The organism is Streptomyces sp. SAI-135, from assembly GCF_029893805.1.
In the GTDB taxonomy this organism is placed as follows: Bacteria; Actinomycetota; Actinomycetes; order Streptomycetales; family Streptomycetaceae; genus Streptomyces.
This window is the reverse complement of the sequence record NZ_JARXYP010000002.1, coordinates 8,558,480-8,613,107: the sequence shown is the minus strand read 5'-3', so window position 1 is coordinate 8,613,107 and position 54,628 is coordinate 8,558,480. Positions and strand designations below refer to the sequence as shown.

At 71.0% G+C, this 54,628-nt stretch carries 57 protein-coding genes and 3 pseudogenes (2 of these 60 cut by a window edge); 30 read left to right on the top strand and 30 right to left on the bottom strand.

Annotated elements, in window-relative coordinates; genetic code table 11:
* On the top strand, nt 1-286 hold the 3' portion of the coding sequence (locus tag M2163_RS43480) for a MarR family transcriptional regulator (protein WP_280896815.1). Its footprint begins 542 nt before the window's first position; only the last 286 of its 828 coding nucleotides appear in the window; the start codon falls outside the window, past its left edge; it ends in the stop codon at nt 284-286.
* A gap of 57 nt (nt 287-343) precedes the next feature.
* On the opposite strand, the gene M2163_RS43475 is transcribed toward M2163_RS43480, so the two are convergent.
* From M2163_RS43475 to M2163_RS43465, 3 genes are all read right to left on the bottom strand, one after another.
* The gene (locus tag M2163_RS43475; RefSeq protein WP_280896814.1) at nt 344-1,273 is read right to left on the bottom strand and encodes a sensor histidine kinase; all 930 of its coding nucleotides are present in this window, start codon (nt 1,271-1,273) and stop codon (nt 344-346) included.
* Nucleotides 1,270-1,566: an STAS domain-containing protein gene (locus M2163_RS43470; protein WP_280897411.1), complete on the bottom strand. Its 297-nt coding sequence runs from the start codon at nt 1,564-1,566 to the stop codon at nt 1,270-1,272. The genes M2163_RS43475 and M2163_RS43470 overlap by 4 nt, the downstream gene beginning before the upstream one ends.
* Before the next feature lie 182 nt (nt 1,567-1,748).
* Complete coding sequence (locus M2163_RS43465; protein ID WP_280847350.1) at nt 1,749-2,207, bottom strand: Lrp/AsnC family transcriptional regulator; 459 nt, start codon at nt 2,205-2,207, stop codon at nt 1,749-1,751.
* 77 nt (nt 2,208-2,284) lie between these two features.
* Between M2163_RS43465 and M2163_RS43460 the strand changes: the two genes are divergently transcribed.
* The 3 genes from M2163_RS43460 (at nt 2,285) to M2163_RS43450 (ending at nt 4,200) form a co-directional block, all read left to right on the top strand.
* Entirely contained in the window at nt 2,285-3,382 is a 1,098-nt protein-coding gene (locus M2163_RS43460) for a Glu/Leu/Phe/Val dehydrogenase dimerization domain-containing protein (protein ID WP_280896813.1), read from the top strand.
* Nucleotides 3,383-3,386: 4 nt separating this feature from the next.
* On the top strand, nt 3,387-3,740 hold the full coding sequence (locus M2163_RS43455; RefSeq protein ID WP_280896812.1) for a VOC family protein: 354 nt from the start codon (nt 3,387-3,389) through the stop codon (nt 3,738-3,740).
* A gap of 256 nt (nt 3,741-3,996) precedes the next feature.
* Nucleotides 3,997-4,200, top strand: coding sequence for a cold-shock protein (locus M2163_RS43450; protein ID WP_053846898.1), 204 nt, complete (start codon nt 3,997-3,999; stop codon nt 4,198-4,200).
* A gap of 119 nt (nt 4,201-4,319) precedes the next feature.
* Here the strand turns inward: M2163_RS43450 and M2163_RS43445 are convergent, their stop codons facing one another.
* Entirely contained in the window at nt 4,320-5,279 is a 960-nt protein-coding gene (locus tag M2163_RS43445) for a LysR family transcriptional regulator (RefSeq protein ID WP_280896811.1), read from the bottom strand.
* A 96-nt stretch (nt 5,280-5,375) separates the two neighbouring features.
* Between M2163_RS43445 and M2163_RS43440 the strand changes: the two genes are divergently transcribed.
* A complete protein-coding gene (locus tag M2163_RS43440) occupies nt 5,376-6,455 on the top strand; it encodes a helix-turn-helix domain-containing protein (RefSeq protein ID WP_280896810.1) in 1,080 nt (359 codons plus the stop codon).
* 164 nt (nt 6,456-6,619) lie between these two features.
* Here the strand turns inward: M2163_RS43440 and M2163_RS43435 are convergent, their stop codons facing one another.
* Complete coding sequence (locus M2163_RS43435) at nt 6,620-6,775, bottom strand: DUF6131 family protein (protein WP_086724005.1); 156 nt, start codon at nt 6,773-6,775, stop codon at nt 6,620-6,622.
* 329 nt (nt 6,776-7,104) lie between these two features.
* On the opposite strand from M2163_RS43435, the gene M2163_RS43430 reads away from it, so the two are divergent.
* On the top strand, nt 7,105-7,923 hold the full coding sequence (locus M2163_RS43430) for an SAM-dependent methyltransferase (protein ID WP_280847355.1): 819 nt from the start codon (nt 7,105-7,107) through the stop codon (nt 7,921-7,923).
* Between the two features lie 461 nt (nt 7,924-8,384).
* Here M2163_RS43430 and M2163_RS43425 read toward each other — a convergent pair whose 3' ends face one another.
* The 3 genes from M2163_RS43425 to M2163_RS43415 form a co-directional block, all read right to left on the bottom strand.
* Nucleotides 8,385-8,837, bottom strand: coding sequence for a peptidoglycan-binding domain-containing protein (locus M2163_RS43425; protein WP_280847357.1), 453 nt, complete (start codon nt 8,835-8,837; stop codon nt 8,385-8,387).
* 196 nt (nt 8,838-9,033) lie between these two features.
* On the bottom strand, nt 9,034-9,915 hold the full coding sequence (locus M2163_RS43420; protein ID WP_280896809.1) for an alpha/beta hydrolase: 882 nt from the start codon (nt 9,913-9,915) through the stop codon (nt 9,034-9,036).
* A gap of 4 nt (nt 9,916-9,919) precedes the next feature.
* On the bottom strand, nt 9,920-10,537 hold the full coding sequence (locus tag M2163_RS43415) for a dihydrofolate reductase family protein (RefSeq protein WP_280847359.1): 618 nt from the start codon (nt 10,535-10,537) through the stop codon (nt 9,920-9,922).
* A 169-nt stretch (nt 10,538-10,706) separates the two neighbouring features.
* Here M2163_RS43415 and M2163_RS43410 point away from each other — a divergent pair, with 169 nt between their 5' ends.
* Nucleotides 10,707-11,636, top strand: coding sequence for an ADP-ribosylglycohydrolase family protein (locus M2163_RS43410; protein ID WP_280847360.1), 930 nt, complete (start codon nt 10,707-10,709; stop codon nt 11,634-11,636).
* 16 nt (nt 11,637-11,652) lie between these two features.
* Here the strand turns inward: M2163_RS43410 and M2163_RS43405 are convergent, their stop codons facing one another.
* Entirely contained in the window at nt 11,653-12,357 is a 705-nt protein-coding gene (locus M2163_RS43405) for a TetR family transcriptional regulator (RefSeq protein ID WP_280896808.1), read from the bottom strand.
* Between the two features lie 104 nt (nt 12,358-12,461).
* Nucleotides 12,462-13,280, bottom strand: coding sequence for an oxidoreductase (locus tag M2163_RS43400; protein WP_280847362.1), 819 nt, complete (start codon nt 13,278-13,280; stop codon nt 12,462-12,464).
* Nucleotides 13,281-13,540: 260 nt separating this feature from the next.
* On the opposite strand from M2163_RS43400, the gene M2163_RS43395 reads away from it, so the two are divergent.
* A complete protein-coding gene (locus M2163_RS43395) occupies nt 13,541-13,966 on the top strand; it encodes a hypothetical protein (protein ID WP_280896807.1) in 426 nt (141 codons plus the stop codon).
* 34 nt (nt 13,967-14,000) lie between these two features.
* Here M2163_RS43395 and M2163_RS43390 read toward each other — a convergent pair whose 3' ends face one another.
* Nucleotides 14,001-14,921 carry an alpha/beta hydrolase gene (locus M2163_RS43390; RefSeq protein ID WP_280896806.1) on the bottom strand — a complete coding sequence of 307 codons (921 nt, stop codon included), beginning with the start codon at nt 14,919-14,921 and terminating at the stop codon, nt 14,001-14,003.
* A 284-nt stretch (nt 14,922-15,205) separates the two neighbouring features.
* Here M2163_RS43390 and M2163_RS43385 point away from each other — a divergent pair, with 284 nt between their 5' ends.
* Nucleotides 15,206-15,610 carry a Bax inhibitor-1/YccA family protein gene (locus tag M2163_RS43385; RefSeq protein ID WP_280897410.1) on the top strand — a complete coding sequence of 135 codons (405 nt, stop codon included), beginning with the start codon at nt 15,206-15,208 and terminating at the stop codon, nt 15,608-15,610.
* A gap of 351 nt (nt 15,611-15,961) precedes the next feature.
* Here the strand turns inward: M2163_RS43385 and M2163_RS43380 are convergent, their stop codons facing one another.
* From M2163_RS43380 to M2163_RS43365, 4 genes are all read right to left on the bottom strand, one after another.
* Complete coding sequence (locus M2163_RS43380; RefSeq protein ID WP_280896805.1) at nt 15,962-16,552, bottom strand: DUF308 domain-containing protein; 591 nt, start codon at nt 16,550-16,552, stop codon at nt 15,962-15,964.
* A gap of 40 nt (nt 16,553-16,592) precedes the next feature.
* Complete coding sequence (locus M2163_RS43375; protein WP_280896804.1) at nt 16,593-18,212, bottom strand: tannase/feruloyl esterase family alpha/beta hydrolase; 1,620 nt, start codon at nt 18,210-18,212, stop codon at nt 16,593-16,595.
* Nucleotides 18,213-18,468: 256 nt separating this feature from the next.
* Entirely contained in the window at nt 18,469-19,170 is a 702-nt protein-coding gene (locus M2163_RS43370) for a cytochrome b/b6 domain-containing protein (protein ID WP_280896803.1), read from the bottom strand.
* A complete protein-coding gene (locus tag M2163_RS43365) occupies nt 19,118-19,840 on the bottom strand; it encodes a molybdopterin-dependent oxidoreductase (protein WP_280896802.1) in 723 nt (240 codons plus the stop codon). Before M2163_RS43365 ends, M2163_RS43370 begins: the two co-directional genes overlap by 53 nt.
* A 383-nt stretch (nt 19,841-20,223) precedes the next feature.
* On the opposite strand from M2163_RS43365, the gene abc-f reads away from it, so the two are divergent.
* The 5 genes from abc-f (at nt 20,224) to M2163_RS43340 (ending at nt 29,556) form a co-directional block, all read left to right on the top strand.
* The gene (abc-f, locus tag M2163_RS43360) at nt 20,224-21,858 is read left to right on the top strand and encodes a ribosomal protection-like ABC-F family protein (RefSeq protein ID WP_280896801.1); all 1,635 of its coding nucleotides are present in this window, start codon (nt 20,224-20,226) and stop codon (nt 21,856-21,858) included.
* 79 nt (nt 21,859-21,937) lie between these two features.
* Nucleotides 21,938-23,569: an ABC-F family ATP-binding cassette domain-containing protein gene (locus M2163_RS43355; protein WP_280896800.1), complete on the top strand. Its 1,632-nt coding sequence runs from the start codon at nt 21,938-21,940 to the stop codon at nt 23,567-23,569.
* A gap of 156 nt (nt 23,570-23,725) precedes the next feature.
* Nucleotides 23,726-24,289: a CGNR zinc finger domain-containing protein gene (locus tag M2163_RS43350; RefSeq protein ID WP_280847371.1), complete on the top strand. Its 564-nt coding sequence runs from the start codon at nt 23,726-23,728 to the stop codon at nt 24,287-24,289.
* A gap of 333 nt (nt 24,290-24,622) precedes the next feature.
* A complete protein-coding gene (locus tag M2163_RS43345; RefSeq protein ID WP_280896799.1) occupies nt 24,623-28,705 on the top strand; it encodes a discoidin domain-containing protein in 4,083 nt (1,360 codons plus the stop codon).
* Nucleotides 28,706-29,001: 296 nt separating this feature from the next.
* Entirely contained in the window at nt 29,002-29,556 is a 555-nt protein-coding gene (locus M2163_RS43340) for a hypothetical protein (RefSeq protein ID WP_280896798.1), read from the top strand.
* Between the two features lie 81 nt (nt 29,557-29,637).
* Here the strand turns inward: M2163_RS43340 and M2163_RS43335 are convergent.
* The 4 genes and pseudogenes from M2163_RS43335 to M2163_RS43320 form a co-directional block, all read right to left on the bottom strand.
* Nucleotides 29,638-29,865: pseudogene (locus M2163_RS43335) on the bottom strand (FAD-dependent oxidoreductase); the annotation flags it as partial.
* A gap of 44 nt (nt 29,866-29,909) precedes the next feature.
* Nucleotides 29,910-30,356, bottom strand: a complete 447-nt coding sequence (locus tag M2163_RS43330; RefSeq protein WP_280847374.1) for a VOC family protein — start codon at nt 30,354-30,356, stop codon at nt 29,910-29,912.
* A gap of 58 nt (nt 30,357-30,414) precedes the next feature.
* Nucleotides 30,415-30,612, bottom strand: a complete 198-nt coding sequence (locus tag M2163_RS43325) for a hypothetical protein (protein WP_280896797.1) — start codon at nt 30,610-30,612, stop codon at nt 30,415-30,417.
* 91 nt (nt 30,613-30,703) lie between these two features.
* The gene (locus M2163_RS43320; protein ID WP_280896796.1) at nt 30,704-31,129 is read right to left on the bottom strand and encodes an organic hydroperoxide resistance protein; all 426 of its coding nucleotides are present in this window, start codon (nt 31,127-31,129) and stop codon (nt 30,704-30,706) included.
* A 210-nt stretch (nt 31,130-31,339) separates the two neighbouring features.
* On the opposite strand from M2163_RS43320, the gene M2163_RS43315 reads away from it, so the two are divergent.
* Nucleotides 31,340-32,470, top strand: a complete 1,131-nt coding sequence (locus M2163_RS43315) for a glycosyltransferase (RefSeq protein ID WP_280896795.1) — start codon at nt 31,340-31,342, stop codon at nt 32,468-32,470.
* Between the two features lie 113 nt (nt 32,471-32,583).
* On the opposite strand, the gene M2163_RS43310 is transcribed toward M2163_RS43315, so the two are convergent.
* A complete protein-coding gene (locus M2163_RS43310; protein ID WP_280896794.1) occupies nt 32,584-33,255 on the bottom strand; it encodes a TetR/AcrR family transcriptional regulator in 672 nt (223 codons plus the stop codon).
* Nucleotides 33,256-33,447: 192 nt separating this feature from the next.
* Between M2163_RS43310 and M2163_RS43305 the strand changes: the two are divergent.
* The 5 genes and pseudogenes from M2163_RS43305 to M2163_RS43285 form a co-directional block, all read left to right on the top strand.
* Nucleotides 33,448-33,948 (top strand): annotated as a pseudogene (locus M2163_RS43305) (SigE family RNA polymerase sigma factor); the annotation flags it as partial.
* A 108-nt stretch (nt 33,949-34,056) separates the two neighbouring features.
* Nucleotides 34,057-34,419, top strand: a complete 363-nt coding sequence (locus M2163_RS43300) for a hypothetical protein (RefSeq protein WP_280896793.1) — start codon at nt 34,057-34,059, stop codon at nt 34,417-34,419.
* On the top strand, nt 34,398-36,149 hold the full coding sequence (locus M2163_RS43295; RefSeq protein ID WP_280896792.1) for a phospholipid carrier-dependent glycosyltransferase: 1,752 nt from the start codon (nt 34,398-34,400) through the stop codon (nt 36,147-36,149). The genes M2163_RS43300 and M2163_RS43295 overlap by 22 nt, the downstream gene beginning before the upstream one ends.
* Before the next feature lie 20 nt (nt 36,150-36,169).
* Nucleotides 36,170-36,259: pseudogene (locus M2163_RS43290) on the top strand (TetR family transcriptional regulator); the annotation flags it as partial.
* A gap of 42 nt (nt 36,260-36,301) precedes the next feature.
* Complete coding sequence (locus tag M2163_RS43285; protein WP_280897409.1) at nt 36,302-36,700, top strand: hypothetical protein; 399 nt, start codon at nt 36,302-36,304, stop codon at nt 36,698-36,700.
* A 27-nt stretch (nt 36,701-36,727) separates the two neighbouring features.
* On the opposite strand, the gene M2163_RS43280 is transcribed toward M2163_RS43285, so the two are convergent.
* From M2163_RS43280 to M2163_RS43270, 3 genes are all read right to left on the bottom strand, one after another.
* Nucleotides 36,728-36,955, bottom strand: coding sequence for an SDR family oxidoreductase (locus tag M2163_RS43280; protein WP_280896791.1), 228 nt, complete (start codon nt 36,953-36,955; stop codon nt 36,728-36,730).
* Between the two features lie 14 nt (nt 36,956-36,969).
* Nucleotides 36,970-37,167 carry a hypothetical protein gene (locus tag M2163_RS43275; protein ID WP_280847383.1) on the bottom strand — a complete coding sequence of 66 codons (198 nt, stop codon included), beginning with the start codon at nt 37,165-37,167 and terminating at the stop codon, nt 36,970-36,972.
* 140 nt (nt 37,168-37,307) lie between these two features.
* Nucleotides 37,308-38,750, bottom strand: a complete 1,443-nt coding sequence (locus M2163_RS43270) for an aldehyde dehydrogenase (RefSeq protein ID WP_280896790.1) — start codon at nt 38,748-38,750, stop codon at nt 37,308-37,310.
* 186 nt (nt 38,751-38,936) lie between these two features.
* On the opposite strand from M2163_RS43270, the gene M2163_RS43265 reads away from it, so the two are divergent.
* The 5 genes from M2163_RS43265 (at nt 38,937) to M2163_RS43245 (ending at nt 43,555) form a co-directional block, all read left to right on the top strand.
* Nucleotides 38,937-39,449, top strand: coding sequence for a TetR/AcrR family transcriptional regulator (locus tag M2163_RS43265; protein WP_280897408.1), 513 nt, complete (start codon nt 38,937-38,939; stop codon nt 39,447-39,449).
* Between the two features lie 116 nt (nt 39,450-39,565).
* Nucleotides 39,566-40,633 (top strand): alpha/beta hydrolase, encoded by a 1,068-nt coding sequence (locus M2163_RS43260; RefSeq protein ID WP_280896789.1) that lies wholly within the window; start codon nt 39,566-39,568, stop codon nt 40,631-40,633.
* Between the two features lie 143 nt (nt 40,634-40,776).
* Nucleotides 40,777-41,610 (top strand): alpha/beta hydrolase, encoded by an 834-nt coding sequence (locus M2163_RS43255; RefSeq protein ID WP_280896788.1) that lies wholly within the window; start codon nt 40,777-40,779, stop codon nt 41,608-41,610.
* Nucleotides 41,611-41,716: 106 nt separating this feature from the next.
* The gene (locus M2163_RS43250) at nt 41,717-42,595 is read left to right on the top strand and encodes a helix-turn-helix transcriptional regulator (RefSeq protein ID WP_280896787.1); all 879 of its coding nucleotides are present in this window, start codon (nt 41,717-41,719) and stop codon (nt 42,593-42,595) included.
* A gap of 99 nt (nt 42,596-42,694) precedes the next feature.
* Nucleotides 42,695-43,555, top strand: coding sequence for an alpha/beta fold hydrolase (locus tag M2163_RS43245; RefSeq protein WP_280896786.1), 861 nt, complete (start codon nt 42,695-42,697; stop codon nt 43,553-43,555).
* 371 nt (nt 43,556-43,926) lie between these two features.
* On the opposite strand, the gene M2163_RS43240 is transcribed toward M2163_RS43245, so the two are convergent.
* Together M2163_RS43240 and M2163_RS43235 are read right to left on the bottom strand one after the other, a co-directional pair.
* On the bottom strand, nt 43,927-44,727 hold the full coding sequence (locus tag M2163_RS43240; protein ID WP_280896785.1) for a GNAT family N-acetyltransferase: 801 nt from the start codon (nt 44,725-44,727) through the stop codon (nt 43,927-43,929).
* Between the two features lie 158 nt (nt 44,728-44,885).
* Entirely contained in the window at nt 44,886-46,457 is a 1,572-nt protein-coding gene (locus M2163_RS43235) for an MDR family MFS transporter (RefSeq protein ID WP_280896784.1), read from the bottom strand.
* A gap of 198 nt (nt 46,458-46,655) precedes the next feature.
* Between M2163_RS43235 and M2163_RS43230 the strand changes: the two genes are divergently transcribed.
* Nucleotides 46,656-47,144, top strand: a complete 489-nt coding sequence (locus M2163_RS43230) for a TetR/AcrR family transcriptional regulator (RefSeq protein WP_280853995.1) — start codon at nt 46,656-46,658, stop codon at nt 47,142-47,144.
* 271 nt (nt 47,145-47,415) lie between these two features.
* Here the strand turns inward: M2163_RS43230 and M2163_RS43225 are convergent, their stop codons facing one another.
* A complete protein-coding gene (locus tag M2163_RS43225) occupies nt 47,416-48,081 on the bottom strand; it encodes a class I SAM-dependent methyltransferase (protein WP_280896783.1) in 666 nt (221 codons plus the stop codon).
* A gap of 207 nt (nt 48,082-48,288) precedes the next feature.
* On the opposite strand from M2163_RS43225, the gene M2163_RS43220 reads away from it, so the two are divergent.
* The gene (locus M2163_RS43220; RefSeq protein ID WP_280896782.1) at nt 48,289-50,943 is read left to right on the top strand and encodes a glycosyl hydrolase; all 2,655 of its coding nucleotides are present in this window, start codon (nt 48,289-48,291) and stop codon (nt 50,941-50,943) included.
* Nucleotides 50,944-50,990: 47 nt separating this feature from the next.
* Here the strand turns inward: M2163_RS43220 and M2163_RS43215 are convergent, their stop codons facing one another.
* Nucleotides 50,991-51,299, bottom strand: a complete 309-nt coding sequence (locus M2163_RS43215) for an acetyl-CoA synthetase (protein ID WP_280896781.1) — start codon at nt 51,297-51,299, stop codon at nt 50,991-50,993.
* 1 nt (nt 51,300) lies between these two features.
* On the opposite strand from M2163_RS43215, the gene M2163_RS43210 reads away from it, so the two are divergent.
* The gene (locus M2163_RS43210) at nt 51,301-51,720 is read left to right on the top strand and encodes a hypothetical protein (protein ID WP_280896780.1); all 420 of its coding nucleotides are present in this window, start codon (nt 51,301-51,303) and stop codon (nt 51,718-51,720) included.
* Nucleotides 51,721-51,974: 254 nt separating this feature from the next.
* Nucleotides 51,975-52,304, top strand: a complete 330-nt coding sequence (locus tag M2163_RS43205) for a TfoX/Sxy family protein (RefSeq protein WP_280896779.1) — start codon at nt 51,975-51,977, stop codon at nt 52,302-52,304.
* A gap of 52 nt (nt 52,305-52,356) precedes the next feature.
* Here the strand turns inward: M2163_RS43205 and M2163_RS43200 are convergent, their stop codons facing one another.
* Nucleotides 52,357-53,235, bottom strand: coding sequence for an LLM class flavin-dependent oxidoreductase (locus tag M2163_RS43200; protein WP_280896778.1), 879 nt, complete (start codon nt 53,233-53,235; stop codon nt 52,357-52,359).
* Between the two features lie 198 nt (nt 53,236-53,433).
* Entirely contained in the window at nt 53,434-53,676 is a 243-nt protein-coding gene (locus tag M2163_RS43195) for a DUF5302 domain-containing protein (protein WP_280896777.1), read from the bottom strand.
* 167 nt (nt 53,677-53,843) lie between these two features.
* Between M2163_RS43195 and M2163_RS43190 the strand changes: the two genes are divergently transcribed.
* On the top strand, nt 53,844-54,413 hold the full coding sequence (locus tag M2163_RS43190) for a GNAT family N-acetyltransferase (protein ID WP_280896776.1): 570 nt from the start codon (nt 53,844-53,846) through the stop codon (nt 54,411-54,413).
* A gap of 6 nt (nt 54,414-54,419) precedes the next feature.
* On the opposite strand, the gene M2163_RS43185 is transcribed toward M2163_RS43190, so the two are convergent.
* Nucleotides 54,420-54,628, bottom strand: partial view of a TetR/AcrR family transcriptional regulator gene (locus M2163_RS43185; protein WP_280847397.1) — the 3' end only. Its footprint extends 388 nt past the window's final position; the window shows 209 of its 597 coding nt (coding positions 389-597); its start codon lies beyond the right edge, outside the window — the gene reads right to left on this strand; the stop codon is at nt 54,420-54,422.

The window sequence follows — 54,628 nt, the reverse complement described above, 5'->3', positions numbered from 1 at the left end:
CTCCGCGCTGGAGATGGGCGTCCATCCGCCGGAGTCGTTCGGACGCATCCATCACCTGCCGAAGAAGCGGCTGGCCGCGGTCATGGACGGCCTCCGCGAGCGCGGGCTCGTCGACGCCGACGGCCGGTTCACCGACGCGGGCCGCGCGACCAAGCAGCGGATCGAGGACCTCACCGACGAGCTCGCCGCCCCGCCGTACGACGCCCTGTCCCCCGGCGAACTCGACGAGCTGGTGGCCGAGCTCGAACCCGTCAGCGCGATTCTGGTGGCCGCGGGTTCGCAGTGACGAGCGGCGGCCGGCCCGTGGCCGGTCGCCGTCCGCCGCACCGGGTTCGCGGGCGGCTCAGCGCTGCCCGATGTAGCAGCGGACGGTCGTTCCCTCCGGGCGGGTGTGAATGCGTACGAGGTCGGCGAGGGTGTGCACGAGCAGCAGTCCCCGGCCGCCGAGCCTGTCCCGCGCGGGCGGGCGGCGGCCGGCGAGCGGATCGCTCAGGTGGCCGTGGTCGCGTACCTCGCACACCACCTGGCCGTCCTCGGCCCATGTCCGCAGGGTGCCGAAACCCCCGCCGTGCACGACGCTGTTGGTGGTCAGCTCGGCCACGATCAGGGCCACGTCCTCGAGACGGACGCCGGACAGGCCGAGCCCGGCGGCCTGCTCGACCGCGAAGTGCCGGACCTCCGGCAGCTGGTCGGCCCGGAAGGTGAGTTCCTCGGCCGCCGACGGCTGCTCCAGAGGCTGGTTGTAGCGCTCGACCACGTCGTCGGGAGCGTAGGAGGTACTGGGTCGCTCCCGGCCGCCGGAGATGACCACGGGATGGGTCGCGTGTGCGTCGGTGAGTGCCTGGTCGTCGAGACGGTCGACGTCGTAGGGGCACAGGATGGTGACCTCGCGGCCTTCGAATGCCGGGTTGATCAGGGCCTCGTGCTGGACGCAGGCCGGGTACTCCACGGTGCTGCGGCCGGCCCAGATCGGCTCACCGATGATCCGTACCCGGGTGTGGCGATGGGTGTCCGCGAAGGCGCGCAGCACCCTGGGGATGATGCGTCCGGGGTTGCGCCCGGCCTCGGTCATGTCGAGGAACTTCACGCGGGCGACGTCCTCGCCCAGAGCCGCCTTGAGCACGGCGAGGTTCGGCCCGGGCACGGCCACCGCCACCGGCTCCCCGGCCGTCAGCCCGTCGCGGACGAACGGCACCGTGCCCTGCAGGTACTCCTGCTCGCCCTGGTAGAACAGGGCGGGATGAACGAACGGTTCGGTGCCGGCCTTCGTCATCGCCCCATCACCTCGACACCGAGCAGGTCCGGCCAGAACACGTCCAGGACGCGCCGCAGGGTGGCCGGCGGTTCCTCCAGCACGATGCGCCGGCCTCGCGGAAGACCCTGGGCGGTCCTCGCCAGGGCGGAGACGCCTGCGACGTCGACAAAGGTGACCGCGGAAAGTTCCAAGTGGCACGTCTCTTCGTCGCTCCGGGCAAGGTCGCACAGCGTCTGTTCCCAGGCCGGGCGGGTGAGCAGACTGACCTCACCGGACGCTTGCCAGCCCGGGCGGTCCGTCAGCGGGAGCACGCTCAGAGCGCCCGCGGACGGGCTCGGCCATGCCGACAGCGCATCCGTCCCCCTTGCTCCGTCCACGCCCTCACCCCTGGTCGACCACGCCTTGCTCCCCAGTATCCCCGACCCGTGAAGTGTAGGTGGCGACCGCATGGTGCGTGCGGCGTCCGGCGGGGTGACGGAGCCCCTCCGGCGGGTCACGGTGTGAGGGGCGCCAGCACCTGGTTGTGGGTGTGCTGGTAGATCACCGAGGTCCGGAACCCGACGACCTCGCGGCGCGCGGTGAACTTGTCCATGAGGAAGCCGTGGAGGTGGTCGACGCTGGGTGCGGAGACGTGCACGATCATGTCGTCGCCGCCGGTGACGACGTAGACCGTGCTGACCTCGGGCAGGCCGGCCGCGTACGTCTTGAACGCCTGGATGACCTCCCGGCTGAGGGGGCGGATCTGGAAGTGGATCAGCGCCTGGACGTGGCGGTTGAGGGCGGCGGGGTCGACGGCCGCGTGGTAGCCGGTGATGACGCCGCGGGCGCGCAGGGCGCGCACGCGTTCGAGGCAGGTCGACGGGGCGATGCCGAGGGCGCGGGCGAGGTCGCGGTTGGTCTGCCGCGCATCGCGCTGCAGATGCTGGATGATCGCCGAATCAAGTTCGTCCATACGGCGATTATGGGCTCGCTGCCGAATTGGATTCGGACGGCGGCCGCACCCTTCGTCGGAACGGCTAGCTTCGCCCCATGACAGCCGCACTTACGGAAGCTCTGTCCCTCCCCTCGCCGGAACCGTCGCACGAGCTGGTGCAGGTCGTGCGCGGCCGCCGCAGCGGCCTCGCGATCACCATCGCGCTGCACTCGACCGCGCGCGGCCCGGCCGCCGGCGGGTGCCGGATCGCTCACTACCCCGCCCCCGGCGCCGCGATCAAGGACGCCTTGCGGTTGGCCGCGGCGATGACCGAGAAGAACGCGCTGGCCGGCCTGGATCACGGCGGCGGGAAGACGGTCGTCGCCCTCCCGAACGCCACCCGGCCGACCGGCGCGGAGCGTACGGCGTTGCTCCACGACGTCGGCGACGCGATCGCCTCGCTCGACGGCCGCTACATCACCGGCCCGGACGTGGGAAGCAGCCCGGCCGACATGTCCGTGATCGGCGAACGCACCCCGCATGTCTGCTGCCGGCCCGTCGAGGAGGGCGGCAGCGGTGACTCCTCCCTGCACACCGCGCGCGGGACCGTCGCGGCGCTGGGCGCGGTGGCCGACGAGGCCTTCGGCTCGCCGGAACTCGCCGGCCGGACCTTCGGGGTGATCGGACTCGGTGCGGTCGGCGCCCATGTGGCCCGGCTTCTGAGCCGTGCGGGCGCACGGCTGGTCGTGACGGACATCGATCCCGCCGCCCGCGGCCTGGCCGAGGAGCTGGGCGCGACCTGGGTCGGCCCGGACGACGCACTCGCGACAGAGGTCGACATCCTCGTGCCGGCCGCGCTCGGCGGCCTCCTGACCGCGCGCACGGTGCCGCTGCTGCGGTGCGCCGCGGTCGCCGGCCCGGCCAACAACCAGCTCGACGGACCGGCCACCGCCCGCCTCCTCGCCGCACGCGGCATCCTCTGGGCACCGGACGTGGTCGTCAGCGCGGGAGGCGTCATCCACGCCACAGGGGTCGAGCTCCGAAGGGAGTCCGAGCAGCAGCTGAGCGAACGCCTCTCCGGCATCGCTGCGACACTCCGCCAGGTCTTCCACATGGCCCGGACCCACGGGACCACCCCCGCCGACGCGGCCACGGAACTCGCCCGGCAACGCGTGCGCCGGTCAGCCCCGCACCCGACGACACAGGAGAACTGACGCCATGACCAACCGCTGGATCGGAGTCACCATCGACTGCGTCGACGTGGAACGGACCGCCGGTTTCTGGAGCGTGCTGCTGGACCGCCCGGCCACGCCGTCCCGCCCCGGCTGGGTCTACCTCGGCCGTACCGGCGACCCCCAGCCCCGTCTCACCTTCCAGCCGGTGACCGCGCCGAAGCGTGACAAGGTACGCCTGCACCTCGACGTCGGGGTCGACGACATCGACCGGGGAATCGCCCAAGTCATCTCCCTGGGCGGCCGGTTCACCGGCGAACGGCACGACTACGACGAAGGGGTGGTCGTTGTGATGGCCGATCCGGAAGAGCACGAATTCTGCCTGGTCCAGTACTACTGACCGGCGTGACTCCGTGCGCTGACACCGAGCCCCGCGGGCCGGCGACACCGCCGACCGGGTGTTGAGCCGGGCGTGGCCTCGGTAGCGGCTCCCCCTTACCGGGTGTAGCGTCGTGAACCAGCAGTCGTGGTTCCGAAGTCCCGTTCGCCCGTGATCGCCGTCACGGGCGTTCTTGCGTGTCAGCGCCTTCCCGGACCAGGGCGATCACCTCCGGGCGCGCAGGGCGCGGGCCCGGTTTCCCTCTAAGGAGACGGCCATGGCCAAGGGCACTGTCAAGTGGTTCAACAGCGAGAAGGGCTTCGGCTTCATCGAGCAGGAGGGTGGCGGCCCCGACGTCTTCGCCCACTACTCCAACATCGCAGCCCAGGGTTTCCGCGAGCTGCATGAGGGCCAGACGGTCGAGTTCGACGTCACCCAGGGCCAGAAGGGCCCGCAGGCGGAGAACATCCGTCCCGTCTGATCGCGCCACCGCCGCGAGGCCCGGCAGCCCGGTTTCCGGGCTGCCGGGCCTCGTCGTATGAGCGGGGTGGGGATCAGCTGCACCGGGCGGCGACCACGGGCTGCGGACGCCGGCCCGCGTTACGCGTCGGACGTGGCGTCGGCAGCCGGGCTGTCCGGCTGCCGGACCGTCCGGCGGGCTGCCTCGCGCAGAGCGGAGACGGCCGGTTCGTCGCGGCTGTCGGGGAGCCAGGCGAGCTCGGCCGTCGAGAGTCCCAGCTCCGGGCAGTCGACGTAGGCGATACCGGTGCGCGGGTACAGGCGGCGGGCCGCGGCGGGTAGGAAGGTGATCGCACGCCCCTGGGTGACGGCGAGGACCATGGCCTCGGTGTCCCTGACGACGGGTCCGAAGCGGACCCTGGTGCCGTCGGGGCGGGGATTGACCGTCAGGTGGTCCCACCATGCGCGGGGCACTTCCGGCGGCATGTCGACGACCGTGCGATCGGCGAGATGGCGCAGCGTGAGGGCGTCACGGTCGGCCAGGGGGTCGTCGGCGGAGAGACAGACCACCCGGGTCTCGGACGCCAGGTGCAGGGACTGGATGCCGCCCGGCAGGGGGCCGCGGAGGAACGCGGCGTCGACCTCCCGGCTGAGCAGAGTGCTGAACATGTCCACGAAGGTGAGGTTGCGGACCTCTATCTCCAGCTCGGGGTGCTGACCGCGGAGGTGGGCGAGGATGGCCTGGGCGTAGGGCATGGCGGCCTCGGCGCCCAGGCTGCCGATCCTCAGGAGGCCACGCGCCGCCCCGACATGCCGGTCGGCTGTCCGCCGCAGCCGGGCCATGGCGTCCACCACCGTCCTGGCCTCCTCGGCGACGGACTGGCCGACCGAGGTGAGCCGCACGTTCCGGCCGCCGCGCTCGACGAGTACGACCCCGAGACGCTGTTCCAGGGACCTGATCTGCTGGCTGAAGGCGGGCTGGGAGACGTAGACCCGTGCTGCCGCACGTCCGAAGTGCAGTTCCTCGGCGAGGACGAGGAAGAGGCGGAGTTGGTGGAGACTCGGCTCGCGCTTGCCCCTGGACCCGCCGCCGGCGCTCATAAGGGAAAGGTTATCGACAAGGTGGTCATCCTCTCCTCGCGCTCGCCTTTCGCCACAAGGCCTGTTCCCCCAGGATCTATGGGGTCGACTCGGCCCGTGGAGCAGGATGAGCCGGACGACACCGGGGGGAGTCACTTGCTGCGCATCCACTTCGACTGGCGCGATCTGGAGAACGTCCGGATCGCTCAGCAGCCCGACCCCTTGTGGGAGTTGATGTGCGCGGTCTGTCGCCTTCAGACGCGTCAGGGGCAGGTGGAGTTCGGGCACTGGCGCCGCGAGACAGGTCTGCGGCTGTCGCGGGACCGCAGGGCTTCGCACGCCCTGGGCACCCTGCGCACCGTCGTCCCGGCGTCGGGTTACATCCCCGACTTCCTCACGCCCCCGGTCACGGGCGAGTGCCTGGAGGCGGGCCTCGAACAGGTGCAGGCGACGCCCCGGGACCGGCTGACCGCTGAACTGACCCGGTTCGCCGCCGGCCGGCCGGTGCCCGGCTGGATGCGCGGCCCCCACGAACCGGCCGCCTCGTCGCTCAGACGCGTGTCGGACGCGCTCCGGACCTCGTTCAGGACACTCCTGGAACCCTGTTGGCGGCATGTCCGTTCGGCGGTGGGCGACGACCTGTCGGTCCGTACGCGTGCCGTCCTCGACGGAGGCACCGCCGCCCTCCTGAACAGCCTTCAGCCGTACGCCCGCTGGAACCCGCCGTATCTGGACGTCGACTATCCCGTCGACCGGGAACTGCGGCTGGAGGGGAGGGGGCTGACACTCGTACCGTCGTACTTCTGCTGGCGCAGACCGACTGCGCTCGCTGATCCCGCTCTGGATCCCGTCCTCGTCTACCCCGTCAGGAAACAGCCGCTCGACCTCGCCCGCGCGGGTGAGGAACGGCTGGACCGGCTGCTCGGCAGGACCAGGAGCGCGGTCCTCGTCGACGTGGCGGGACATCCCACGCGCACCACCACCGAGGTGGCGCGGGCCCTCGAACTCGCCCCGGCCAGCGCGAGCTATCAGATCGGCGTTCTGCGCGGGGCCGGACTCATCGTCAGCCGGCGCGACGGCAAGCACGTCGAGCACACGGCGACGTCACTGGCCCTCAACCTGCTGGCGGGCACGGGGACGACGTTCGAAGAGGGGCGACGGCGTAGCGTGGTCCAACAACTGCCCCGGCAGTACTGATCTTCCTGGGCCAGGCGGCACCGACACTTGATGCCCGGGCCACGGCCCGGGCATCAAGAGGTTTCCCGCCCTCGGCAGGCTGAGCCGCCGAGACCGTGCGACCGGGACAGCCCCTCTCCTGAAGGACATGCCTCGCGTCACATGCCGTTCGAGGTCAGACCCGGTCACCAGTAGTGGCGTCGGCCGGCGACCGCGTGCCCCATGGATCCCATGACCCAGAAAACGGCTCCCAGAACGGCCAGGATGATGCCGAGGGTCCACAAGATCGATATGCCGGTGAGGAAACCGACGACAAGCAGGATGATCCCGAGCGCGATCATGACGTGCCTCCTGGTGTGAGCTGACGTGTTACCTCCCGACTGCCCCGAAGCGGCAACATCACCCCACGCCGTTCAATCAAGAAACGATTACCGATGGGCGTCGTGCAGGGATCGCCCACCCCCATGCACTTCGGACTCTTGCTTCCCATGAGCCCCGCCGACCACACCGGCACCGCCGCCACCTGTGCGCGCGCAGGGGAGCGTCGCCACCCGCAACCGTCAAGCAGGACCGCCCGGCGCCGCCCGTACGGGTCCCCTGCCTGACGCCGATCACCCTCCGCATCCCAAAACCGTGGTCAGCAAGGGACGTTGCGAGCAAAATGGCAGCCATGACGTACGAAGGCTCCACCATCGACCCGTCCAAGCCCAGCATCGCCCGCGTCTACGACTACCTGCTGGGCGGCAAGGACAACTACGCCGTGGACCGCGAGATCGGCGACGTGTTCAAACGGGACCTGCCCGGCTCGGTGGCCATCGCCTTCGCCAACCGCGCGGCCCTGACCCGCGCGGTCGGGGAGATCGTGAGGACAACCGGCATCCGGCAGTTCATCGACCTCGGCAGCGGACTGCCGACCTCGGACAACGTCCACCAGGTCGCGCAACGGCACGCTCCCGAGGCCCGGGTCGTCTACGTCGACATCGACCCCCAGGTCCTGGTGCACGGACGTGCGCTGCTGGAGAAGGACGAGCGGACCCGGGTCGTCGCGGTCGACGTACGCGACCCGGAGGCCATCCGCACCCACCCGGACACCCTGGACCTGATCGACTTCACCCGCCCCGTCGCCGTCATGTTCAGCGCGATCCTCCACCACGTCAACGACGACGAGGACCCCGCCGGCCTCGTCCGCTACTGGCGCGAGCACGTGCCCTCCGGAAGCTACTTCTTCGTCAGTCACTTCCGGTCCGGCAACAACCCGGAGACACAGGAGGCGGAGAAGGTCCTCCAGCAGACGTTCGGCCGCGGCCGCTGGCGCACCGACGCGGAGATCGCCGCCCTCCTCGACGGCCTGGAGATCCTGGACCCCGGGATCGTCCCCGCCCCCCTGTGGCGCCCGGAACAGACCGCCACCCCCTGGAACGACAGCGGAGAACGGGAACTCACGGTCTGGGAACACCTCATCGCCGCCGCGCTGGCCCGCAAACCCTGACGGCTGCGGCTGCGTATACGCCGCTCTGACTGAGGCCGCGACCACTTGGCTTCCGTGACACGATCCGGGCGTGACGACGTTGTTCCTGACGCTGCGGCTGACGCCGGACGAGTGGATGATTCCGCTGTTCGGCGATCCGCAGCCGGCCGGGAAGCGCGATGTGCTGGAGGAACGCCTGATCTGGCTGGGTCTGGAGGCGTTGAAGCGTCCAGTTCCGTGGCGTCGGGCTCCTCAAACAGCGTCCTCCAGCGCAGTGGTTGGCCTACCCGGGGCAGGAAAGACCACGAGAGCTCGACAACTGGCCGAGGACGGACAGGAGGTGGTCCGCCTCCTGGGTGGTCAGGATGGCCGGCCTGGGCCGCCGACCGGTGGCCGTCGCTCGCGTGACTCTGTCGAAGTGATGGGCTGGTCGGGCGGGAATTTACCCGTCCGACCAGCCCGACTCGTTGTTCGAGCCTCACTCAGCAACCAGTGGCGTTGTAATTCCAGAATGCCGCCCTGGTCTGCGGCCCGGCAATTCCGTCGGGGGTTCCGGCGTTTTCTCCGACGGCGTTCAGAAACTTCTGCAGCGCCGTGATCGTGTTGCTCCCGACGATCCCGTCGACCGTGCCGGCGTTGTAGCCCCAGGCGTTGAGCATGCGCTGTGCCGCCTTCCAGCTGTTGGTGCCCAGCTGGCCGTCCACGGTGCCGGCGTTGAAGCCCCAGGCGTTCAGGCAGCTCTGCCAGTTCTTGGCCCGGGCCGTGTCCAGTCCCAGGTTGTTCACTGCGAGGATCGAGGCCTGCTGGCTGCTGACCGTGGCCTTGGTGGCGTGCTGGGGAGCCGCTACACCCGCACTGGCGCCCGCGAGACCGCCGGCGGCAATGCCGACGACGGCGCTCGCGACTACAAGTGCCCTGGTCAGAGAAGTACGCATTGTTTCCTCTTTCCGATCGACTGTGAAGGCATTGACGCGACCACCGGCATCGGCTGTCCGCGCCGACGCAAGCGTGCCAGGATCGTGCGCCCAAATCTCACGGAAAGGAGGTCTATTTTTTCGTATGACTTGAATCAGGCCACATTCGCAGCGACTCCGCGGAAAGGATTCCGACAGAGGGATGCGTGAATTCCGGTCAATTCGAGGGACGGGATCTGGACGCTCCCGCTCTCGACTGTCCGAGAGTGAGCATGGCCTCGGCGACCTCGCTGATCGCCGCGTCCGGGATCGTGGTGGCGGCCTGTTCGAGGACGAGCAGCCGTGCTCCGGGGATCTCGCGTGCGATCGCCTCGCCGTTGCCCACGGGGAAGAACCGGTTGCGGCGACCGTGAACGACGAGCGTCGGCACCCCGATCTCCGGCAGGCGCTCGCGCCAGCGGGGCGCGCAGTCGAGCCTGGCGAACACCATGCCCATCTGGTTGGCCATCTGGACCGGGGGTGCGGTGCCGAGCGTGCGGTCCCAGACGCGGGCGGCGGTTGCCCGTGCCGCGACGGGGTCGTCGCCCAGGATCTCCGCACCGGCTGCGGCGAACTCCGCGACGGCCTCGCGGTCGGCCCAGTCGGGCAAAGGACGCGCGAAGAGCCGTTCCATGGTCGCCCGATCGTGGTCCGGGAGGTCGTCGTCGGGCGACCCTGGGGCGACCGCGCGGGTGCCGACGAGGGTGAGCGCCGAGAACGCGCCCGGATGGTCGAGCACGGCCACCTGGGCGACCATCCCGCCGACGCCGGTCCCCGCGAGGTGCGCGGGGCCCGCGCCGAGAGCGTCGACGAGGGCTGCCGCGTCGGCGGCCAGGTCGCGCAGGGTGTAGCCGGGCGCCTGCGGATCCGTGGTCGTCGACTCACCGCTGTCGCGAAGGTCGTAGCGCACCACACGGCGTCCGCTCGCGGCGAGGCGTTCGCACAGCGCGTCGGGCCAGGAGAGCATCGTCGTCCCGCCCGCGAGCAGCACGAGGGGCGCGTCGTCGTCACCGAACGACTCGACGCCCAGGGCGATCTGCCGGATGTGCACGGTGGTCATCGGATCACCGGGAGACGTCGTAGGTCAGGTGGGTCACGGTCGATGTCGGGACCACGCTCCGCTGCACCAGCGCACGCGGCGCTCCGCGGGTGAACAGTGGCGTCCCGGCGCCCAGCACCACGGGCGCGAGGTGGAGCGTCAGCACGTCGACCAGCCCTGCGTCGAGTGCCGAGCCGACCGTGGCGCCGCCGCCCATGAGGATGACGTCGAGGTCCCTGCCGCTGTCCGCCGAGGCAGCCTCGGCCCGCTCGCGCGCGACGCTGACGGCGTCGGGCAGACCGGTGGTGACGAACGTCCAGTCGAGGTCGGCGGTCCGCACCGACTCGGGCGCCGAGCTCGTCACGACGACGAACGCGGGCTTGCCGACCTCACCGGCGCCGTAGCCGGTCGTGTCGTCCCAGCCCTGCGGCCCGTCGACGACGTCGAAGAGGTTGCGGCCGAGGACGACGGCACCCGAGCGGGCCGTTCCCTCGCGCAGGAGACGGCGGTCGTCGGGGTCATCGGAGAACGCCCACGTGTGCAGGGCCTCCCCACCGGTGCCCAGACCGTTGTCCGGCCCGGGGTCGGGTCCGGTGACGAAGCCGTCGAGCGAGAGCGAGATGTCAGCGATGATTCGAGTCATGTCAGGGCAGACCTGTTCCGGCGCCTGATCTCATCGCTCTCGCGCGAAGGGCCCGGATGTCACCGGCGGCGCCGGCACGCGCGGCGTTCGTCGGCTCGCCGCCGGTGGCCGGGGCGCAGCAGGACCATGCGGGCCGCGGTCACCTGCACGGCACGGATAACCTGCGTCGATGGAGCGGTTTCAGCGGGCGGCCGGTGTCATCGTCGGCTCAGCGGTGGGTGACGCGCTGGGTGGACCCTTCGAGTTCGGACCTCAGGGGGCCTTCACCGCGCGGTTTCCCGCGTCCGGTGCCGGTGACGAGATGTGCGGCGGCGGTGGCTGGGACCCCGGCGAGGCGACCGACGACACGCAGATGGCCGTCCTGGTCGCGGAGTCGCTGCTGGAGCGGGGCGGACTGGACCTGCCGGACATCTTCGCCCGCTTCCAACGGTGGGCAGCGGCAGAACCGAAGGACATCGGCCTGCAGACCGAGGACGTGCTGACCAACGGAATGCCCTGGGACCTCGCCGCCGCGATCCACTTCCAGGTCAATCAACGAGCGGCGGGAAACGGCTCCTTGATGCGGGCATCGACCTCCGCGGTCCACTTCGCTGCGGCCGGCCAGGAAGCCACCATGGACGCCGCGCGCAGGATCGCCGCCCTGACCCACGGTGACCGCGCGGCTTGGGAAGGGACGGCGATCTTCCATGCGCTCGTCCACGTCACGTTCGAGGACGCCGACCCCCTCGCCGCGCTCCCTGACATCCTGGCGCGGGTTCACCCCGACCACCGCGGCCGTTACGCCACCGTCCTCGCGCCCGACTGGCACCCCGACCAGGCGACCGAGTTCAACGGAGCCGTCTGGCCCTGCCTCGGCTCCGCCGTCTGGGCCCTGCGCACCAGCACCGGCTTCGAAGACGCGATACGCGCGGCGATCGACCTCGGCGGTGACACGGACACGGTCGCCGCGGTGACCGGCGGCCTCGCGGGGGCGTACTACGGGCTGGACGCCATCCCCGCCCGCTGGACCCGGCCTCTCCATGTCCCGCTTCCAGGATTCGACGGACGGGTGCTGCACCTGGCGGATCTGCTGCACCTTGCGGGCCGACTCGCAGGCTGAAGGGGGCAGGCGGGCGTCAGCCGAGCGCGCGCAGTCCGGTCACGGTCACGTGCAGGATGCGTCCGAGTCGGGCGGCGAAGTCGACCTTCGTAGCAGCGAGTTCGGGGTCCCGCTGGGCTTCGCTGACGGCGGCAGAGGGGTGGGCGAACGGCCAGAGCCCGGCCGTGTACACGACGGTCAGGGAGACCAGCTCGCGGGCCGCGGCCGGGCTCAGCGTGGTGATGCGGCCGCGCAGCAGTTCGGCCAACGCACCCAGCAGCCGGACGTTGACGAGCTTGAACTCGCGGACCGACTCTGCGGAGATGTTCCGCTCCAGCTCGGTGCCCAGCGCGCTCAGCAGGTCGCACAGCAACGACCTGCGGGCCAGGGACCGGGCCAGGGCGTCGGTGACGGCCTCGACGTCGGTCTCGGCCACGGCCTCGGACTCCGGCCAGTCGGTGCCCCCCGGCCCGGCGGGCGGGAGTTCGGCGGGCAGCTCCTCGATCCACTGTGCCAGGGACCGGTTGAGGAGTTCGAAGAAGACCGCTTCCCGGGTCTCGAAGTACCGCACCACGTTGGTCTTGGACAGTCCGACCCGGCGGCTCAGCTCCCGCAGGCTGATCTCGGCGACCGGCAGCTCGGTCAGCAGCTGTGTCGCCGCGTCGAGGATGGCCTGCTTGCGGATCTCACGCTGTTCGGCGCTGCGCGCACGCTGGAACTGCGTCGGCCGTTCGTCAGTCATCGTCGCTTCCCCGGAAGTCCTTCTCGCGGCCGGCACCCGGCGCCGCCTGCGGCAACCCTAAGCCCCGGACCAGCGCGCCGGGTCCGGGGCCGCGGGGCCGCAAGTCAGGCGGCCTCGCTCACCGCGCGCCACTGGGCGTCCTGGGCTGCGAGCCGGTCGGCCATGTCCTGCGCCACGGCGACGGCGTCCTTGCCGAGCAGCAGCCGCAGCGGCGGTTCCTCGGCCTCCACGACGTCCAGCAGGATGCGGGAGATGCGGTCCGGGTCGCCGGGCTGCTTGCCGTCCGCCTCACGGATGGCGGCGACGGCGCCGCCCACGACCACCTCGTACGGTGCGCTGACCGGCGGGGTGGCCATGGAGGAGCCGGCCCAGTCGGTGCGCATGCCGCCCGGCTCGGCGACGGTGACCCTGATGCCGAGGGGGGCCACCTCCTGGGCCAGGACCTCGGAGAAGCCGCCCACCGCCCACTTCGCCGTCTGATAGGCCCCCAGGCCGGGAACGCCGACCCGGCCTCCGACGGAGGAGATCTGGATGATGTGCCCGGCCCCCTGCTCGCGCAGCACCGGCAGGGCGGCCCGGGAGACGTTCACCACGCCGAACAGGTTGGCCTCGATCTGGTCGCGGAAAGCCTGCTCGGACGTGTCCTCGATGGCGGCCATGTCGGCGTAACCGGCGTTGTTCACGACGACGTCGAGCCGCCCGAACGCCTCCACGGCGGCCTGTACGGCCCTCCGGGCGGCGGCGGGGTCGGTCACGTCCAGGGGCACCAGGCGGACCCGGTCCCCGTAGGTGGCGGCGAGGTCCTTCAGGGTCTCCGTGCGCCGGGCGGTGGCGACCAGGGTGTTTCCGGCCTCCAGGACGGCCTCGGCGAGGGCGCGGCCCAGTCCGCGGGAGCTTCCGGTGATCAGCCAGGTCCTGTTCATGGGGTTGCCTCTGTCTCTCATGAGCGCTGCACACGTGTGCACACGCGGGGTTCGACCAGGGCACCCACTTTTAAGAGGCCGCTGGAATCTTATGAGTCGACGATAAGAGGCCAGCGGCCTCTTGTCGACTCACGAGGGCCTGCGGTGAGGAGGGTCACGTCGCGCAGCCACCCTGGAAGTAACCGCCTTGACAGGTGACGAGACCGCATGGGAATCTCGCGTCACCATTCAGAACGGTTACTTCCCGGTGAGGACACCCCATGGCAGTCGTACGCTTCCACCTCGTCTCCCAGCTCGCCCCCAAGGACGTGCTCGGGGTGCTCACCGACTTCGGCCCCTCCCGGCCCCAGGCCTGGCCCACGATCGACGCCGAGCACTTCGAGGTCCATGCCCTCGGTGACACCTGGGCCGAGGTCACTGAGGGGACCGCGCCCGCCTGGGAGCGGGCGCGCTACGAGTGGGGGCCCGCCGGTGACAGGGTCACCGTCACCACCCTGGACTCCAAGCTCTTCGGAGCCGGCGGTGGCTGGGTGTTCAGGATGACCCCCGAGGGGGACGGCACCCGGGTCGACGTCGAACTGACGCGGGAGCCGAGCACCGTCAAGGGCAGGGTGCTCGCCTCGCTCCTGCCCCTGGCCTCCGGATCGCTGCGCAAGTCCTTTGCGGGGCCGCTCCGGGCGAAGTGACCCTCCCGCACGTGTCTATCCGCTGCTCAGCCGGTCACTTCTCGAGGTGGGCGGTGAAGTAGGCGGTGAGCTTCTCGACGGCCGGGTCGATGTACTCGCGCTTGTCGTAGAGGTCGACATGGCTGGCGCCGGGGATGCGGTGGAGCTCCTTGGGGCCGGTGCCCGCCTGGTGGGCCTCGATCGCCATCCACGCGGTCACCGCGCGCTCGCCGATGATCTGCAGCATGGGGCGGGGGCCGATGAGGGGGACGGCACGGAAGACGTCACTGGAGGCCATCTTGTCGACACTGTCCCAGGTGAGGAACTTCGCGGACCGCTCGTGACAACCCCGCGGGCCGCAGTAGTACTCCCAGCCCTCGATACCGTGCTCGCCGCCCAGGGCCCCCGCCTCCTCGGCGGTGTCGGGGAACATTGTCAGCACGCCCGGGTCCTCGCCGCTGGCCGCCCGGGTGCGGGCCTGGGCGGCTGCGTCCAACAGGGCCTGGAAGACGGCCGGGTCCTGGGAGCCGTCGGCGCCGAAGCGGAACTGGCGGGCGGGCTCGGCGGTGCAGACCGTGGCGACGGCCTTGACGCGGTGGTCGCCGCCGGTGGCGGCCAGCGAGTAGCCGCCGGAGGCGCAGATGCCGAGCAGGCCGATGCGCTCGGGATCCACCTCCTCCCGGGTGGTGAGGTAGGAGACGGCGGCCTTGAAGTCCTCGATGCGCTGGGCGGGGTCCTCCAGGCCGCGGGGCAGACCGCCCGACTCGCCCTGGTGGGCGGCGTCGAAGGCGAGGGTGACGAATCCGCGCTCGGCCATCAGCGCCGCGTAGGTGCCGGAGGTCTGTTCCTTCACCCCGGTCCCGGGGTGGCCGACCACCAGCGCAGGACGGGGGCCGGTGGCCGGGGTGTCGGGGCTGTGGAGGTGGGCGGCGATCCGGATGCCGGCGCTGTCGAAGCTGACATGGGTGAAGGACATGGAGAACACTCCTGAGAGACATGAGGGACGAAGTCCGGAAGCACCCGGTCCCCGCCGGGCACACATCCACCATCCGCCGTCCGTCCCGTCCGCGGGAGAGGCAGGTTTCTGCCTGGGAAGGATCCTGCCCCCTCACAACCCGGCGGACGGAGTCGGTGGCGGCCAGGCCGTACCGCCGGGGGTCCAGTTATGCCCGGCGGGCCCGCAGAAAGGCACCGAGAGCGCGGGGGGCGGGTGTGGGTTCCACCGGAGTGCGCGGCGAAGAAGTCGCCGCACTCGCCGCCATCAGCGTCGACTACTGCACCCGCCTCGAACAGGGCCGCGTCCGCGCCTCCACCCCCGCCGGCACGTCGGTGACCATGGACGACGTCGTCGTCCGCACCGCGACGACACTCGGCACCGTGGCCCTCACGGACCTCCCGTCCTGGCTCCCGCTCCCCGTCGACGAGGCGAACCTCAGCCGGTCATACGGCATCGCCGTAGGCGCGGCCCTGGTCGCCTTCGGTGTCGTCGGCGTCCTGCTCGGTGCGGCCTTCCCCGCCCTGGACTTCAAGCAGGTCGAGGACGCCGTCGCGTACGGCGCGCCGCGCGAGGGGGCATGGCTGTCGGCGTTCGGCCTCACCCTGACGCTGGTGTGCATCTACCTGGAGGTGCTTCGGGTGCTGACCATCCTCAACAGCGACAACTGAGTTCCGCTTGCACTGAAAGGGCCGTGCCTGCCTCACCCCACGCTCTGCGTGCAGGGGGCCGAATCGTGCCCCAACTCGCCTTGGTACAAGCCGAGTTGTGGCCCGACTTGCCTGAGATGCGGCTCTCTCGCCCATCCGTAGAACTCCCTGACATAGTGAGGGCCGTGCCCCTCCCCGCCACCGCGCGACCGCGCGACCGCGCCTCAGGCACGCATGGCGGCGGGACCCGCGCCCACTGAGACGGTCGTCCGACACAAACCGATGGACCCCGACGCACACCGATGGACCCCGCAACGCACAACGCCCCGCGGCCGAGAAGGCCGCGGGGCGACAGGGCGGGAGGGGAGCAGGTCACGTGGTCCGGGTGCGGAGCCGGCGGGACTTCCGGCCCAGCAGCAGCGCCTGGAGGATGAACCACACACCGCCGCCCGTGGCGTACACCGACAGCACGTCGAGGGACGGATTGTCGCCCGCGGCCTGGATGTTGTAGGTGATGCCGACGAGGAAGGACAGTCCGCCCGAGATCAGGGTCGGCCACTGCTTGCCCAGTTCGGGACCGCGCCGCCGTAGTCCGACGATGACCTGGGCGGCTCCGGAGACGATCGCCCAGGCGCCGAACACGTGGAGCACGGACGCCACACCCTCGGCACCGGCGATGCCGAGGGCGACGGCGGCGAGCGTGCTGAGCACACCGTTGAACGCGATGACCCGGCGCTCGGGGCCGTTCGGTGCGGCCCGGTGGTCGAGCAGCGAGGACACGGCGTCGATCAGCGGATAGGCGACCAGGAGTGTGATCGCCACGGCGTCGACGTCCTCGTGCGCTCCGGCGAACGCCAGGGCCCAGGCCAGGGCCAGGACGCCTCGGCTCAGGTACAGCCTCAGCAGGGAGGAGCGTTCGTCCGTGGCCACCGTCGGCGCGGGGGTCGATGTCCGGGTGCTCATGGGAGTTCGGCCTTTCTCAGGTCGTTCGTCGTTCGGCGGGTCAGCGCCGGGGCGGGGAGACGCACGTGAAGCTGGAGGCGACGGCAGGATCGCCGTGGCCCTTGTAGCGGGACACCTGCGGGTAGCTGCACAGGTCGCGGGAGACGTTCTGCCCCTGGTCGTTGACCAAGGTGGCCGGCAGGGTCCTGGGAGCCTTGCCGTGCTCGACCCAGGCGGTCAGTGCGGCGAGGCCGTCCGCGGAGCCGTCGAGGCCGTTGAGACCGCAGTGGTCGGTGCCCGGCGCGAGGAAGAGACGGTAGAAGTCGTCGGCCTTCTTGGTGCCGCCCAGCTCCCGTTCGACCTTCTGGCGGTACTGCACGGTGCCCTGGGTGGGGATGTACTGGTCGGCTTCGCCGTGCCAGGTGAGCAGCTTGCCGCCGGACTTGCGGAAGTCGGAGAGGTCCGGGTCGTCGGTGCCGATGACCTTGTCGTACTCGGCCCGGGACTGCTGGAACAACTGCGCGAACCGGCTGTAGGTGATCGTGGAGAGGTCGAGGGACGGGTCCTTCGCCACCCAGAGCTTGAGCCAGGCGGCGGGAACCGGGAACGGCGAACCGACGACGTTGCCGCCGGCGTCGGGGTCGGTGTGCGCGGCCAGGGCCCAGATGTCGGCGCCGACGGGGACGCCGTACCAGAGCCTCTTGCCGGAGGCGGTGCGCGGACCGTCCCATATCTTGCGTACGACGGTGGCGTCGGCCGCTGTGACGGTCAACTCCCTGCCCTCGCACAGGATCTTCGTGCCGATGAGCCGGCGTGGGTCGAAGTCGCACCGGGAGGCGTCGTCGACCAGGCCGTCCTTGACGCCGTCGAGGGAGTCGCAGGCCCTGACAGCGGCGTTGGTGAAGGCCGTGAACTCACACTGTGACGGGTAGGTCTTCTCGTTGTTCATGACGATCTGCGGCCACAGGGTGGCGACTTCGAACTCGTCCCAGTTGACGGCGGGCGCGTCGGCGAGGATGCCGTCGTAGTCGTCGGGGTGACGCTGGGCCTCCATGTAGCCCTGGCGGCCACCGGTGGAGCAGCCGGTGAAGTAGGAGTACGACGGACGCTTGCCGTAGACGGCGTCGACGACCTCCTTGCCGACGACGGCCGCCTCGTGCTGGGAGCGGGAGGCGAAGTTCTCCAGCAGGGCTGTGTTGACCCGTCCTTCGCTGTCCAGCGCCCAGCTCGTGTCGAGGGCGTCGCCGACACCGGCGTCGGTGCTGACGGCGGCGTAGCCGCTCTTGACCGCGGTGCCCAGGCCGACGTTGTTGTCGCCGGCGAGGTAGGCGGCGCCGCCAAGCCCCTGGAAGCGGCCGTTCCAGCCGGCGACGGGCAGCCAGGTCCGCACCTTGGCGTGGTCGTTGTCCCCGGGGTGGGTGAGGGTGACCGTGACCTCGCAGTAGGCGGGAACGCCGGAGACCGAACCGCCGAGGGCTCCGGTACCGGCGATGGTGCCGCCCTCCCGGGCGAGTGCCGTCACGGACTCCACCTCCGTGCCGGCCGGGGCCTTCACGGAGGGCGCCGAGCAGGCGGAGGTGGTGGGGGCGGAGGCGTCCTTGGTCTCCGCCGAGGCGGTTGGCAAGTACACCGCCGCGGCCAGCGGCACGCCGGCCGCGAGGACAGTCAGAAGTCGTCTCATGGGTTTCCCATCGGAGAAGTAGGGGTGTCCGGCCGCGGGCGACACATGTGCGGGGCACACGTGGCGGGCCGAGGACTGACTGGGACTCTATCACCATTTAAAGCGGTGACGACAACACATGCGCATCGAGATCAGACACCAGGGAATGTGCTGGCGACTGTCGACCCGACTCCAGGCCGGCAGGCAACGCGGGTGCCGACGACAGCAGTTGACGGTCCATGTCGACGGCCGCCGGCCGCGCCCAGTGGCGCACCCGTTAGGTCATCCGACGGTCCACCGTGTCTGAGGCAGCGTCACGTTCCTGCTCCTCATGCAGCCACCGCGAATGATGCTGCCGAACCCAGGAGAGGCTGACGTATCCGGTGCGCATGCCCAGCCGCGCCTCGGGGTCCTCGAACGCCTTGCGCAGGTGACCGAGGATCACGAAAGCAATCGCCCAGGCCAGGATGTCGTGGACGAAGATCGTGCTGGTACGGGAGATGAAGGGCAGCAGCCCCATGAACCACATCAGCAGACCGGTGAACATCATCACCAGTACCGCACCGGCGATCCAGCCCGCGTAGAGCTTCTGTCCCGCGTTGAACTTGCCGGCCGGGCGCGCCTCGGGCGAGGTACGGCGCCTGCGGACGGCGCGCAGCCACTGGCGGTCGTACACCGCGAAGCGGTTGAGGCGGCGCAGGTCCGCACGGAAGGCGGGTGAGAGGAGCCCGAGCAGGAAGGGCACGGGCAGCGTGATGCCGGACCACTCGTGGACGGTGACCATCAGGTGCCGCCGCCCGACGAGTTGGGCGAGTGGTCCGAGGTAGAGGCAGGCGGCGGTGACCAGGCAGAGGAGCATCAGGTAGCCGGTGGCACGGTGGACCATGCGCTCGGCGGTGCTGAACCGACGTATGCGGCCCTCGTGTTCAGGCCGCGTCGCCGTGCCGGTCTTCTCCGTCGAGCCAGCCGTCGACCGCATAACCGCGCTCCTCCCAGTAGCCGGGAACGACCTTGTCGGTGACCGAGATGCCGGACAGCCACTTGGCCGACTTGTAGAAGTACATGGGTGCCACGTAGAGGCGGACCGGGCCTCCGTGCGCGTGGGTGATGGGCTTGTCCTGCATGTTCAGTGCCACCAGGACGTCCGAGCGGCGGGCCTGTTCCAGCGTGAGGCTCTCGCTGTAGGCGCCGTCGAAGCAGGTGAACCGGATCGCGGCTCCCGAGGGGCGCACGCCGGCGTCGTCGAGGAGGTCCGCGAGCCGCACCCCCTCGAAGGGCGTGTTGTCCACGCGCCATCCGTCGGTGCACAGCACGTCGTGGACGACTCGGGCCCGCGGCATCGCGCGCAGCTGGTCGAGGGTGTACGTCTTCGGGCGCTCCACCAGCCCGCCGACGGTGAGCGCGTAGTTCGTCTCGTCCTTGTGCGGGACCGAACCGACGACGCTGTAGTAGCGGAAGCCGCCCGGGTTGGGGAGCAGTCCGGTCAGGCCCGTCGCGTCGACCTCCGAGGCCGCGGCCAGGAAACCCTCCCACCCTCGCTGGAGGTAGGGCGCGGCGGCGAGCCCGGCCGCACCCGCGCCGAGCATGCCCAGCATCGTCCGCCGTCCCACCGGTGCGCCCCCGGTCCTCGGTTTCGGCTTGTCCGCCATGGTGTGCGCTCCTTCCGGCACATGTGGCCCCTGTCGAGCAGATTCGACTTCGTCACCGGTTCAACTGGTGACGATGCTGGCATGCGTAGACGGGGCTGTCAAACAGCCGGGACATTGGCGCACACGTATGAGGCCGTCCCGGGGCAAAACCCGTCGACCGGTCGGAGGGTCGGCTGTTAAGCTCGTGGAGACATCGACCGTCGATCGAGGAGTCACAGACGTGGTGGGTGAAGACGACATCTCCGGGTGAGATCCGGATCTGACGGCCACCGGCCGGCGCGCACGGAGCGCTGCCGAGGTGGTCCGTTTCGTCGACCCCTTTTCCCACGTCTGCCCAGGGCAGTGGTACCCGCTCTGCCCTCCGTCCTTTCGAGGTCGCCTCCATGTCCGACGCCGCGATCGTCTGCTCGAACCTCTCCTTCGCCTGGCCCGACGACACCCCGGTCTTCCAGGACCTGTCCTTCACAGTGACCAGCGGCCGCACCGGCCTGGTCGCCCCCAACGGCTCGGGCAAGAGCACTCTGCTCAGGCTGCTCGCCGGTGAACTCCGCCCCGCCTCCGGCTCGTTGACCGTAAGCGGCACCCTCGGCCACCTCCCGCAGAGCCTTCCGCTGACCGGCGACCTCACCGTCGCCGAGGTCCTGGGGATCGCCGACGTGGTCCGCGCCCTGGACGCCGTCGAGTCCGGCGACGTGGACGAGAAGCACTTCGCCACCATCGGCGACGACTGGGACATCGAGGAGCGCACCCGCGCCCAGCTCGACCGTCTGGGCCTGGCCGGACTCGCCCTGGACCGCAGCCTGCGCACGCTCAGCGGCGGCCAGGTCGTCTCCCTCGGCCTCGCCGCCCAGCTGCTCAAGCGCCCCGACGTCCTGCTGCTCGACGAACCCACCAACAACCTCGACAGCGGGGCCCGCCACAAGCTCTACGACGTCCTGTCGGACTTCACCGGCTGCCTGCTGCTGGTCAGCCACGACCGCGCACTCCTCGACCGCATGGAACGCATCGCCGAGCTGGGCAGCGACGAACTCCGTCTCTACGGCGGCAACTTCACCGAGTACGAGGAAGCCGTGCGGGCCGAGCAGGAGGTCGCCGAGAAGAACGTCCGCAACGCCGAGCAGGAGCTCAAGCGGGAGAAACGGGAGATGCAGCAGGCCCGCGAGCGCGCCGAGCGCCGTATGAGCAACGCCTCCAGGAACCTCAAGAACGCGGGCCTGCCCAAGATCTTCGCCGGCACCATGAAGCGCGGCGCGCAGGAGGCCGCGGGCAGGTCCGGCACCCTGCACGCCTCCCGCGTCAGCGACGCCAAGGCCCGCCTCGACGAGGCCGGGCGTGCCCTGCGCGACGAGCAGCGCCTCACCCTGGACCTGCCCGACACCCAGGTGCCCGCCGGGCGCAACCTCTTCATCGGTGAGGGCATGCAGGTCCGCCTCGCCGACAAGCCCGTGTTCGCCGGCCACGGCCTCGACCTCACCGTCCGCGGCCCCGAACGTATCGCCCTGACCGGCCCCAACGGCGCAGGAAAGACCACCCTGATGCGGCTGATCACCGGTGACCTCGCCCCGGACAGCGGCGAGATCAGGCGCGGTGACGGCCGGATCGCCTACCTCTCGCAGCGCCTGGACCTGCTGGACCTGGACCGCACGGTGGCGGAGAACTTCGCCGCCTTCGCGCCCGAGCGGCCCGAGGCAGAGCGGATGAACCTGCTCGCCCGCTTCCTCTTCCGGGGCGCCCGCGCCCACCTGCCGGTCGGTGTGCTCTCCGGCGGCGAACGCCTGCGCGCCACTCTGGCCTGTGTGCTGTGCGCCGAACCGGCTCCGCACCTGCTGCTGCTCGACGAGCCGACCAACAACCTCGACCTGGTCAGCGCCGGGCAGCTGGAGGGCGCGCTCAACTCCTACCAGGGCGCTTTCATCGTGGTCAGCCACGACGAGCGGTTCCTCGCGGAGATCGGTGCGAACCGCTGGCTGCGGCTGGCCGACGGCGACCTCACGGAGACGGGCGCTCCCGAGGTGTGAACCGCCGACGTGCGACGTGGCCCGCGTCCGAGGCGACACGCCCCGCGGGCCGAACACCCAACACGTTGGACGGTTCCCCATGTCCCAGCACCCTGTGCAGCCGGCACTGCTCGCCCACGACGTCGTCCGCACACTCGGCGACCGCCGCGTCCTCGACGGCATCTCCCTGACCGCCGCTCCCGGCCGGCGCATCGGCCTGATCGGCGAGAACGGCGCCGGAAAGTCCACCCTGCTGCGCGTTCTCGCCGGCGTGGACACCCCCGACGCGGGCAGCGTCACCCGCCCCGCCGACCTGGGCTTCCTCCACCAGGAGATGCCCTACGACGCCGGCGCCACCATCGCCGTAGTGCTGTACGAGGCACTGCGCGAGGCCCGCGAGGACCTCGCCGAGCTGGACCGGCTCGGCACGGAACTCGCTCACGTCCCCGAGGACGACCCCGCCCACCAGGACCTCCTCGACTCCTACGGCAGGCGCCTGGAGCAGGCCCAGGACCGCGAGTCCTGGGACGCCGACCGCCGTGCGGCCCTGGTGCTGGACGGCCTGGGCCTCGGAGCGCTCGGGCACGACCGCACGCTCGGTTCGCTCTCCGGCGGGCAGCGCGGCCGTCTCGCCCTGGCCGCCCTGCTCGTACGGCGGCCCCCGGCGCTGCTGCTGGACGAGCCCACCAACCACCTCGACGACGGGGCCGCCGGGTTCCTGGAGGAGCAGCTCCGCGACCTGCCCGGAACCGTGGTCGCCGCCAGCCATGACCGGGCCTTCCTCGACGCAGTCTGCACCGACCTGATCGACCTCGACCCGGCGGTGGACGGCCCGGTCCGCTACGGCGGCGGTTACAGCGCCTACCTCGCGGAGAAGCGGGCCGAGCGGCAACGCTGGGAGCGGCGGTACGCCGAGGAACAGGAGGAGCTGGCGCAGCTGCGGCAGACGGCGGGTGTGACCGCGCACCGGGTCGCGCCGGACCGGGGCCCCACCGACAACGAGAAGATGGGCTACGGGCACCGGGCGGGCCGGGTGCAGAGCCAGATCTCCCGCCGGGTCCGCAACGCCACCCGGCGTCTGGAGGAGCTGGAGCGCAACCGGGTCGGCGAGCCGCCGCGCCCGCTCCGGTTCGCCGCCGCGGAACTGGCCTCGTGCGGTGAGGAGGGCTCCGGTCCCCTGGTCTCGCTGCTAGACGTACGGATCCCGGGGCGCCTCTCACTGAACGGGCTGGAGGTCTCACCGACCGACCGGCTGCTGGTCACGGGGGGCAACGGCGCGGGCAAGTCGACGCTCCTGGCCGTACTCGCCGGACGTCTCCCGGCCGGGGGCGAGGTGCACCGGCGGGGCGGGCTGACGGTGGGGCTGCTCACGCAGGACACCGCGTTCGAGCTTCCCGCCCGCACGGTCCGCGACACCTACGAGCAGACGCTGGGCGCCCGGCGGGCCGAGAAGGTGCCGCTGGGCTCACTCGGGCTGATCCACGAGGCGGATCTGGACAAGCCGGTCGGCCATCTGTCCGTGGGCCAGCGCAGGCGCCTCGCGCTGGCCCTCCTGGTCGCACGTCCGCCGCAGCTCCTCCTCCTCGACGAACCCACCAACCACCTCTCCCCCGCCCTGTGCGACGAACTGGAGGCCGCGCTGGGTCCGGGCCCCGGCGCGATCGTGGTCGCCAGTCACGACCGCTGGCTGCGGCGCCGCTGGCAGGGCCGCGAGCTGCGACTGAAGCCATGAGCCGCACACCAGGGGGCCCGCACAACAGCTCTGACCAGCGCGGTCGCGCCCGGCGCGGCGCGACTCGCGGACACGGGTCCCGAGCAGGACCGGGCCGAACCGGTTGGAGGGGTGACGGTTCTTGCATCCCCATAAGTCACCTGTCAAGATGGTGATGTGAATCTTGACCATGTCTTCGTATGCGGGCACCCGGCTCTCGACTTCGCGGCCACGCTCCGGGCCCGACGCTCGACCCGGTTCGAGATGTTCGTGACGCCGGAGCGCCTGAACGCCTGGTACCTCGAGTCCGGGCTCGTGGACGCGATCACGCCGGGGAAGGAGGCCGACGTCCAGGAAGCCACCACCGTACGCGAAGCCGTCTACCGGCTCGTCACCGACCGCCGGCTCGGCGAGCAGTTCGACCGGGAGGCGCTCGCCGTGCTCAACGCGGCCGCGCGCAAGGCGCCCGCGACTCCGCAGCTCACCCTGGCAGGTCGGCACACCGACGCGACGCCCGAGCAGGCACTCGCGACCGTCGCCCGTCAGGCCGTCGAGCTGCTCAGCGGCCCCGACGTGCCCCTGATGAAGGAGTGCGGCAACCCCGAGTGCACCCGGGTCTACATCGACCGCTCACGGGGCATGCGGCGCCAGTGGTGCGGCATGGAGTCCTGCGGCAACAAGATCAAGGCCGCCGCGTACCGCGCCCGGAAGAAGTCCGCGCCGGCCACGGCCGGCCGCTGAGCTTCGGGCCGAAGAGTCACCCGAGCCCGGCGCACCGGTGGTGCGCCGGGCTCGAGGCGTTTCCGTGGACCGAGTGCGAGCGCGCACGAAACATGTGCCAAAAAGCCAGCCCTTCATGAGTCACCCTCTTACCAGGTGACGGGCGCGCGAGCCTTGCATTCACCTGTCTTCCACTCCGGGCACGAAAGGGACGAGACCCACACGTCGTCACAGGTCTTGACAGGAACGTGTCCGCCGCCACAGCCTATGGCAACGTTGTCAGAGCGGAGGGCGACCCCCGCAGTCGACGATCCGCACCATCCTCTCTCACCCGTTGTGATTGGACGACTACACATGGTCGAACAGGCGTGTCCGCGACACCCCTCCCGACGCACTCTCGTCGCGACCGGCTCGACGCTGCTGGCCGGGTTCGGCCTCGGCGCGGTCTTCGCACCGGCCGCCGAAGCCGCCCCCCGAACCGCCGACGCCACCGCCTCCGCCGCGCCGGGTGAGCTCGCCGCCTACCGCCCGGTCCGGGTCTCCTCGCAGGCCTACGCCCCGACTCCCGCCGAGTTCGCGGTGGACGCGCTCCCCGGACCGGGGGTCCGCGGCACCGGATGGCGGGCCGGGGCGGGCGACCCGCAGTGGATCGAGGTCGACCTGGAGGCGGCCTGCCGCGTCGACCGCGTACGGCTGACCTTCGAAGCCGACGCGAGCGACCCGGTGTTCACCCCTCCGACCGAGGGCAACCCCCGGTCGGGCACCACCGGCAAGGAGATACTCTCCAGCTACGCCAGGGAGTTCGTCGTCGAGACGTCCCGCGACCGCGAGTCCTGGAGCAGCGTCTACCGCACCACGGCCGGCACCGGCGGCGTCGTGGACATCCCCCTGTCGGTCCCCGTCACGGCACGCTGGGTACGGATGACGGCCCGCCGGCGATCCAGCGACAACCCGCTCGGCCTCAACGGCTTCGCGGTGTACGGCACCGCCCCGGGCCGGCGTCCCGAGGCCACCGGCTGGACCGACTGGGGCACCCACCAGCACGACGCGCCCCGGCTCACGGTCGCCGCCGACGGCACGGTGCCGCTGGAGTCGGGATGGACGCTCACCATGGACGACTGGGCGGACGGCGACGGCCCGGCCCTGTCGCGGACCGGCACGGACACCAGCCGCTGGCTGCCCGCGACCGTGCCCGGCACCGTCCTGGGCACCCTGGTCGACCAGGGCAAGTTGCCCGACCCGGTCGCGGGGCTGAACAACCTGCGCATCCCCGAGGCGCTGTCCCGTCACTCCTGGTGGTACCGGCGGGACTTCGACCTGCCCCGCGGCCTGCGCACCGGCAGCGGACGGCACGTCTGGCTGGAGTTCGACGGCGTCAACCACAAGGCCGAGATCTGGCTCAACGGACACGGAGTGGGCGAGGTGACGTTCCCCTTCGCCCGCTCCGCCCACGACATCACCGGCCTGCTGGCCGCCGAGGGCGGCAACGCGCTCGCCGTGCGCGTCTCCCCCATGCCGGTGCCCGGCAGCCCCGGTGACAAGGGCCCGGCGGGCGAGGCCTGGGTGGACGCCGGAGCCAACACGATGAACCTCAACTCGCCGACGTACCTCGCCTCTTCGGGATGGGACTGGATGCCCGCGGTCCGGGACCGGGCGGCCGGCATCTGGAACCACGTGCGGCTGAGATCGACCGGCCACATCGTCATCGGCGACCCACGGGTGGACACCGCGCTGCCCGAGCTGCCGGACCTGTCGGTCGCCGAGCTCACCGTGACGATCCCGGTGCGCAACGCCGACACGACGGACCACGAGGCCACCGTCTCCGCCGCGTTCGGCGACGTCCGCGTCTCGCGCACGGTCACCGTCCCGGCCGGGAAAGACATCGATGTCATCTTCACTCCCGACGCCTTCAACGCCCTGCGGCTGAAGAACCCCGACCTGTGGTGGCCGAACGGTCTGGGCGAGCCCACCCTGCACGAGCTGACCCTGACCGCCCGCACCGGCGGCGCCGAGAGCGACCGGCGCACCACCCGTTTCGGCATACGGCAGTTCGGCTACGAGTACGACACCCCGCTGAAGTTCACCCCGTCCTCCGACGCGTACACCCAGACAGTCCAGCTCGGCGACCAGCGCGCCCGGCACGTCCGGGTGCGCTGCCTGACCCGGGCCACCGACTGGGGCAGTTCCCTGTGGACCCTGTCGGTGTTCGACAGCGCACGCCCCGGCACCGACCTCGCCCTGCACGCCCCCGCCGAAGCCTCCACCACGGACGAGGACGGCCACGCGGCCGCCAACGCCACCGACGGCGACCCGAACACCCGCTGGTCCTCCGCCTTCGCCGACGACCAGTGGATCCGCGTCGACCTCGGCTCGGTGCAGTCCTTCGACCGGGTCGACCTCGTCTGGGAGCAGGCCTACGCACGGACCTTCGTCGTGCAGGTCTCCGCGGACGGCGACCAGTGGACGGACGCCGCGTCGGTGGACAACACGGCCGTGCCGCTGCCCTTCAACAGCGGTGACGCCAGCCTGCGGGTGACCGACTTCGAGGCCCGTACGGCCCGTTACGTCCGACTGTCCTGCGGCGTGCGCAACACCAGCTGGGGCAACTCCCTGTGGTCCCTCGCCGTCATCGACAGCGCCGAGCCGGGCACCGACCTGGCCCTGCACCGGGACGCGAGAGCCTCCAGCGAGGAGGACGGCCACCCGGCCGCCCACGCCACCGACGGCGCCCCCGGCACCCGCTGGTCCTCCGCCTACGAGGACAACCAGTGGCTCCAGGTCGACCTGGGCGCGAGCCGGCGCTTCGACCGGGTGGCCGTGGTCTGGGAGCAGGCGTACCCGAAGACGTACACCGTCCAGGTCTCCGACGACGGTGACACCTGGACCGATGTCACCACCGTCACCAACACCCCGGACCCGCTGAAGATCAGCGTCAACGGCGTCCGGGTGCTGGTGCGCGGCGGCAACTGGGGCTGGGACGAACTGCTGCGCCGGATGCCCGCCGAGCGGATGGACGCGGCGGTGCGCATGCACCGGGCCATGAACTTCACGATGATCCGCAACTGGGTCGGCAGCAGCAACCGCGAGGAGTTCTACGCCGCCTGCGACGCCCACGGCATCCTGGTGTGGAACGACTTCCCCAACGCCTGGGGCATGGACCCGCCGGACCACGAGGCGTTCGTGTCCACGGCCCGCGACACCGTGCTGCGCTACCGCATCCACCCGAGTGTGGCGGTGTGGTGCGGCGCCAACGAGGGCAACCCGCCGGCCGCGGTGGACGAGGGCATGCGCAAGGCGGTCCAGAGCCAGGTGCCCGGCGTGCTCTACCAGAACAACTCCGCCGGCGGCATCGTCACCGGCGGCGGCCCCTACGGCTATGTCGAGCCGGAGCGGTACTTCGACCCGTCGACGTACGGCAGCAAGGACTTCGGCTTCCACACCGAGATCGGCATGCCCGTCGTGTCCACCGCCGCCAGCACCCGCGCGATGGTCGGCGAGGACGGGCCCGAGTGGCCCATCGGGGGCGCCTGGTACCTCCACGACTGGAGCGAGCGCGGCAACCAGGCCCCGCAGAACTACAAGGCGGCCGTCGAGACCCGCCTCGGCACCGCCCGCGACCTGGACGACTTCACGCGCAAGGCGCAGTTCGTCAACTACGAGAACTTCCGCGCCATGTTCGAGGCGTGGAACGCCAACCTGTGGGACAACGCCAGCGGGTTGATGCTGTGGATGTCCCACCCGGCCTGGCACAGCACTGTCTGGCAGACGTACGACTACGACTTCGACGTCAACGGCGCCTACTTCGGCTGCCGGAACGCCTGCGAGCCCCTGCACGTCCAGGCCGACCCGGTGAAGTGGCAGGTCATCGCGGTCAACCACACCCGCCAGGTGCTCAAGGGGGCGACGGTCAGGGCGGAGACGTACGACCTGTCCGGCCGCCGGATCGCCGGCACGCGGACCGCACGGGTGGACGTGGAGCCCGCCGCCTCAGTCCCGGCGTTCACCGCGGCGCCCGCGGAGGACCTGCCGGATCTGCACCTGCTGCGGCTGACCCTCACGGACGGAGCCGGCAAGGTCCGCTCGCGCAACACCTACTGGCGCTGCCGCACCCCCGAGGCCCTGCGCGCCCTCAACCAGGCCCGGCAGGCCAAGCTGTCCGCCTCTCTCACGAAGGTGTCGGGTGACGGGGAGAGGCGTACGGCGACCGCCACGGTCCGCAACCGCGGGTCCGAGGTCGCGGCGATGGTCCGGCTCTCCCTGCTGGACGAGGACGGCACCCGGGTGCTGCCGACGCTCTACGACGACAACTACCTGTGGCTGCTGCCCGGTGAGAGCCGGACGGTCACCCTGTCGTGGCCCGCCTCCGCCCTGCCGTCGAACCGGCCGAGGTTGCGGGCGGAGGGATACAACACTCCCCCGGTCACGGCACGCGGCTGAGCCGACGGGCGGGCCCGGCCCTCCCACCCCTCCACGCGGGCGCCCTTCTCCAGGGCGCCCGCCTTCGTTTTCCCGTCGACCGGTCGGGGCGGCTGCCCGAGACACATCAGGGTGACATGTGAACCGGATGTGAAAGGGAGGGCGGGCTGCGGGGGATCGCCTCGGCGGCGGTTCTGCGACACACTTACCGGGCAGTACAAACGAAGGGCGAACCACCTGGCGGTGACACTTGTCCCACGGGCACCTGGAGCGTGGGTACGATGCGCAACGTCATTCAATCGAGGGAGTGAACGGTTGTGACCAGCCAATCCGCCGCCACGCTCCGATCGCGGTACGTAGCACAAGCCGCATCGGACCTGGAGGAGAACCGTCGGCGACAGAAGGAGCTGGAGGACAGGCTCGCCGTCCTGAAGCAGGAGGAGGGCCTCCTCACGGACATCCTCAACCTGGCCGAGCGGTACGAGGGTTTCGCGGACGCGAACCGTCTGCCCGAGCAGGTGCAGGACGAGCCGGCCGTCACGAAGACGCATCAGAAGCCGGCCCGGTCCTCGGCACGACGTTCCGCGCCGACCAAGTCCCCCAAGGCCACCGCCCCTGCGAAGGCCAGTGCGAAGGGGAAGTCGCCGCAGCCGCTGCTCGGTGACCTGTTGTCGGAGCTCCTCGGTCAGTACGAGGAGCCGCGGCCGGCGAAGGAGTTGCGGGAGGAACTCCTGGAGAAGCACCCGGACCGCAACCCCACCCCGCAGGTGGTGCGCAACACCCTCGAGTCCCTGGTCGCCAAGGGCCGTATCCGGCGCCACAAGCACGAGCGGTCCGTCATGTACACCCTGGTCGAGAAGGACGCCGGCTGACACCGGCGACGGTCGATCGGCCGACGGGTGCTCCTGGAGGTCCACCAGGACGGCGGACTCCCAGGACTCCCGGCACACATGTGCGGCCGCCAGACCCGGTACGTGCGCGGCGTCGGCGCGCAGCAGGACGGGGCGCAGCAGGGCCTTGCTGGGTTCGCAGGCCCAGTAGGAACATTCGCCGCCGGCCAGTTCGCTCTCCACGAGCACGGTGCTCAGTCCTGCGGCGCTGGTGCGGTCCGCGACGTTCTCGCCGACGAGGCCCGCGCCAATCACTATGACGTCGTAGGTGTGGGTGTTCTCGGTCGGCATGTGTCCTCCGGTGGCCGCTTGCCGGTGGGAAGGGGCGGACGGACTCAGCGGCCGGGGGCGCGCTCGGTGACCTCCTGCAGGAACCACTCGTTGCCGTCGAGGTCCTTGAAGGCGGCGAAGGTTCCGTAGCTGGCCCGTTCGGGGTGCGTGCCGGGCACGCGGTGGGTGTCGCCGGCGTGGTGGAAGGCGCCGGTCTCGTCGCGGAACGGGCCGGAGACCTCCACACCGCGTGCGGTCAGCTCCTTCTGGGCGTCGAGGATGTCGGTGACGGTCAGTTGGAGGCCGTGGAGCGTGCCCGCCTCCTGCTGGGTGAGGCCCTCGCCGAAGATGACGGAGCACTCGGAGCCGGGCGGGGTGACCTGGACGATCCGGTACCCGTCGTTGATCGGGAAGTCGGCGTCGAGGCGCCAGCCGAGCTGTTCCACGTAGAAGCCCTTGGCCCGGTCCACGTCGGAGACGGGCAGGATGACGACTTCGAGCTTCATGTCCATGGCTGTGATCTCGCTTTCGATGGTTGTTCTTCGCGTCGTTCGCCGGTCCGGCGCCGGGTCACAGGAAGTCGAGGGCGGACGGACCGTGTCCGGCGAGGGCCGCACTCTCCGCCCAGTTCCACACCTGTGTGTCGGTCGGCCGGTCCTGGCTCTCGGGTGTCGCCGCGCGCCGGGGCCGCCGTTGGTCGGTGGCACGTGCGCGATCCGGGCGGGGGCGGACGGTGATCCGTACGGGTGTGTGCGTCGTGGCGGCCATGTCCTGCCCTCGCTCCTCGGTCGGTGGTGGGGTTCGGAAGGGGGGTGCGGGTCCCGCGCAGGGGACACGGGACCCGCGGTCGGGGGGCCGCTCAGGCGGCGGAGGCGGCGATGGTGACGGGGATGTTGTCGCGCGTGGCCTTGGAGTACGGGCAGATCTGGTGCGCGGCCTCGGCGAGCTCCTGTGCGGTGGCCTGGTCGACGCCGCCGAGGACGGGGCTGAGGACCGCGGAGAGGGAGAACTCGCCGTCGTCGCCGTGGGTGAGCGTGATCTCGGCGGTGATGGTCGTTCTGGTGAGCCGGATCTTGCGGGTGGTGGCCGCTCGGCGCAGGGCGCCGAGGAAGCACGCGGCCCAGCCCGCGGCCAGGAGCTGCTCGGGGTTGGTCGCGGTGCCGGCGCCGCCGAGTTCCTTGGGGAGGGCTAGGGAAGTCTCCAGCAGACCGTCGGAGGAGCGGACGTGGCCGCCGTTCCGGCCTTCTCCGTCGACGTCGACAACGGCGGTGTAGCTGACTGCCATGGCTGATGCTCCCCAGCTGGGTCGAAGTGGTCGTGACGCCTCCGGCCTGCACACTTTCCATGTCACCGGTTGAAGCGGTGACGTAATCATGGCAGCCATCACGTCACCAGTCAAGTTGGTGACGAATGACGAAACGCACTCCGGGACACATATCGAGCGCTCGGCATATTCGATAAAGTCACACTTCATCGAATGTCCTAGACTCCGCACATGCGTATCCTCTTCTCGAGCACTCCGCAGCACGGGCACCTGCTGCCGGAGCTGCCCCTCGCCCGCGCCTTCCGTGACCGCGGCGACGAAGTCGCCGTGATCACCTCGGCGTCCTTCGGGCCCCTGTTCGCCGCCGAAGGCATCACCCTGCTCCCCGTCGGCCCCGAAATCCCCGAACTCCTCATGGAGGCGGCCCGGCTGGCCGGTGTGGACGACCCGACGGTGCCCGACCCCGCGGTGGCCGCCGAACTGTTCGCCGGAGCGCGGATCGACCTCACCGCGGACGCGGCCATCGCCGCGGCGCGCGAGTTCGGTCCGGATCTGATCGTCGCCGAGGCCACCGACTATGTGGGCCCGCTCGTTGCGGCCGCCCTCCAAGTCCCCTACGCCAAGCTCGCGTTCGGCCCGCCGATCCCAGCCCAGTTCACCGACGTCTTCGACGCCGTGGCCGAGCGCCGCTACAAGGAACGGGGCCTGACCGCCCCTCAGCCCACCTGGTACCTGGATCCGTGCCCCGAAGCACTCCGCGGCCCGGACTGGCAGGCACCCGAGGGCCGTCTTGCGCTGCGCCCGGAGGCCCACCGCGGCCCCGGCACACCGGACACGGCCGCCGCGGACTCGTCCGGCGCCGGCACCCGGCCCAAGGTGCTGCTCTCCTTCGGCACGCACTTTGCCGCACCCGAGGTCCTGCGCCCGATCGTGGACGCCCTGTCCGCCAAGGCGGATCTGGTGGTGACCCTCGGCCTGACCGCCGCGGCCTCGGACTACGGCGACGGGTTCGACCAGGTCGAATTCGTCGGCTTCACTCCGCTGGCCGAACTGCTGGGCGGCATCGACCTGGTGGTCACCCACGGCGGAGCGGGCACCACCCTGGGCACGCTCTCGCGCGGCCTGCCGATGGTGGTCGTACCGCAGGGAGCCGACCAGTTCCTCCAGGCGGGCGCCGTCGCGGGCTCGCGCACCGGCGTCGCCGTGATGCCACCCGCCGGGGCGGAGGCCGTCGCGGCAGCGGTGGACGAGGTGCTCGGCAACACGGAGTACCGGGACAACGCGCGCCGTGCGGCCGAGCAGATCGCGGCGATGCCCTCACCCGATGAGGTCGCCGCGCAACTGGTAGGCCTTCTCGGCTGACCTCTGTCCCTGCTGTCGACCCGGCACGGCGGAGGAAACTCCCGCCGTGCCGCGGGGCGGTACCGGCACCACGCGCACCACGGTGGCGCCGCGACCGCCCCGGCAGGTCTCCGTCAGCGGTCGTCCGGCCCCGGGAGCAGAGCGGCGGCGGCCTGCTCCGCGAGCCAGCGCTCCGTCTCGTCCCAGGACCAGTTGCGCTCTGCCACGAACAAGCGCCAGGACGGCAGCCCGAAGAGGAACCACAGCATGTCGGTGGCCCGCTCATGACTCAGTCCGGGACGCAGCGCCCCCAGCTCCGCCAGACGTTCCGCGAGCACCCCGAGGGCCTGCCGGTAGGCGGCGGCGACCCGGTGGAGCTCCTCCTCGACTCCTCGTTCCACGGCGGCGGCGGTGATCATGACCTGGACGATGTCCAGATGGCGTTCGTTGTCCAGGCGCACCCCGTGGGCCAAGGCCTTGATCGCCGCCCTGGCGTCGGACGCGGAGCGCACCTTGTCCAGGGTCTGTTCGACGACCGGGTCGTCCACCCCACGGTTTATCAGAATGCTCAGGATGGCGGCCTTGCCACCGGTGCTGGCGTACACCGTGGGCACCGCAGTTCCGGCGTTTCTCGCGATGTCGCTGATCGTGACCCTGGCGTATCCGTGCTCGACGAAGAGGCGCAGAGCCGCATCGAGAATCGCCGCCCGTGTCTCCGCGGCGGCCTCCGCCCGTCTGTCGTTGCGGTAGGGCCGCCGGCCGCTGGTCCGTGCGCTCATGCTGTCCTCTCCGGGCGCGACGGACATGTCTCCTCCGTCCGCCCTGTCCATGATGCCCTGGCAGGCCGGAGCCGGATCGACGGGTGGCGGCACGCCTCTAACGGGCGCAGCCCATGTGATCCACGCCACGTGTTCGGAGCGCATAGCGGCGCGGGGTCCAGTGCCTTTGATGGAGAGGGAAGAGCACATGTTGGCGGCAGAGGACAGGGGGCGGCTCTGATGGGGCGGTTGCGGACCGATGAGTTCGACCGGTTCGTGGCGGTCCGGTGGTCGGCGCTGCACCATCTGGCTCGGCTGCTCACGGGAGGCGACCGGCACCGGGCGGAGGACCTGCTCCAGGAGGCGCTGGTCAAGCTGTGGTTCGCCTGGCCGAGGGTGGCCGAACAGGCGCCCGAGGCGTATGTGCGACGGGTGCTGGTGCGCGCCGCGGCACGGTCCGCGCGGCGGCGCTGGTGGGGCGAACAGCCGGTGGCCGAGATGCCCGACCCGCCCGGGGTGGGCGACGAGTCCGCCGTAGTGGACGAACGAACGCGTCTGGAGGCCGTGTTGGCGCTGCTGCCGGCCCGGCAGCGGGCCGCGGTGGTGCTGCGGTACTACCAGGACCTGCCCGAGCAGCAGGTGGCGCGGCTGCTGGGGTGCCCGGTGGGGACGGCCCGTTCGCTGACGTCCCGAGGGGTCGCGCGGCTGCGGCGGCTGATGGCCGAGCCGGTGGAGCCGCTCGACTCGGTCGAGTCCGTCGCGCCAGTGGAGCCGGTCAAGTCCGTCGAGCCAGTCGAGTCCGTCGAGTCGGTCGCGCCGGTCGCGCCGGTCGAGTGACAAGAAGGAGCCATGGATCACTTCGAGCAGGAACTGGCACGCATGATGCGTGACGGTCGCAGGGACACGCCCTACGAGGAACGGCACCGGACCCGGCTGCGGGCCGGAGTCCGTGCCCGGCAGCGGGCGCGGCGGGTCTGGATGGCCACCGGATCGGCGCTGACCCTCGCCGGGGCCGGTGTCGGACTCCTGTTCCTGACGGGCGCGTTCGCTCAGGGCGTGTCCAACAGCCCGCAGCCCCGCCCGGTCACCTCCGCGGAGTCGGTCCCGACGCCCTCGGCGGTCCGGTCCGGCGCCACCGCCGAGGGTGTTCCGGTGCCGACACGTATCTCCGACACGCCCCGTGTGGCCACATGGTCGGATCCGACGCGCTGATGCCGGTGATACGTGAGAACACGTCCCCGTCGGTCGACGGGCCCGCGGTGCCGGGGAGCGGCGAGCCGGGTTCCTGGGAGCGACGGCTGCGGCGCTTCGGTCACGTCGCAGCTCCCCGCCCGTCCCTGCGCGACCGTCTGGTGGTGCCGTTCCCCGAACCGAGCCCGCGGCCGTGGCGGATCCTCGGTCTGCCCCCGCGGTCGGCGGCCCGCCTGGCGCGCTGGTCGGCGTGGGGCGGACCGCTGCTGGTGGCGCTCTTCGCCGGGGTGCTGCGCTTCTGGCGGCTGGGCGATCCCCGGGCCGTGGTGTTCGACGAGACGTACTACGCCAAGGACGCCTGGGCCATGCTGCGGCTCGGCTACGAGGGCACCTGGCCGGACCGGAAGATCGCCGACCCGCAGATCCTGGCCCACCCTCAGCTCATCCCCCTCTCCGACGGCGGGGTCTTCGTCGCGCATCCACCGACGGGCAAGTGGGTGATCGCCGCGGGTGAGTGGATGTTCGGCCTCACGCCGTTCGGCTGGCGTTTCATGACGGCGGTGCTCGGCACGCTGTCGGTGCTGATGCTCTGCCGTACCGGCCGCCGGCTGTTCCGTTCGACGCTGCTGGGGTGTCTGGCGGGGCTGCTGCTGGCGATGGACGGGCTGCAGTTGGTGATGAGCCGTGTCGCACTGCTCGATCTCGTCGTGTCGTTCTTCGTGCTGGCGGCGTTCGGATGCCTGCTCATCGACCGGGACGCCGCGCGGGCCCGGCTCGCGGCGGCGTTGCCCGTCGGCGAGGACGGCCGGGTACGCCCGCACGGGCCCACCGGTGACCGCGCGGGCACGGGAGTACGCCCCTGGCGGCTCGCGGCCGGTGTCTTCCTCGGGCTCGCGGCCTCGACCAAGTGGAACGGCCTCTACTTCCTCGCCTTCTTCGTCGTCCTGACGCTGCTGTGGGACGTCGGTGCCCGGCGCGTGGCGGGGGCGTACCGACCCTTTCGCGCGGTGCTCCGCCGGGACGCCGGGTGGTCGCTGATGTCTCTCGTACCGGTCGCCGTCGTGACGTATGCGGCGACCTGGACGGGCTGGTTCCTGTCCGACGACGGTTACGGGCGGCACTGGGCGGACGGGCGCGGCGGCCCCTGGGCGTGGATCCCGGCACCGCTGCGGAGCCTGTGGCACTACGAGCACGCGGTGTACGTGTTCAACGTGGGGCTGCACTCACCCCACAAGTACGAATCGAGCCCCTGGAGTTGGCTGGTCCTGGGCCGCCCGGTGCTGTTCCACTACGAGTCGCCCGAGCCAGGGGTGGACGGGTGCCGTACGACCGTCGACTGTTCGCAGACGATCCTCGCGCTCGGCACGCCGGCGCTGTGGTGGTCCGCGTGTGGTGCGCTCGGCTATCTGCTCTACCGGTGGGCCCTGCGTCGCGACTGGCGTGCCGGAGCCGTCCTGTGCGGCGTGGGAGCCGGCTACCTGCCCTGGTTCCTCTACCAGGACCGGACCGTCTTCTCCTTCTACGCCGTCGTGTTCGTGCCCTACCTGTGTCTGGCCGTGGCGATGACGCTGGGCGCCCTCCTGGGTCCGCCGGGCGCGACGGGCAGACGGCGCGTCCAGGGTGCGGTGGCCGTGGGCGCGGTGGTGCTGCTGATCGCCTGGAACTTCGTCTACTTCTTCCCGATCTACACCGGGCAGACGATCCCGTACGCCGACTGGCACGCCAGGATGTGGCTCGACACCTGGATATGACTCTCTAGTTCACCGAGCACGGGTACGCCCGCGCCGGGGTGCGGCAGATCGCCGAGCGGGCGAGGGTCACGGCGACGATGCTCAACCGCTGCTTCGGCTCGAAGGATCGGCTGTTCGCCCAGGCCGTCGAACGTGCTTCCGCGCCGCCGACGGTGGTCCGCGACCGGCTGCCGGGTCTGGCGGACTCTGTCGCCCGCACACTGGCCGAGCGCACGGGGCCGGGCGCCGAACAGCTCGACCGGTTCCTGTTGTTGCTGCAGTCGGCGGCGGACCCGGAAGCGGTGGACATCGTCCGGCAGGGCATCGAGACCCATGTGGGAGTCCGGCTGGCCGGTCTGCTCGACAGTTCCGACGCGGAGGTGCGGGCACAACTGGGGCTGGCGGTGACCGCCGGTACGTGGTTGCTGCGCACCGTCATCGGCACCACCGCGCTCGCCTCGGCCGACAACGACCAACTGGCGGACATCCTGGCCGACATGCTCCGTCCGGTCACCCGGACCTCCGGCCTGCCACAGCCTCCCTCGGCCGGCCCGGACGGCGCCGACGGGTAGCCGTCCGCGTCCGGTCCCGGGACGGGTTCAGAACGCGGAGCGGATGAGGCCGCCGCCCACGCGGATGGTGGCTCCGCTGACGTACTGGGCGTAGTCGCTGCACAGACACGCCACGGCCGCGGCGATCTCGTCGGGCCGGCCGCAGCGTTCCTGGTCGTTGGGGATCAGGGCGTTGACGGCGTTCGGCTGGGTCTCCTTGTTTTCCTTGGGTTCTCGGGCCGTGACGGACACCTGGGAGCCCTCGAGGTCGGACATCCTGCGATCCAGGTCTACAGCCCCAGGTCGAGGGCGAGGCAGGAGTAGTACTTCCACGAACCTTCGGGGTCGTACGATCCGTTCGCCCCGCCGGCCGGGGCGGCCTCGACCGCTTCGGTCATGTCCTCGACGCGTATGCGCTCGGGAAGCTTGCCGAACCGCGCATGCCGTACCGCCGCTTCGGCGGCTTCCGTGTTGAGCCCCTTGTTCATGACCGTGCTCCACTTCGTCGACCGTGGACGGCGTCCTGGTTGTCGTCCGGACGACTCTCAGCATGATTCCCCATGCGTCACCTGTCAAGCAGGTGACGATAGTCAGGTGAGTGACCACGGGGTCGGCGTACGGTTCCGGGTCAGACCGTGACGGTCTTGTACTCCGTGTAGGTGCCGAGGCCGACCGCGCCGTACTCGCGGCCGATGCCGCTGGCCTTGAACCCGCCGAACGGGCCGTCGAAGGCGATGGACGCCCCGTTGACCGTGACGGTGCCGGTGCGGACGCGGCGGGCCACCTCCAGGGCGTGGGCCTCGTCGGCGGACCAGACTCCCCCGGACAGGCCGTACTCGGAGTCGTTGGCGATGCGGACCGCCTCGTCCTCGTCGTCGTAGGCGATGACCACCAGGACCGGGCCGAAGATCTCCTCCTGTGCGATCCGCATGGAGTTGTCGACGTCGGCGAAGACGGTCGGGGTGACGTAATTGCCCTTTTCCAGGCCCTCGGGGACGTGCGGCCCGCCGGTGACCAGACGGGCACCCTCGTCGATGCCGAGCTGGATGTAGTTGCGCACCCGCTCCTGCTGGTCGGGGCGGATCATCGGGCCGATGAAGGTGTCGGGGTCGTTCGGGTCGCCGACCTTCAGGGACTCGACCAGTTCCTTGAGCCCGGCCACGACCTCCTCGTACCGGCTGCGCGGAGCCAGGATGCGGGTCTGGGCGATGCAGGACTCTCCGTTGTTGAGGAGGGAGCCGAACTTCACTCCCGCGACCGCCTTGGCGATGTCGGCGTCGGGCAGGATGATCGCGGCGGACTTGCCGCCCAGCTCCAGACTCACCCGCTTGAGTTGCTCGCCGGCGATCGCGGCGATGCGGCGGCCGGCCCGGGTGGAGCCGGTGAAGGCGATCTTGTCGACGTCCTGGTGCGAGACCAGGTACTCGCTGGTCTCCCGGTCCGCGGACAGGACACTGATCACACCCTCGGGCAGACCCACCTGCTCGAGAAGTTCGGCCAGGAAACCCATGCTCAGCGAGTTCTCCGGGGATACCTTCAGGACCACCGAGTTGCCCGCGAGGAGCGACGGGATGATCTTCGAAGTGGCCGAGGAGAAGGGCGAGTTCCAGGGGATGACGGCGGCCACGACGCCGATCGCCTCGCGGCGCACCACGCTGCGCACCGGGGACGCCGGGTCGGAGGGTACGAGCGTCTCCTCCCACGCGAACTCCTCCGCCGCCTTCAGGTAGGCGTTCGCCTGCCGAGTCAGGCCCGGCTGGCCCGCGCGGGTGAACCAGCCCGCCGAGCCGTTCTCCAGGGAGATCAGGTGGGCGATCTTCTCGGCGTTCTCCTCCCGCAGGGTGTTGAACCGCCGCAGGGTGGCGATGCGTTCGGCGGGCGGGGTCAGGCGCCACTCGCCCTTCTCGAAGGAGGCCCGTGCCGCGGCGACCGCACGGTCGATGTCCGCCGGCTGCGCCTGGGCGGCGCGGCCGATCACCGACCGGTCGTGCGGGGAGGCGATGTCGAGCAGCTCCGGGTTGCTCGGCTCGACCCAGGCGCCCCCGATGAACAGTCGGTCATAGGTGATCATGTGCGTTCTCTCTTCCGGTGCAGTCATGGACCGCTTTCTAATTGCCACTTTAATGTAGCACTTCTATTGGTTAAGTTCTCATAAGAGTGCAGCGGAGGGATCGATCATCTACACCATCGGTACTCTTGCGGGATGAGAGCTGATGCGGTGCGCAATCTGGAAGCCGTCCTGACCACCGGGGCACGCATGCTCGCCGCCGACCCCGGCACCAGCATCGCGAGCATCGCCACCGCAGCAGGCGTCGACCGACGCACCGTCTACCGACGCTTCGCCTCCCGCGAAGAACTCCTCGCGGCCATCTACGACGCCCGCCTCACCGCCATCGAACACGCCATCCAGGACGCCCGACTCCGCGAAGCACCCGTCACCGTCGCCCTGCACCGCTACGTCGAGAACATCATCACCGTCAACCGCACCTGGCCCGTCGACCTCACCCGCATGCTCACCGACGAGGCGATCCGGCAGCGCCGCAACACCTGCATCGCCGAGGTCGACGCCTTCCTGCGGCGGGCGGCCGACGAGGGCCTGCTGCGCCGGGACCGGCCACAGGGCTGGGCGGGGCCACTGCTGCCCGAGCTGGTGCACTTGGCGGCACATCGGCTCGCCCACCTGAGTCCGGGGCAGGCGGCGGACGTCGCGGTCGACACCTACCTTCGCGGGCTCGGCGGCACAGCGGGCCCTCCGGGCGACCGCGTGTGACCACCGAGCCTTCTCGTCACCTGTTTGACAGGTGACGCGCGCTATGCGAGGGTCGTCACGCCGCGGGCTCGGCGAGCACGGGCCGGTCATCTCGAACCCACCACGGAGGACTTCACATGATCAACAGGCGTACTTTCGGCAAGGCGGTCGGTCTGGGCACCGGCGCGGCCGCGGTCTCCCTGGCCGGGCTTCAAACCCAGGCGTCAGCCGCAACCGCCTCGCAGCGGCCGAGCGGCGCCGCCGTTCCCACGGTGCCGGCCGTCGCGCCCGGCGCCCACACCGAGTTCAGCACGCTGAAGCACGTCAAGGCGGGAGTCCTGGACATCGGTTACGCCGAGGCCGGCCCCGCGCACGGCCCGGTCGTCGTCCTCCTGCACGGGTGGCCGTACGACATCCACAGCTTCGTCGACGTCGCCCCGCTCCTGGCCGACCTGGGCTACCGGGTCCTCGTCCCGTACCTGCGCGGCCACGGCAGCACCCGCTTCCTGTCCCGCCACACCCCCCGCACCGCCGAGCAGTCCGCGATCGCGCTGGACATCATCGCGTTCATGGATGCCCTGAAGATCGACAAGGCTGTCCTCGCGGGCTTCGACTGGGGGTCGCGGACCGCCGACATCATCGCCGCCCTGTGGCCCGAGCGCGTCAAGTCCCTCGTCTCGACCAGCGGTTACCTCATCACCAACCGCAAGGCGCAGTTGGAGCCCGCGATCCCGGCCGTGGAGCACAACTGGTGGTACCAGTGGTACTTCGCCACCGACCGGGGCGTGCAGGCTATGGAGGACGTCGACCAGCGCCTCGCGCTGTGCCGCTACGTGTGGACCCTCGTCTCCCCGAACTGGAACTTCTCCGACGCCACCTTCGCGCGCACCGCCGAGGCCTTCAGGAACCCCGACTACGCCGCGATCGTCCTCTACAACTACCGCTGGCGCATCAGCCTGATCGAGGGCGACCGGCGCTACGACCGCTACGAGCGCCGACTGGCGGCCCAGCCCCCCATCGGCGTCCCCACCGTCACTCTCGACGCGGCCCTGGACCCGTTCACGGCGCCGGGCGACGGCACCTCGTACCGGAGCCACTTCACCGGCCCCTACCTGCACCGGACGATCGCGGACATCGGTCACGACCTGCCGCAGGAGGCGCCCACCGCCTTCGCCCAGGCCGTGGTGGACGCCGACCACCTCTGAGTCCCAGCCACCGACAGCAGCACAACCTCAGCCAACATCACCGTCCTGACAGGTGACGATCTACGCCGTCAGTACCAAAACCGAGAAGCATTCCTGAGAGGGGTCATGTCGTGGTGAGTATCAAGGGTGGACGCAAGCGACTGATGACTGGCGCGGTCGCGACGGCCACGGCGGGGCTCGCGCTCGGCGCGTTCGCCCTCAGCGGCACCGCCAACGGCGCGACCGCGAACGCCGAAGCAGCCAACACCAGCGCCGGCAAGCACTCCAAACCCACCGTCGTCCTGGAGCACGGCGCCTTCGCCGACGGCTCCAGCTGGAACGGCGTCATCGCCGACCTGCGCGCGGACGGCTACCCTGTCGTCGCCGCCGCCAACCCGCTGCGCGGCCCGGCCTCCGACGCCGCCGCCCTGCGCACCGTCCTCGACCACGTCAAGGGCCCGAAGATCGTCGTCGGCCACTCCTACGGAGGCAACGTCATCAGCGAGGCCGCCACCGACGACCCCGAGGTCAAGGCCCTGGTCTACGTGGCCGCCTTCCTGCCCGCCCCCGGCGAGAGCGCCCTGGAGCTCACGAACAAGTACCCGGGCTCCACCCTCCCCGGCACCCTGGACCCGGTCACCTACCAGCAGGCCGACGGCACCACCGCCACCGACCTGTACATCCAGCAGGACAAGTTCCACCACCAGTTCGCCGCCGACGTGCCCGCCAACGAGGCCGCCCTGATGGCCGCCGAGCAGCGTCCCATCGCCCAGGCCGCCCTGGAGGAGAAGACCACCACCGCGGCCTGGAAGACCATCCCCAGCTGGGACATCGTCACCACTGAAGATCTCAACATCCCCCCGGCCGTGCAACGCTTCATGGCCCAGCGCGCCCACGCGCACACCACCGAGATCGCCGCCTCCCACTCGGTCGCCGTCTCCCACCCGCACCTGGTGGCCGACGTGATCGAGCGCGCGGCCCGCGCCACCGTCCGCTGACACCCCCGGAGGGCGGAGGGACCGAACGGAGTCCCGCCGCCCTCGGCCGTTTCCCGATCCCATCGACACATCGCCCTGGTGTGTGACCCCCAGGAGAATCGACGACATGAGCGCACATCACGACCCACATGCCCTTGGTGCTTATCTGCGGGCCCGCCGGGCACAACTGGCCCCCCAGCAGTGCGGCCTGCCCGCCACCGACTCCCCACGCCGGGTCACCGGACTGCGCCGCGAAGAAGTCGCCGCACTCGCCGCCATCAGCGTCGACTACTACACCCGCCTCGAACAGGGCCGCGTCCGCGCCTCCACCACCGTCCTGACCACCCTCGCCCACGCCCTGCGCCTGGACCAGGACCAGGAGCGCTACCTGTACGAACTCGCCGGCCGCACCGACGACCGCCCACGACACCGCCGACAACCGCAACACCTACGCCCCGCCATGCGCCGCCTCCTCGACCAACTCACCCACACCCCCGCCCTCGCCCTCGGCAAACACCTCGACATCCTCGCCTGGAACCCCACCGCCACCGCCCTCTACACCGACTTCGCCGCCGTACCGGCCCACCACCGCAACTACCTGCGTCTCATGTTCACCGACCCCGCTGTCCGGGGGCTGCACAAGGAGTGGGCCCACGACGCGCGGGACGCGGTGGCCGCCCTGCGCATGGAGGCCGCGGCCGACCCCACCGACCCGGAACTCGCCCGCCTGGTCGGCGACCTGACCATCCAGGACGCCGACTTCCGCACCTGGTGGGCCCAGCAGCGCGTCAACAGCGCGACGTACGGCACCAAGCACTACCGCCACCCCCTGGTCGGCGACCTCACCCTGGACTGCGACACCTGGGCCGCCGGCGACGGCTCCGGACAACGCCTGATGGTCCTCACCGCCGAACCCGGCAGCTCCTCCCACGACGCCCTGCGCATCCTCGCCTCCTGGACCGCCAGGCAGACGGAACCGGACTCCGCGCGACACACATCCCGGTAGGCTCCGCCCGGCACCCTGGATCCTCCTCCCTCGTGGTCCTGGGGAAGCTCGTGTTCCTGGGGAAGCTCGTGCCCCCGGGGAAGTGGGGAAGAGGTGAGCATGCTCGCGTACGACGTCCTGGGCAGCGGACCCGGTCTGGTCCTGTTGGCCGGAATCGGGGGCACCGCGGCGGACACCTGGGAGCTGTTACTGACAGAACTGGCGGTCGAGCACACGGTCGTGCCGATCGACCTCCCGGGGTCGGGTCGCAGCCCCCTGCCCGAGGGCCCGCTGCGGGTCGATGCCGTGGCCGACCAGGTGGTGGCCACCGCGCGCGAGGCCGGGCTGACGGAGTTCGTGATCGCCGGGACCTCGCTGGGCGCGGCCGTCGCCGTAGCCGTCGCGGCCCGCCATCCCCGCCCGGTGCGCGGCTTGTTCACCCTCTGCGGATTCGCCCGGCCCCGCACCACACTCTGGCTCGGCCTGGAGATGTGGGCGTCGGTGCTGGTACGCGGCGACGCCGAGCTGAACGCCTTCCTCGCCTCGCTGTCCTTCTCCCGGTCCTATCTCGCCGCGCACACCTCGCAGGCGGCCCGGCGGCTGACCGTCCGACTGGCGGGATCCGCACCCGGTGTCTCCCAGCAGATCGCCTTCGCCCTGGGCGTCGACCTGCGCGGCGATCTCGCCGCCGTCACCGCTCCCACCCTGGTCGTCGCGGCCACGGGGGACCAGTTGGTGGCCCCGGAGCACTCGGTCGAACTCGCCGACGGGATACCCGGCGCACGGCTGGCCGCGGTCAAGGGCGGGCACGCGGCGACCTTCGAGGAACCGGAACGGACGCTGGAGCTCCTCACCGGTTTCCTCCACGACCTCCACCCACGACCCCACCCCGCGCCCTCCCCCACCGCCCCCGACGGCCGGCCGCCGGGACCGGGTTCCCGGCGGAGCGTCCCGGCTCCCCGCCGCCCCCATGAACGATGACCACGTCACCGGCCGGGATGCGCAGGGGGCTCCGGTTCCCGTACCACCCGCTCCAACAACTGCGCGGCGCCTGCCAGTTCGCCCCCCCCCCCAGAGGATCTCGCGCAGCCGGACCGGCGTGAACCGGCCGTCTCCGGCACAGGTCACCAGAAGGCGGGCAGCCTGCGCTCCAGCGGCCCCGGGGCCCAGACACCCCGGTCGAGGTCCTCGGTGAGGGCGACATGTGTCGCATGTGTGGCTGTGGCGGGTCGGTGCGGCCAACAGGAGTGCGTCCGGTCGGCACGCTTCCTCGACATGCTCCTGCGGGTGCCGGACTCGTGCACCTGTCTGCGGCACTGGACCGCCACCAGCGCGGCGGCGGCCGGCCCGCCTCAGCCCTTGAGCGCGTAGAAGTGCATCGGGGAGTTCGGCTCGAAACCGATCCGCGGATACACCGGTGCCCCGGCGACGGTCGCGTGCAGGGTCGCCCGGGTGAGGCCGGTGGCACGGGCACCCTCGTACAGCGCCTTTCGCGTGACCGCCTCCCCGTAGCCGCGGCGCTGCTGGCCGGGGTCGGTGGCGACGAGGACGACGAAGAGCCTGCCCTGGGCCTCGACGGTGGCGGCGCAGGCGACCGGTGTGCCGTCCCGCAGGGCCAGGTAGGCGTACACCTCCTGCTTCCACAGGCTGGAGCCCGCCAGTCCGTCGCGGCCGTCGTCGAGGGGGAAGCCGTAGGCCCGCGAGTTCAGGTCCGCGTAAGCCAGCAGGTGTTGGTCGGTGGTGACCCGTTCGAACGTCAGCTCCGGGTGGCGGGGTTCGGGGATGGGGAGCAGGTCGCCTGCCATGCCGGTACCGGGGAAGGCGTGGGCGAGGCCCGCGCGCTCCGCTGCCTCGTCCAGTGCGGCGCGGGCGTCGTCGGCGAGCAGGTCCTCGAACAACCACAGGAAGCCCGGTTGCCGTTTTGACCGCATGATGTCCGCCGCCTGCCGCAGCCGCTTCTCCAGGAGCGTGGCGTCGGCCCCGGTCTTGGTCAGGGTGATCGCGTTCCAGAAGGCGAAGCGGCAGTCGGCCCAGCGGACGGCGACGCCCGGCATATCCCGTACGTCCGCCTCCCCGTTCCGGTCGAGCACCATGGCCCGCCAGACCGTGCGGAGCTGTGCCACGGACTCGATGGCGGCGGTCAGGTTCGTCACGGCAGTCCCTCATCTCGTCATCTGCTGTGGAATGTTCTGTGCCGGGTACGACGATCTTCGCCGTCCGGGGTGCGACGACACCACCGTTCACGTCACTCCAGCGATTGCATGGGCGCACGGAGTCGGGTGCCGGTGTCGGCCGGTCGAGGGCACGGTGGTCAGGCGGCCCGGACGGGATCCTCGGCGGGGCCGGCCGCGGGCGCGGGCTCGGAGGGGTCGGTAGTCGCGGAGGGGTCGGTAGTCGCGGTCTCGCCGCTCTCGCGTGCCGGCTTCAGGAACAGGGCGAGGACGATCCCGACGGCGAGGGCGGGCGCGATCCATAGGTAGCCGCCGGCCGTGGCGTGGGCGAAGGCGTCCAGTGCGGTGTCGCGCAGGGTGCCGGGGAGGCGGCCGATGGTGTCGGGGCGGGTGGCGTCGAAGCCGCCCGCGGTCGGCAGGCCGCTCGTACGATCGGCGAAGCCGGTGTTGAGGAGGGTACCGAAGACGGCGACTCCGAAGGCCGCGCCGATCGAGCGGGCGAAGGTGACGACGGCGCTGGCGGCGCCGAGGTCGGTGGCGGGCACGCTGTTCTGGACGGTGGTCAGCACGACCATGGGCACCATGCCGATGCCGATACCGGTGATCAGGAAGTAGACGCTCAGCACGAGGGTGTCGGTGGCCGCCCCGATGGTGCCGAGCAGCACAAGTCCGGCGAGGTTGGCGACCAGACCCGCGAGCAGGATCGTCCGCAGCCGCTCGACGTGTGCGGCCCAGCGTCCGGCCAGGGACTGGCTCACGACGAGTCCGGCGACCAGGGGCAGCATGTGGATGCCGGAGAGGGTGGCCGAGACGCCGTGGACGATCTGGAGGTAGGTCGGCAGGTAGACCAGTACGGAGAACATCGCGGCGTTGGCGAAGAAGGCGATCAGCGAGGAGAACACCACGGTCCGGGAGGCGAACATGGCCGGGGGCAGGACCGGGGCGGCGGCGCGGCGCTCGACCGGCACCAGCGCCACGGCCAGCGCGACCGTTGCGGCGATCAGACCGACGATGGCCGGTGAACCCCAGCCCCAGCGCTCCCCGAAGGACGTGACGAGGACCAGGCCGGTGGCGATGGCGGCCAGCACGGTGGCGCCGAGGTAGTCGATGCGGGCCCGGGTGCCCCGGGTGGCGGCGGGCAGGGCCCGCGCGGCGATGGCCAGGGCGACGATGCCGACCGGCAGGTTCACCAGGAACGCCCACCGCCAGGACAGCTGGTCGGTGAAGACGCCGCCCAGCAGGGGGCCGACGATGCTGGCGACGCCGTAGACCGAGCCGAACATGCCCTGGTAGCGGCCGCGTTCGCTCGGGGCGACGATGTCGCCGACGAGGGCGAAGGTCAGCACGATCATGCCGCCGCCGCCCACGCCCTGCAGGACGCGGGCACCGACCAGTTCGGGCAGGTTCTGTGCCAGGCCGCAGGCCACGGAGGCGATGAGGAAGACCGAGGTCGAGGCCAGGTACAGCCTCTTGCGGCCGAACATGTCTCCGAGCTTGCCCCACAGAGGCGTGACCGCGGTCGACGCGAGCAGGTAGGCGGCGCTGACCCACGCGATGTCGTCGAAGCCGTTGAGGTCCTCGGCTATCCGGGGCAGCGCGGTCGAGACGATCGTCTGGTCCAGTGCGGCGAGGAGGACCGCCAGGACCAGCGCGCTCATCGCGGCGGCGACACCGCCCGCCTTGGGTGAGGAGGAGTTGTCTGCCTTCGACATCAGCAGGTGCCTTTCCAGAAGACTCAATGACCTGGCACTACCAGGCCTATCTGTCACTAGAATGTAGCACTTAGAGGTCAGCCTTCTACTCCTGAGAGGCGCTAGATGTCTCAGGCATCACATTCCGCCACTAGAATCAGTGCGGTGAGAGCTGATGCAGCGCGCAATCTGGAAGCCGTCCTGACCACCGGCGCACGCATGCTCGCCGCCGACCCCGGCACCAGCATCGCGAGCATCGCCACCGCAGCAGGCGTCGACCGACGCACCGTCTACCGACGCTTCGCCTCCCGCGAAGACCTCCTCGCGGCCATCTACGACGCCCGCCTCACCGCCATCGAACACGCCATCCAGGACGCCCGACTCCGCGAAGCACCCGTCACCGTCGCCCTGCACCGCTACGTCGAGAACATCATCACCGTCAACCGCACCTGGCCCGTCGACCTCACCCGCATGCTCACCGACGACAGCGTCCACGCCCGGCGTGACGCGGCCGTCGAGGAGGTCGACGCCTTCCTCCGGCGCGCCACCGACGAGGGCCTGCTGCGGCCGGGTCTTCCGCAAGGCTGGGCGAGCGCGCTGCTGCCCCAGCTCATGCACCTGGTGTCCCGGCAGTTGCCCGAACTGAGTGCGGGTCAGGCGGCGGACGTCGTGGTCGACACCCTTCTCAATGGTCTCGGGACGTCCTGACGCACCTGCCCGGTGAAGGTATGACGTCGCCAGTTGGCCTCCCGGGACATGACCTCCCTCTTCGAACTGCCCGTGCCCCCTGGAGGAACCCCACAAGACCCCGCCGACTCGGTGACCGTCTGCGCCTCCCGCTGCGTCCCGGCGCCCGCCCCCACCCCTCAAGAGCCCGCCAGTAGATTCGCCATGGCGGCGCCCCAGTCGACAGCTGAATGCGGCCAGGGGAGCCGCCGGCCCACCCACTAGGGCACACGTGTCGGCCGGTCCAGCTGTGTCAGTCCGGCAGGCTCTGGGTGACGCGCCACAGTCTCCGTGGCAGCTCGCCCTCCTCGAAGGAGTGGACCTCCTCGAGCGTCCACCCCTCGGCGAGCGCGTCGACCAAGGCACGGTCGAAGAAGTGCACGGCGAAACCACCGTGCTCGAAGATGCCGTCTCCGCGCGCGGTACCGGCGCCGTAGTGGGCGTCGCCGGTGTGCCGGACGGTGTAGACCAGGACACCGCCGGGCCGCAGCACGCGGCGTACTTCGGCGAGCAGCGCGTGGATCTCCTTCGTGGACAGGGCCATGCACAGCAGCATGTGCGCGAAGACCGCGTCCACGGACGCGTCCGGCAGCCGCAACGGCTCGCGCACGTCGTGGACGACGGTGGTGACCCGTTCGGCCACCCCCAGACGGCGGGCGGCCTCGCGCAGTTGTTCCAGGCCCGTGGTGGAGAAGTCGGTGGCCCGGACGGTGAAGCCCTCACGGGCCAGGTACAGCGCGTCCCGGCCGTGGCCTGCGCCGAGTTCGAGGACGTCCCGGGCCCCGGCGGCACGGAAGACGGCGGCGGCATGGACGGCCGGGGCGGACGGCTCCGTCCCGTACATGCCGGGATGGGCGGTGTAGGTGTGCTGCCAGTGCTCGCGCTGGACATCGGCCATGTCCTGCCCGTTGTCGCTCACAGATGTCGTCCTCTCGTGCGGGTGGGACCGAGCGTAGGCCGAGGGCCGCTCAGTGGATTCCAAGCGTGCCGGTGCCCAAGCAACTCACCCGCTTGGGTGCGCAAATGGCAGGTTCTGGTCAAAGGCTCGCCAAGCCCCGGAAGCTTCCTCCCGCTCGTGGTCGGGTCTCCACCGACGGCTGTATCACCGCCCGTTCGGGAGGACCCGGTGTCATCACCAACCCACAGAAGACGATGGCTCACGATCTGCGCCATCACCGCAACCGCCGGACTCGTCGCGCTACCCGCGAGCGCCGCGCCCGGCCGATCCGACAGCACCCCCTTCGGAGCCCGCGCACTCGCTCAACTCGCCGAAGAGCGCGTTCAGTCGGTGGGCGCCATGAGCCCCAGGGCGAAGGCGGACGACGGCGACGACGGCAACGAGGCCGACGAGATAGCGGAGGGCGCCGACCAGTACGCCGAGGCCCGCACCTCGCCCGGTGTCGTCGCCCCGGGCGCCTACGGGGCCGCATGGAGCAGCCTCGCCAAGCTACCGCGCACCGGCGGCAGTTGGCGCAACGTCACCGATCTGCCGTACAACTCCGACGACCCGCGCTACCGCGACATCGACTCCAACTCCAGTGGCGGTTCGGGCAACGTCACCGGCCGGATGGCCGCGATGGCCGCCGACGACGACGGGTACGTGTACGCGGGCAGCGCGGGAGGCGGGGTGTGGCGGTCCCGCAGTGGTGGCGGGCACTGGCAGCCCATCAGCGACCGGCTGTCCTCACAGTCCACCGGCGCGCTCGCGCTGGACGGCGGCGGACGGCTGTGGCTGGGCACCGGGGAGGCGACCACCAACGCGGACGCCTACCTCGGCAGCGGCGTCTACGTCCTGTCCCGCCCGCACCACGGCACGTTCTCCGCGCGCGGCCGCGTCGGCGGCGACGAACTGGAGTCCACCACCATCCACCAGCTGCGCTTCGGCGGTGGCAAGGTGTGGGCGGCGACCAGTGAGGGCGTGTGGAGCCACCCGACGAAGAGGCTCAGCGGCGCCTGGAAGCTGGAGTTCGCGCCCAACCCCGCCTACCTGCCCGGCGGTCCGAAGGCCCACGACCCCGACGCCGCGTACAAGAACATCACCAACGACATCGCCATCGACCCGGAGAATCCCTCCAGGGTCGTCCTCGCGGTCGGTTGGCGCAGCGGCGACGACTACAACGGCTTCTACACCAGGACGAACGGCGTCTGGACCAGGATCACCAGCGGTTTCGGGGACCTGCCGACCGACCCGGACGACGTCGGCAGCGTCACCTTCGCCCGCTCCGCCGACGGCTCGCGCTACTACGCCGTCGACCAGTCACCGGAACAACTCAACACCAACCCGGACAGCGGCCTGGAGGGCATCTACGTCTCCAAGTCCGGCTCTCCCGGCGGCCCCTGGACGAAGGTCGCCGACTACCAGAGCCTGGCCGCGTCCGGTTCGGCCCTCACCTCCCCGGGCTACATGCCCGGTGTGCAGGCCTGGTACAACCAGTTCCTCACCGTCGACCCCGCCGACCCCGAGCACGTGTACGCGGGCCTGGAAGAGGTCTACGAGACCAAGGACGGCGGCGGCAGCTGGTCGACCGTCGGCCCGTACTGGAACTTCAACTTCCCCTGCTGGAGCATCGACCCGGCCAAGCAGACCGGCGACTGCAGCCAGACCACCCACTCGGACCAGCACGGCGTCGCGATCGGCCGCTACCACGGCAAGAGCTTCGTGTACGTCGGCAACGACGGTGGCGTCTACAAGCGCCCCCTCAACGGCGCGCAGGACTCCTCCGGGCACGCCACCGACTGGACCTCGCTCAACGACGGCACCATCGACACCCTGCAGTACTACTCGGTCGGAGTCGGCAGGGACCTGGACCACGGCGGTGTCTCCGTCACCGGAGGTCTGCAGGACAACGGCCAGTCCGTCCTGCGCAGCAACGACACGGTGATGGGTTCCAACTTCGGCGGCGACGGCGGTGACACCCTCACCGACCCCGCCGACGGGTGCGACATCGCCGAGGAGTACGTCTACCTCTCCGTCCAGGTGACCCAGAACTGCGCCGTCAACGACGGCGGTTGGCTCGACGACCCGAGCAAGGCCACGTCGTACAACGTGGCTCCGCCCGACAACGCCACGAGCGAGGCACGCTTCATCGCCCCGCTCGCGGCCGACGCGAAGAACAGCTCGACCTGGATCGCCGGCGGGCGTCACATCTGGGTCCAGACCCACGGCTACGCCATCCGCAGCGGGTCGGAGTGGAGCAGCGTGTACGACCTCGGCGCAGGCCGTACCGCGACCGCCGTCGCGGCCTCGGGCGGCAAGGTGTACGCGGCCTGGTGCGGCCCCTGCAACAACCAGGGCTTCGCCCGCGGCATCTCCGTCGGGAACGCCGACGGCACCGGCTGGCACGACATCAGCCTGCCGGCCACCGGCGCGGAGGGGACCGTACCCAACCGCTATCTCAGCGGCTTCGCCGTCGACCCGAAGAACGCCGACCACGTCTACCTCACGGTCAACGGGTTCTCGCGGCAGTGGACCGAGGGGCCGGGCGCCGGCGTCGGCCACGTCTTCGAGTCCAGGGACGGGGGCACCACCTGGAAGGACATCTCGAAGAACTTCCCCGACGTGCCGGCCGACTCGGCGGTCGTCACACCGGACGGCGGCCTCGCCGTCGCCACCGACCTCGGCGTCCTGCACCGCGCGGCACACGGCACGAGGTGGCGGCGCGTCGGCTCGCTCCCGGCCGTCGCCGTGCTCCAGCTCAAGCTGAGCCCCGACGGCCGCACGCTGTACGCGGCCACGCACGGCCGCGGCATCTACACCTTCAAGGTGCGGGACCTGGACTGAGGAACCCGTCGCGCACCACGGTCAAGGGGTGGTCCCGGTTTCCGGGGTCACCCCGCCGTGGTGTGCGGCACCACGTCGACCTGGAGCGTGGAGGCCACGCCGCCCGCCCCCGCCAGGTCCGGCTCCTTCGCCAGGACACTGATCTCGGCGGTACCGCCCCGGGTGCCCGGGCAGCGCAGCGAGACCCTCGCCGTACCGTCCGCGTCCGACCGCCAGTCCGACGGCAGGACGAAGACCGGCGCGGAGCTGCGTACGGCGGTCCACCGCTTGCCGTCCGTACGGGGGAGCAGGACGAGCGACACGACGGTCCCGGGCCGCACACAGATCCGCCGCCGGGCCGGATCACCCGGGGACACGGTGAACTCCACGTGCCCGCCGGCACAGCTCATCGACGACGAAAACGATGAGGGCGACGAGGGCGACGAGGGCGACGAGGGCGATGAGGGCGATGAGGACACCGAAGCCGACGCGGACGTCGACCCACCGGCCGAACCTCCGGTCGACCTACTGGTCGGCGGCACCGTGGCACCGTCCTCGGACGGCCCACCGGACGAACCGCCGCACGCCACCAGGGCGACCACGCCCACGATCAGCCAACCCCCGGCCCACCATCGCATCCGCACACCTCCCGGTCGCCCGCTCCCACCGACCCAGCATCCCCCACCGCACCCCCTGCGGGACCGGCGCGGCCACCACCGGCGACCGCGCCGATCCCGCGGCGCGCACCCGCCACCGATCCCCGCCATGCTGGAGACGACACCGGCGACGAGCGAGTGACGACCGAGTGACGACCGCAGCCGGAGCCGGGGTACGAGGCGGTGACACGATGAGCATCGACGTGACGGTACGGCGCGTCATCCCGCTGCCGCCCGAGCGGGTGGCCGCGTACGCCATGGACTGGCGCCATGACGCCGAGTGGACGCAGGGCATCCGTACCGCGGAACTGACCCGGCAGGCGGAGGGCGGCGGCTTCACACCAAGGATCTGCGCGACCTCGATCACAGACTCTCCGAACGGCAGGGAGGCCTCTGATGGCGTACGACGAAGCGCTCGCCGAGCGGGTCCGCCAGGGCCTCGGCACGGATCCCGGCGTGGCCGAGAGGCGCATGTTCGGCGGCATCGCCTTTCTGTACGAGGGCAACATGGCCGTCGGCGTGACCGGCGCAGACCTCATGGTCCGCGTCGGCCCGGACGCCACCGACGCGGCCCTCGCCCGGCCCGGGGCCCGGCTCTTCGACATGACCGGGCGCCCGATGCGCGGCTGGGTCGTGGTGTCCGGGGCCGCGGTGACGGAGGACGAGGCCCTGGAGTCGTGGATCGACGAGGGCCGCGCCTTCGCGGCGAGCCTGCCGCCCAGGTAGCTACCCTGCCCCCGCCCGGCCTCTGCCCGGACGACAACCGCGTCCCCTGACGTCAGTTCTGCTGCGCGGCCGCCTCCACCACGGCCTTCAGCTGCCCCAGCGGATCCGGGCCGGTCATCCGCAGGACGACCGTGTCGGCACCGGCCGTCGCCAGTTCGCGGATGAGTCCGGCGGCCCGCGAGGCGGAGCCGGAGACGGTGAACACCTCGTGCGGCGGGCGGCCCAGCCAGGCCCCGTGGCCCTCGACGTGCGGGCGCAGGATCCGGGTCACCTCGTCGGCGTCGTCACCGACGCAGGTGAAGGCGAAAACCGTCAAGGTGTGGTCGGACTCGGCACCGCCCTTGGCGATCAGCGCCCGGGCGTTCTCCAGGTCCTGCGGGCCGTGCCCCTCCGCGATCACGGTGCCGTCCGCGGCCCGCCCGGACAGTTCCAGTGAGCGAGCGCGCACCACACCCGCGACCACCGGCGGGGCCTCGGCCGGAGGATGTGTCAACCGGACACCGTCCAGGCGCACTTCGCGGCCCTCCAACTCGACCCGCTCTCCGCGCAGCAGCGCCCGTACGGAGGTGATCGTCTCCTCCAGCAGGGCCAGCGGGGACAGTGCCGCGGCGCCCACCTGGGCCATCCACTCCTGCACTCCGTGCCCGATCCCGGCGACCAGCCGTCCGGGGAACACCCGTGCCAGGGTGGCCAGTTCCATCGCGAGGAGGGCTGGACTGCGCAGCGGGGCGGGGGCGATGCCGATGCCGACCCTGATGCGTTCCGTGGCCCCCAGGGCGACGGCTGCGGCGGACACCCCGCCGTTCCACCCGAGGTCCTCCACCACCCACAGGTCGTCCACGCCGAGCGCCTCGGCCTGCCGCGCGAACTCCGGAAGTCCCTCGGGGGCCCAGTCGCGGTCGTACATCACACCGATCCGTACCTTCGTCATAGGTCGGAACCTATGCGGCGGTGACAGATCGTTCAACGGTGCATCCGGGTCGGTCAACGGTGTATCCGGGCGGCCCGGGCTTCCACGCCCGGCACGCGCCGGGCACCCCGGCCGACGGCAAGGTGACGGGGTGCCCGGAAGCGTGCACAGAGGTGACATGCGCCCCCGGACGTCCGGGGGCGCACGGTGGGGTCCGGCTCAGCCGCCGCTCTTGCGCCGGAAGGACCGCTGGCTGGACGCCGGGCCGTGCGTCCCACGGATCTTCGACGCGTGCGGGTTGGCGGCGAGGTCGGCCGCGTCCGCCTCCGCGCCGCGCTTGCGGGCCAGGGCCTCACGGAACTTCCGCTTGAGGTCGTAGTTGCCGTCGCTGTCGGGCGCGAGCGCTGACATCTCGGGCTCAGCCGGCTCCGAACCTTCTGGGGATGCAGCTTCTGCGGTCATCGTGACCTCCTGGGTTCGGGCAGTGGGAAGCACAGCTTGTCATGCCGTGAGCACGATCTTGCACATTCGTGTGCCCACTGGGCGGCGCAGCCGGGCCGTTCGCCCTGCCGGGATCACTCGCCCGGCTCGGCGATCAACCCTTGCAGCCACACGCTAGGTTGGCCGCCATGACTGAACTCGACGCCGTCGCCAGGCCAGTTGACCCGATCCGAACCGAGCGGCTCGTGCTGCGCGAGTCCAAGGCCGGGGACCGTGCGGCCTTCGTCGAGCTGTTCTCCTCACCTGAGGTGCACACCTACCTCGGCGGCCCGCAAACCCGCGAGGAGCTCGAGCGCTCGGTGCCCGAGACACCGGGACGGCGCCCCGGACTCTTCGTGATCGAGCGCGAGGGAGCGATGATCGGCACCGTCGAGGTCCGCCCGCACGAGGGCGAACGTCGCGGTCGGGTCCGGCCGGACACCGGGGAGGCCGAGCTCAGCTATCTGTTCCTGCCGGGGGCGTGGGGGCACGGGTACGCCACCGAGGCGTGTACGGCGGCACTCGACTGGTTCGCGGAAGCGCGTCCCGGAGTGCCCGTCGTGCTCTACACCCAGACCGCCAACAGCCGCTCGATGCGTCTCGCGGCCACCTTGGGGTTCACCGAGCTGGAACGGTTCGTGAAGTGGGACGCCGAACAGTGGATGGGCGTATGGATTGCGGCCCCGCAGCCCGTCGGGCAGGCCGGTCCGTCGCGGTAGCCCTGGTCAGCCGTCCCGGCGCACCGCCGCGTCGAGGAGGGGGCCGAGTTCGCGGGCCACCGTCGTGAGGGGACGTACGTCCTGCTCCGCCCGGGCCATGAGAATCGCGCCTTCCAGGGAACTCACCATCAGCGTCGCCAGTGAGCCGGATCGCTCCTCGGGCACGCCCATGCCGGACAGTGCCCTGGCCACGGGGCCCGTCCAGGTCGCGAACG

What these genes read in the sequence shown, in the direction of transcription:
- M2163_RS43270 (WP_280896790.1), bottom strand. Translation starts at nt 38,750, where the DNA reads ATGATCACCTATGACCGACTGTTCATCGGGGGCGCCTGGGTCGAGCCG.
- M2163_RS43420 (WP_280896809.1), bottom strand. Translation starts at nt 9,915, where the DNA reads ATGACCACCGTGCACATCCGGCAGATCGCCCTGGGCGTCGAGTCGTTC.
- M2163_RS43430 (WP_280847355.1), top strand. Translation starts at nt 7,105, where the DNA reads ATGACGTACGAAGGCTCCACCATCGACCCGTCCAAGCCCAGCATCGCC.
- M2163_RS43300 (WP_280896793.1), top strand. Translation starts at nt 34,057, where the DNA reads ATGGATCACTTCGAGCAGGAACTGGCACGCATGATGCGTGACGGTCGC.
- M2163_RS43475 (WP_280896814.1), bottom strand. Translation starts at nt 1,273, where the DNA reads ATGACGAAGGCCGGCACCGAACCGTTCGTTCATCCCGCCCTGTTCTAC.
- M2163_RS43460 (WP_280896813.1), top strand. Translation starts at nt 2,285, where the DNA reads ATGACAGCCGCACTTACGGAAGCTCTGTCCCTCCCCTCGCCGGAACCG.
- M2163_RS43320 (WP_280896796.1), bottom strand. Translation starts at nt 31,129, where the DNA reads ATGGCAGTCAGCTACACCGCCGTTGTCGACGTCGACGGAGAAGGCCGG.
- M2163_RS43190 (WP_280896776.1), top strand. Translation starts at nt 53,844, where the DNA reads ATGACTGAACTCGACGCCGTCGCCAGGCCAGTTGACCCGATCCGAACC.
- M2163_RS43425 (WP_280847357.1), bottom strand. Translation starts at nt 8,837, where the DNA reads ATGCGTACTTCTCTGACCAGGGCACTTGTAGTCGCGAGCGCCGTCGTC.
- M2163_RS43275 (WP_280847383.1), bottom strand. Translation starts at nt 37,167, where the DNA reads ATGAACAAGGGGCTCAACACGGAAGCCGCCGAAGCGGCGGTACGGCAT.
- M2163_RS43355 (WP_280896800.1), top strand. Translation starts at nt 21,938, where the DNA reads ATGTCCCAGCACCCTGTGCAGCCGGCACTGCTCGCCCACGACGTCGTC.
- M2163_RS43265 (WP_280897408.1), top strand. Translation starts at nt 38,937, where the DNA reads ATGCTCGCCGCCGACCCCGGCACCAGCATCGCGAGCATCGCCACCGCA.
- M2163_RS43410 (WP_280847360.1), top strand. Translation starts at nt 10,707, where the DNA reads ATGGAGCGGTTTCAGCGGGCGGCCGGTGTCATCGTCGGCTCAGCGGTG.
- M2163_RS43345 (WP_280896799.1), top strand. Translation starts at nt 24,623, where the DNA reads ATGGTCGAACAGGCGTGTCCGCGACACCCCTCCCGACGCACTCTCGTC.
- M2163_RS43295 (WP_280896792.1), top strand. Translation starts at nt 34,398, where the DNA reads ATGGTCGGATCCGACGCGCTGATGCCGGTGATACGTGAGAACACGTCC.
- M2163_RS43415 (WP_280847359.1), bottom strand. Translation starts at nt 10,537, where the DNA reads ATGACTCGAATCATCGCTGACATCTCGCTCTCGCTCGACGGCTTCGTC.
- M2163_RS43260 (WP_280896789.1), top strand. Translation starts at nt 39,566, where the DNA reads ATGATCAACAGGCGTACTTTCGGCAAGGCGGTCGGTCTGGGCACCGGC.
- M2163_RS43400 (WP_280847362.1), bottom strand. Translation starts at nt 13,280, where the DNA reads ATGAACAGGACCTGGCTGATCACCGGAAGCTCCCGCGGACTGGGCCGC.
- abc-f (WP_280896801.1), top strand. Translation starts at nt 20,224, where the DNA reads ATGTCCGACGCCGCGATCGTCTGCTCGAACCTCTCCTTCGCCTGGCCC.
- M2163_RS43395 (WP_280896807.1), top strand. Translation starts at nt 13,541, where the DNA reads ATGGCAGTCGTACGCTTCCACCTCGTCTCCCAGCTCGCCCCCAAGGAC.
- M2163_RS43205 (WP_280896779.1), top strand. Translation starts at nt 51,975, where the DNA reads ATGGCGTACGACGAAGCGCTCGCCGAGCGGGTCCGCCAGGGCCTCGGC.
- M2163_RS43465 (WP_280847350.1), bottom strand. Translation starts at nt 2,207, where the DNA reads ATGGACGAACTTGATTCGGCGATCATCCAGCATCTGCAGCGCGATGCG.
- M2163_RS43405 (WP_280896808.1), bottom strand. Translation starts at nt 12,357, where the DNA reads ATGACTGACGAACGGCCGACGCAGTTCCAGCGTGCGCGCAGCGCCGAA.
- M2163_RS43315 (WP_280896795.1), top strand. Translation starts at nt 31,340, where the DNA reads ATGCGTATCCTCTTCTCGAGCACTCCGCAGCACGGGCACCTGCTGCCG.
- M2163_RS43280 (WP_280896791.1), bottom strand. Translation starts at nt 36,955, where the DNA reads ATGTCCGACCTCGAGGGCTCCCAGGTGTCCGTCACGGCCCGAGAACCC.
- M2163_RS43235 (WP_280896784.1), bottom strand. Translation starts at nt 46,457, where the DNA reads ATGTCGAAGGCAGACAACTCCTCCTCACCCAAGGCGGGCGGTGTCGCC.
- M2163_RS43375 (WP_280896804.1), bottom strand. Translation starts at nt 18,212, where the DNA reads ATGAGACGACTTCTGACTGTCCTCGCGGCCGGCGTGCCGCTGGCCGCG.
- M2163_RS43370 (WP_280896803.1), bottom strand. Translation starts at nt 19,170, where the DNA reads ATGCGGTCGACGGCTGGCTCGACGGAGAAGACCGGCACGGCGACGCGG.
- M2163_RS43435 (WP_086724005.1), bottom strand. Translation starts at nt 6,775, where the DNA reads ATGATCGCGCTCGGGATCATCCTGCTTGTCGTCGGTTTCCTCACCGGC.
- M2163_RS43445 (WP_280896811.1), bottom strand. Translation starts at nt 5,279, where the DNA reads ATGAGCGCCGGCGGCGGGTCCAGGGGCAAGCGCGAGCCGAGTCTCCAC.
- M2163_RS43310 (WP_280896794.1), bottom strand. Translation starts at nt 33,255, where the DNA reads ATGTCCGTCGCGCCCGGAGAGGACAGCATGAGCGCACGGACCAGCGGC.
- M2163_RS43200 (WP_280896778.1), bottom strand. Translation starts at nt 53,235, where the DNA reads ATGACGAAGGTACGGATCGGTGTGATGTACGACCGCGACTGGGCCCCC.
- M2163_RS43325 (WP_280896797.1), bottom strand. Translation starts at nt 30,612, where the DNA reads ATGGCCGCCACGACGCACACACCCGTACGGATCACCGTCCGCCCCCGC.
- M2163_RS43250 (WP_280896787.1), top strand. Translation starts at nt 41,717, where the DNA reads ATGAGCGCACATCACGACCCACATGCCCTTGGTGCTTATCTGCGGGCC.
- M2163_RS43255 (WP_280896788.1), top strand. Translation starts at nt 40,777, where the DNA reads ATGACTGGCGCGGTCGCGACGGCCACGGCGGGGCTCGCGCTCGGCGCG.
- M2163_RS43330 (WP_280847374.1), bottom strand. Translation starts at nt 30,356, where the DNA reads ATGGACATGAAGCTCGAAGTCGTCATCCTGCCCGTCTCCGACGTGGAC.
- M2163_RS43450 (WP_053846898.1), top strand. Translation starts at nt 3,997, where the DNA reads ATGGCCAAGGGCACTGTCAAGTGGTTCAACAGCGAGAAGGGCTTCGGC.
- M2163_RS43365 (WP_280896802.1), bottom strand. Translation starts at nt 19,840, where the DNA reads ATGGCGGACAAGCCGAAACCGAGGACCGGGGGCGCACCGGTGGGACGG.
- M2163_RS43195 (WP_280896777.1), bottom strand. Translation starts at nt 53,676, where the DNA reads ATGACCGCAGAAGCTGCATCCCCAGAAGGTTCGGAGCCGGCTGAGCCC.
- M2163_RS43455 (WP_280896812.1), top strand. Translation starts at nt 3,387, where the DNA reads ATGACCAACCGCTGGATCGGAGTCACCATCGACTGCGTCGACGTGGAA.
- M2163_RS43380 (WP_280896805.1), bottom strand. Translation starts at nt 16,552, where the DNA reads ATGAGCACCCGGACATCGACCCCCGCGCCGACGGTGGCCACGGACGAA.
- M2163_RS43390 (WP_280896806.1), bottom strand. Translation starts at nt 14,921, where the DNA reads ATGTCCTTCACCCATGTCAGCTTCGACAGCGCCGGCATCCGGATCGCC.
- M2163_RS43245 (WP_280896786.1), top strand. Translation starts at nt 42,695, where the DNA reads ATGCTCGCGTACGACGTCCTGGGCAGCGGACCCGGTCTGGTCCTGTTG.
- M2163_RS43230 (WP_280853995.1), top strand. Translation starts at nt 46,656, where the DNA reads ATGCTCGCCGCCGACCCCGGCACCAGCATCGCGAGCATCGCCACCGCA.